Genomic DNA, 56,257 nt, shown 5'->3' on the forward strand with positions numbered 1-56,257 from the left:
GTCCGCGATCGGCACGCCCGGCCATTCCCCCAGGAAGGCGCAGTCGTCGTGCAGCGGCGTCATGTCCATCTGCGAGATCACCAGCGGCTGGCGCGCCGCGGCCAGCGCCGAGGCCCAGGGCGAATGCGTGTGGATGATGGACTGCACGTCGGGCCGCGCCTCGTACACCCACAGATGAAAACGCGTGGCCGGGTTGGCCATGCCTTCCCCCGTCAGCGTGTGCAGGTCGCGGTCGACTTCGATGAAATCGGCCGGCGTGGCTTCGTCAAAGCCCAGCCCGAAGCGCAAGGTCCAGTAGGCGCCCGGACGCTGCGAGCGCACGCTGATCTGGCCGGCCAGCCCGGCTTCCTGCTCGGTCATGGCCAGGATGCGACAGGCATAGGCCATGGTTTCCTGGATGCTGCGCGGCACAGCGCGCAGATGCTGCGCCATTTCCTGCGTGGCGCGGGAGTCGAAATAGGATTTCTCTCTTAATGCGGTGCTCATGTCTTCCCCTGTGTAATGCCCGCGTCATCGGCGCCACCGGACGCCGCGCGAGGTATGCACAGTATGGAAAGCCAGCCGCGATACAGCCATGCAGCCAGGGTCATAGCTGCTATTCGAGCCTGCCGGCTCCGCTACTGCAGCGCGATGCGGTGGGCGACGGCCAGCAGTTCGCTCACCAGCGGCAAAGGCTGGCGGTTGGCCAAGGTGATGGCGACCACGCGGCGCCGCAAGATGGGGCTCTGGACCCGGACCTTGCGCAGGCCGTATTCGGTCAGCAGCTTGTCGGGGATGCGGGACGGCAGGATACAGGCGCCCACGCCCGAGGACACCAGCTTGAGCATGGCGTCTATGGTTTCGGCCTCGGCCACGAACTCCGGCTCCAGCCCCGCGCTATGGATCATCTTGCGCAGCGCGTAGTGCGGTGGAAAGCCCACCAGCCGCAGGTCCATGCCGGCCAGGTCGACGTCGTCCGGCAGTTCCACGTCGCCGCGCACGATCAGGCACATGTCGTCGTCGAACAGCGTGGCCGACGCCAGGTTGTCCGAGGCGACCGCCGCGTCGTAGACAAAGCCCACGTCCGCCTTGCCGCTTTCCACCAGCGCCACCACCTCGGGCGAACTGCGGCCCATCACGGACAGGTTCACGTGTTCATGGCTGCTGACGAAACTGGCCACCACCTCGGCCATGAAGTAGTAACTGAGCGTATGCACGGTAGCCAGCCGGACTGTGCCCTGCGTCACGCCTTCGCGCTGGCGCACGGCCTCCAGCACCCGGTCGATGTTCTTGTACGCGGGCTGGATGCCGTCGAACAGCCGCGCGCCCGCCTCGGTCAGCTCGACTCCGCGGCCGGTGCGCACGAACAGCGGCTTGCCCACGTGGGCTTCCAACGCCGCCAGTTGCCGGCTCAGCCCGGACTGGGTCTGGTCCAGGTCTTCCGCCGCGCGCGATAGCGATTTGAGTTCCGCGATGCGCAAGAAATAGCGCAACTGCCGGTCCGGTGTATCCATGCTGCCCTCCCGCCCCCTTTTCGATGCGCTCATGCGGCGCGGCTGACAGTGTGCACCAGGGGCCGGTCCGGCACCACGGGGATTTGCGCTAAGCCCGGCTTGGCGTACCCTGGCATACCCGGCCCCCAGCTGCGCAAAGGAACCCCGCATGACCGCGCCCCCGCCCCAACGTCCCATCGCCGCCACCATCGCCGCCGTCGTGCGCGACGGCCGCGTGCTGCTGGTGCAACGCGCCAACCCGCCCGACCAGGGCCGCTGGGCCTTTCCCGGCGGCAAGATCGACGCGGGCGAAGGCGTGCTTGCCGCCGCCGCGCGTGAACTGCTGGAGGAAACCGGCGTGCGCGCGCTACCGCTGCAGGTGTTCGACGCGGTGGACGTCTACGACCGCGACGACGCGGGCGCGCTGCGCCGCCACTTCATCCTGATCGCGGTGCTGTGCCGCTGGCAATCCGGCGAACCGGTGGCGGGCGACGACGCCGCCGACGCCCGCTGGGTGCCGCTGGAAGCATTGGAAGATCATTCGCTCGCGACCAGCTTCGGCGTGGCCGAACTGGCGCGCAAGGCCGCGGCGCTGTCGTCCGCCGCGCCGTAGCGCTTCAGGCAGGCGCCCCCAGGCCGCTTTCCAGCAGCCAATCGCGAAACACCCGCGCCTTCTCCGGCATGGCGCCCCTGCCCGGCCACACAAGGTAGTAGCCGAACTCATCCAGCCAGGCGTCGCCGGCCAGCCGGACCAGACGTCCGGCCGCCACGTCGTCCTGCACCATCGCCACGGGCAGCAGGCCCGCCCCCTGGCCCGCGGCCACGGCCTGCAGCAACAGGCTGCCATCATCGAAAGCGGGGCCTCTAGGCATGCCCGCGTCCTCCACGCCCTGGGTCGCGAACCACAGTTGCCAGCCGTTGCGCGCTTCATCGTGCACACGCGGCCAGCGCAGCAAATCCCGCACACCGGCCGGCATGCCCAGCTTGGTTACCAAAGCAGCCGATGCCACCGGCACCACTTCCACGGTCAGCAGGTGTTCGCTTTGCAGTCCCGCATAGCGGCCCAGTCCGTGGCGGATGGCGATGTCCGCGCCGTCCCGGCCGAAAGCCGCCAACGCGTTGCTGGTGACGAGCTGCAGATCGATCTCCGGATGGCGGGCTTGGAACTCGTGCAGCCGGGGGATCAGCCAGGCCGACGCGAAGAACGCGGTGGTGCTGACGGTGAGCACGCGGCTTTCGGGCGGTTGGGCAACGCGGGCGGACGCGGCCAGGATCTGGCGGAAGGCGTTGCGCACCGGCGGCAGGAAACCGTGACCGGCGTCCGTCAGCTGGATGCCGCGGTTTACGCGCAGGAACAGGGCCACGCCCAGATGCTGCTCCAGCGACTTGATCATCTGGCTGACCGCCCCGGGCGTCACGCACAGTTCCTGCGCCGCGTCCTTCACCGACAGATGGCGGGCGGCAGCTTCGAAGGCGCGCAGCGCGTTGAGCGGAGGCAGTCGCGGAGTGGTCATGTTCGAAGAATTTAATGATTTAGTTTTTCTAATTCAAATCGAATAGAAATCATGGTTTGTACCCACGCCATACAGACATTAACTTGATCGGGTCTGTGACATGTACAAGATGGATAAAGAATAGATGAACTATACGGAAGACATCAAGGCCGCCGACCTGCACCACCTCGACCTGCTGGCGCTCGCCGCCCTGATCCGGTCGGGCGAGGTCTCGCCGGTGGAGATCACGCGCGCGCAACTACGGCGCATCGAAGCGCTGGACGGCGACCTGCGCAGTTATGCCCATGTAACCGCGGCCTCCGCGCTGCAGGAAGCGCAGGCCGCCGAAAACGAAATACGCCAGGGGCGCTACCGCGGCCCCCTGCATGGCGTCCCCCTCGCGCTGAAGGACCTGTTCCGGCGCAAGGGCGTGCCGACGGCTGCCGGCACCGCGATTCACCGCGGCGTGCCCGCCGACCATGACGCCACGGTAGCCCGCCGCCTGCGCGACGCGGGCGCCGTGCTGCTGGGGCAACTGCAAATGACCGAAGGCGCGTACTCCGACCATCACCCCGACGTCGCGCCGCCGCGCAATCCCTGGCACGCGGATTACTGGATCGGCATCTCATCCAGCGGATCGGCGGTGGCGACGGCCGCCGGCCTGTGCTTCGGCGCGACCGCCTCGGACACCGGCGGTTCCATCCGCTGGCCTTGCGCGGCCGCGGGGCTGACCGGCATCAAGCCGACCTGGGGCCGCGTCAGCCGCCACGGCGTGTTCGAACTGGCGGCCTCGCTGGATCACGCCGGCGTCATCGCGCGCAGCGCGGCCGACGCCGCGGCGCTGCTGGAAGCGATAGCCGGCCCCGATGCGAAGGATCCGACCGCGCTGCAAGCGCCCGTGCCGCGCTACACCCTGGAGGCCGCCGTTCCGGTCGCCGGCCTGCGGATCGGCGTGGATGTGAACTGGAACCACGGCAACGTCGATGCGCGGACTCAGCGCATGATGGAAACGGCAATGCGGGTCTTCGAACAGCTGGGCGCGGCCTTGGTGCCGCTGCAGTTCCCCATCGAGGACGCGGCGCAGGCCGTGCGCGACTGGGCGCCGCTCTGCGCGGTCGAGGCGGCGGTTGCGCACGCCGGCACCTATCCATCCCGCAAGGCGGAGTACGGACCGGTGCTGGCCGGCGTGATCGAAGCGGGAAGCGCGCTCTCCGGCCTCGAATACCAGCGCATCCTGTTGCGCCGCATGGCCACGCGAGGCAAGGTCGATGCCTTGCTCGGCCGGGTCGATGCGCTGCTGACGCCGGTGCAGCCCATGGCGCCGCTCACGCTCGAAGCCATCAGCGTCCTGGGTCTGCAGCCCGGACTGGTCGAAGCGCTGCAACGCTACACCTGCGTGTTCGACATGACGGGTCATCCCTGCCTGACGCTGCCCGCCGGGCAGTGCGAAGCCGGCATGCCCATGGGCATGCAACTGGTGGCGGCCCATCTGGACGAATCCGTGCTGTTCCGGCTGGGCGCCGCGTTCCAGGCGGCGACAAGCTGGCATCTGCGCCGGCCGGCGCTGTGAGGCCGACGATGAACCTGCATGCGCAACACGGCGCCAGCGCGATCTTCCAAGGCTGGCGGGTGGTGGCCGCGGCCTTCGCCATCACCTTGCTGGGCTTTGGCAGCGCCTATTCCTTCAGCGCCTTCGTCGACGCCTTGCAACGCGACTTCTCGGCCACGCGCGGCGCAGTGTCGCTGGTGTTCTCGCTGGCGGGGTTCCTCTACTTCGGTTTTGGCGTCGTCAGCGGTCCGCTGGCGGACCGCTACGGCTCGCGCCGCATGGCCTGGATAGGCATGCTGCTGGTGGCGCTGGGCCTGGCGCTTGCCAGCGCCGCGCAGAGCATGATGCAGATCTACCTGGCCTACGGCTTGGGCGTCGGGCTGGGCGTGGGCTGCGCCTACGTGCCGGTGGTAGGCGCGGTGCAGCGCTGGTTCCTGCGCCGGCGCGGGCTGGCCTCGGGGCTGGCGGTCAGCGGCATCGGCGTGGGCACGCTGCTGGTGCCGCCGCTCGCCTCTGCCTTGATCGACCTGTGGGGCTGGCGCGCCGCCTATCTGGCGCTGGCCGCCGCCGTGGCGGTGCTGGGCTGCGCCGCGGCGCGCTGGGTTGAAAATTCTCCGCAAGACCGGGGACTGCAGCCCGATGGCGACGCCGCGCGCCCCGTCCGCGCGGCTCCTGCATCCGCGCCTGCCGGCGTGCCGGTGCTCGCCGCCATCCGCAGCAGGGTCTTCCTGCTGCTGTACCTGGCAGCCATGGCCGGCGCCTTCGGCGTCTTCGTGCCCTTCGTGCATCTCATCCCCTATGCCCTGGATCACGGCATCGCGCCGGGACGGGCCGTGCTGCTGCTGGGCATGGTCGGCGTGGGCAGCACGGCGGGCCGGTTCCTGCTGGGTTCGCTGGCCGACCGGCTGGGCCGGCGCGCCTCGCTCGCCACGATGTATGGCGGCATGGCGGCGTCGCTGGCGCTATGGGGCACTTGCGGCCAGTTCTGGACGCTGGCGCTGTTCGCGCTGGTGTTCGGCGCGTTCTACGGCGGCTGGGTGGCCTTGATGCCGGCGGTGGTCATGGATTACTTCGGCGGCCGCCACGTCAGCGGCATCATCGGCGCGCTCTACACCAGCGTGGCGTTCGGCACGCTGATCGGCCCGGTGGCGGCGGGCCATGCGTACGACCTCAGCGGCTCCTATCTGCTGCCCATCGTCGCCAGCGCGGCAGGCAATGCGCTGGCGGCGGCAATTACGGCATTGCTGCCGCGGCAGCGCGCGACGCAGGCCATGCCGCGCCGGGTTCTACTATAGAGGTCCGTCCCAGCACTCCCTGCAAGCCCATGTTCGACACCTACCTTTCCCGCTGGCAACTGACCCCCGACGGCGCTCCCATCATCACGCGCGCCGCCCAATTGCTGCCCGTGCGCCATCGCGGCCAACCCGCCATGCTCAAGGTCTCGCACGAAGAAGACGAAAAGCAAGGCGGCGTGCTGATGCGCTGGTGGGACGGCCAGGGCGCCGCGCGCGTGCTGGTGCACGACGACGCAGCCATCCTGCTGGAGCGGGCCACCGGCACGCGCTCGCTGGCCGACTACGCCCGCAATGGGCGCGACGACGAGGCCACCCGCATCATCTGCGGCGTGCTGCAGGATCTGCACGCGCCGCGCGCCCGGCCGCTGCCCGCGCTGCGTCCGCTGGAAGAATGGTTCGAGGAACTGTGGCCCATGGCGCAGGCGCAAGGCGGCATCCTGGCGCACAGCGCGCGCCACGCCCGCGCCCTGCTCGACAGTCCGCGCGACCCGACAGTGCTGCACGGCGACGTGCACCACGACAACATCCTGGACTTCGGCGAGCGCGGCTGGCTGGTCATCGACCCCAAGCGCCTGCACGGCGAGCGCGCCTTCGACTACGCCAACATCTTCTGCAACCCGGACCTGGCGGATCCGATCCCGCCCGTCGCCATTGTGCCTGGACGCTTCGAGCGGCGGCTGGAACTTGTCGTGGCGCAATCCGGCCTGGAGCGCCGCCGGCTGCTGCAATGGATCCTGGCCTGGTGTGGCCTGTCCGCCGCCTGGTTCATGGGTGGAGGCGAGGACGCCGCGATCGACCTGGATATCGCCCGCCAGGCGCAGGCGCTGCTGGATCGCTGAATCCCGGCCGTTGCAAACAAGGTATCCGGTTTGATGCGGTAAGGTGTAGCCCCACACCCCTTATCTCTTCATTCCCGGAGTACCGAATGACCGGATTGTTCATCGTGGTGGCGGCGCTGGCGTTCCTGATGCTGGCGGCGTATCGAGGCTATAGCGTGATCCTGTGCGCGCCCATCGCGGCCATGGGCGCGGTGCTGCTGACCGACCCGTCGGCGCTGGCGCCCGTGTTCTCGGGCATCTTCATGGAGCGCATGGCGGGCTTCGCCAAGCTCTACTTCCCCGTGTTCTTGCTGGGCGCCGTGTTCGGCAAGCTGATCGAGCTGTCGGGCTTCTCGCGCGCCATCGTGCAGGCGGTGCTGCGCCTGATCGGCGCCGAACGCGCCATCATGGCCATCGTGCTGGTCTGCGCGGTGCTGACCTACGGCGGCGTGTCGCTGTTCGTGGTGGTGTTCGCGGTCTATCCGTTCGCGGCCGAGATGTTCCGCCAGGGCGGCATCCCGAAGCGGCTGATGCCGGGCGCGATCGCCCTGGGCGCGTTCACCTTCACCATGACCGCCCTGCCCGGCACGCCGCAGATCCAGAACATCATCCCCACCACCTTCTTCGAAACGACCACCTGGGCCGCGCCCTGGCTGGGCCTGATCGGCGCCTGCTTCACGCTGACCGCCGGCATCGCCTATCTGGAGTGGCGGCGCAAGCGCGCGGCGGCCGCCGGCGAGACCTACGGCACCGACCTGCGCAACGAACCGGTCACGCCGCCCAATGAACGCGAGCACCATCCGCTGGTCGCCCTGCTGCCGCTGGTGGTGGTGGGCGTCGTCAACTACCTGCTGACGCGCTGGATACCGGGCTGGTATCCGGCCGGCTCCGAAGTCGCGCTGCCCGGCCTGCCCAAGCCCATGCCCGTCAATGCCGAAGACCAGGTGGCGCTGTGGGCGGTGATGGGCGCGCTGATCGCAGGCATCGTCACCATCCTGCTGTTCTCGTTCCGCGGCATCAAGGCGCACTTCGCCGAAGGCAGCAAGAACGCAGTGTCGGGCGCGTTGCTGGCGTCGATGAACACGGCGGCGGAATACGGCTTTGGCGGCGTGATTGCCGCCCTGCCCGGCTTCCTGCTGGTGGCCGACGCGCTCAAGGCCATCCCCGACCCGCTGGTGGGCGAGGCGGTGGCCGTGACCTCGCTGGCCGGCATCACCGGTTCGGCCTCGGGCGGCATGAGCATCGCGCTGGCGGCCATGGCGCAGACCTTCGTCGACAGCGCCCACGCGGCGGGCATCCCCATGGAGGTGCTGCACCGCATCGCCGCCATGGCCAGCGGCGGCATGGACACGCTGCCGCACAACGGCGCGGTCATCACGCTGCTGGCGGTCACGGGCCTGACGCACCGCCAGTCCTACGGCGACATCTTCGCCATCACGTTGATATCGACCGCTTCGGTCTTCCTGGCGATCGCGGTGTACTACCTGACCGGCATCGTCTGAGCCAGGCCGGCGGCGATGACCTCTGCCAGCCATTGCGTGAAGACGCGCACCCGCGCCGACACCTGGCGGTTCTGCGGATACAGCACCGACACGGGCATGGGCGCGGGCGGCGCGCCGGGCAGCACGATCTTCAGCTCGCCCGCCGCCAGCTCGCGCTCGACGCGGTAGCGCGGCACCTGCACCAATCCCAGTCCGGCCAGCGCGGCGCTGGTGTAGAGCTCCGCGCCGGTCACGCTGACCACGGCCCTGGGGCGCACCTGCACGTTCTTGCCATCGACCGTGAAATCCAGCGGCAGGCTGCGCCCCGTGGCGCTGGACAGGTAGTCCACCGCCCGGTGGCCTTCCAGGTCTTCCAGCCGCCGCGGCTCGCCGTAGCGCGCCAGATAGGCGGGGCTGGCCACCGTGACTTGCGGCATCAGCGCGATCTGGCGTCCCACCAGCGAAGAATCCTGCAGCGTGCCGGTACGCAGCACGCAATCCACGCCTTCGCGCACCAGGTCCACCAGCCGGTCGTCCTCGCCCAGCTGCAGCACGATGTCCGGATAGCGTTCCAGGAAGGCCGGCAGTCCGGGCATGACGAAGAACCTGGCCAGCGTGCCCTGCGCGTTGACGCGCAGCAGGCCCTTGGGCGAGGTGTCCAGGAACGCGCCGTCGGCCTCTTCCAGATCCGCCAGGAGCCGCACGCAGCGCTGGTAGTGGGCCTCGCCGTCATGGGTCAGCCGCACCTGGCGCGTGGTGCGTTCAAGCAGCCGCGCCCCCAGGCGCGCTTCCATCCGCTTGACCAGGTTGGTGACCGTGGGGCGCGGAATCTGCAGGTCCTCGGCGGCCTTGGAAAAGCTGCGCCTTTCGGCGATGCGCACGAACACCAGCATTTCCTGGAACCGGTCCATCGTCACTCACCTATTATTAATGCATATGAAATTATGTTAGCGAATATAGAGTAATTATCTTTCTTCTGGAATAGTTCAAGATACGCCTCACCCCCCAATCCAACCGGAGATACGACATGAACACCCAGGCCACGCAACGCATCGCGCTCGTCACCGGCGGATCGCGCGGCATAGGCGCCGCCATCGTCCGCCGCCTGGCGCGCGACGGCCACGCCGTCGCCATCAACTACGCCTCCAGCGCCGCCGAGGCCGCAACCCTGGCCGATGACATCCGCGCGGCGGGCGGCCGCGCCCTGGCCGTGCGCGCCGACGTGTCGCGGTCGGACCAGGTACGCGCCATGTTCGACCACGTGGAAGCGGAGCTGGGGCGCATCGACGTGCTGGTCAACAGCGCCGGCATCCTGAAGATGGTGCCGCTGGCCGAAACCAGCGACGAGCTCTACGACCAGACCTTCGGCATCAACACCCGCGGCACCTTCAACACGCTGCGCGAAGCCGCCACGCGGCTGGCCGACGGCGGCAGCATCGTCAACGTGTCCAGCACCACCATCGCACTCAACCTGCCGAACTACTCCGTCTACATCGCCAGCAAGGCGGCGGTGGAAAGCCTCACCCAGGTGTTCGCCAAGGAATTGCGCGGCCGCCGCATCACCGTCAACGCGGTGGCGCCCGGCCCCGTCGCCACCGACCTCTTCCTCAACGGCAAGAGCCCCGAGCTGATCGAGCACTATGCCAAGATGCCGCCGCTGGAGCGCCTGGGCCAGCCCGATGACATCGCCAACGTGGTGTCGTTCCTGGCGGGCCCCGAGGCGGGCTGGGTCAACGGCCAGATCCTTCGCGCCAACGGCGGCGTCGCCTGACCTGGCGCATTCCAGCACCGCAAAACCCAAGCCCGCGCGCGGCCGCCCGGCCGCGCCATCCCTCATCCCTACGCATGAGCGCGCCGACTTCGGCGCACGCGCGGCGCATCGCCCCGATAGCCGCGAAATTGCGTGTACCCCTCATCCGTTTTACCCATGCCCCCATCGCCTGATGGGTTGAGCGGCTGCGTCCGCTCATCGCGTTTCTCCGTTGATCACTCGGGCCTTTGACTTACGGACAAGTCTGGCCAGCTGGACGAGTTTTGCATGAGACGAGAGCCGGAAGGTCTGTATTAGGCTGATCCCGTAGTACTCCGACTCACCTTGATCAATTGGACGAAAGTAAATGAATCAACTCATTCATCCGGATTGCCACCCCTTCACCGCCGCCGGCAACCTGAAGCAGCTCTCGGCGTTCTACGAGGAGGGACGTCGGGTCATGTGGATGATGCTGCGCGCTCAACCGCGTCCGTGCTTCAACCATGAACTGATCGACGAGATCATGACCCTGGCGCGCGCCGCCAAGGACTCTGGCCTGCCGATCGACTTCTGGGTCACCGGCTCGCTCGTTCCTCAGATCTACAACGTGGGCGGCGATCTGAATTTCTTCGCGGAAGCCATACGCACCGGCAAGCGCGAAGCGCTGCGGGCGTACGCCCGGGCTTGCGTGGATTGCGTGCATGCCGCCACCCGCGGCTTCGACACTGGCGCGATCTCGCTGGCGATGATCGAAGGCACCGCCCTGGGCGGCGGCTTCGAGGCCGCGTTGGCGCACCACTTCGTGCTGGCGCAGAACACCGCCCGCATGGGTTTTCCTGAAATGGCGTTCAACCTCTTCCCTGGCATGGGCGGCTACTCGCTGGTGGCGCGGCGCTCGGGCATGAAGCTGGCCGAAGAACTGATAGGCACGGGCGAATCCCACACCGCCGAATGGTTCCATGGCCGCGGCCTGGTCGACGTGCTGTTCGAGCCGGGCGACGCCTACAAGGCCACGCGCACCTTCATCGACGTGATGCGGCCCAAGCTCAACGGCATGCGCGCCATGCTGCGCGCGCGCCAGCGCGTGCTGAGCCTGTCGCGCTCGGAGCTGATGGACATTACCGAAGATTGGGTCGAAGCCGCGTTCTCGATCGACCCGAAGGACCGCGCCTACATGGAGCGCCTGGTGATGGCGCAGAACCGCCGCAGTTCTTCCAGCGCGGAGTCCGCGCTGGAAGCCACCATGCATTGATGCGGTAAGGCGCTGCCGGCTGCGTCAGGCAATGAGATGCAGCCGGCGGCGCTGAGCCAGCCAGGCGGTGAACTCCGCCGCCGGCATGGGCTTGGCGTACAGGTAGCCCTGTTTGGCGTCCACGCCCAGGGTGTCGACGAACACGGCTTCTTCGGTCGTTTCCACGCCCTCGGCGATCACCTTGAGCTCCAGCGTGCGCGCCACCGCGACGATGGCGCGCGCCAGCGCCTGCGACACCGGGTTCTCGTTGACGCCGCGCACGAAGCTGGCGTCCAGCTTGATCGCGTCCAGCGGAATGCGGGCCAGCTGCGACAACGAGGAATAGCCGGTGCCGAAGTCGTCCAGATGGACCCGCGCGCCAAGTTGGCGGAACTGCTTGATCAGTTCGATGGCGGCGCCTTCGTCGTCGATCAGGCAGCTTTCGGTCAGTTCGATGTCCAGCAGGCAGGGATCCAGGCTGGCGTCGTTGATGGCGCGCATGAAGTCGCTGACCACGCCGTTGTCATTCAACTGCCGCGCCGACATATTGATGGCGATGCGGATGTTCAGGCCGTCGCGCTTCCAGGCCGCGGCCTGCCTGGCCGCTTCACGCATGACCCATACGCCCAGCGGCGAGATCAGGCCCGACTCCTCGGCGTACGGAATGAAGACGGCGGGGCCGACCATGCCGCGTTCCGGCGAACGCCAGCGCACCAGGGCTTCGACCCCGTCGACCTCGCCATTGCGGCCGGCCAGCTTGGGCTGGTAGTACAGCATCAGATGGTCTTCGGCCAGCGCCTTGCGCAGATTGGTGTCCAGCCAGACGTAGTCCGCGTTGCGGCGGTCCATCTCGGGCTGGAACACGCGGTAGGTATGGCGCCCCGCTTCCTTGGCCACATACATGGCGATGTCGGCGCTGCGCACCACGCTGTCCAGGTCGGCGCCGTGCTCCGGATACATGGCGATGCCGATGGAGCAACTGGTGTAGACCTCGATCAGCCCCTGGCGGAAAGGCTCGCGCAGCCGTTCGATGATGCGCTGGGCGGTCGCCTCCAGCTCCCAGGTCTGCGCGGCCTCGTGCAGCACGATGAATTCGTCCCCGCCCAGCCGCGCCAGGGTCTGGCCTTCGGCGAGGCAGGACGAGATCGCGACCGCCACCGACTTCAACAGACGGTCGCCGAAGCCGTGGCCGTAGTGATCGTTGATGCGCTTGAAATTGTCCAAGTCCAGGAACAGCACGCCGCCCCGCCCGTCCTCGCCCGCCGCCAGCGCCGCCTTCAGCCGCGTCGTGATCGCGTGGCGGTTGGGCAGGTTGGTCAGCATGTCGGTATTGGCCAGCACCCGCAGGCGCTCCTGCGCCTGGCGTTCCTCGGTGATGTCGGTGCCCGAGCAGATCAGGTAGACGCGCTTTTCGCCGCTGCCGCTGGTGACGAACTTGTTGCGGAACAGGAAGAGGCGCGGCCCCTTGACCGTATTGATGAGGCGCTCGGCCTCGTAGGATTGCCCTCGCTTGTAGAACTCGGCGATATTGCGGCGCGAGGCGATCGCCTCTTCGCGCGTCATGAACATCTCGAACACGCTGCGGCCGATGATGTCCTGCTCGCGCTTGCCGGTGTATTCCTCGCTGAGCTTGTTGAAGCGCTGCACCCGGCCGTTCTGGTCGACGATGACGATGACCGAGTTGGCCTCGGACACCACGGTCTCGGCAAACGACAGGCCTTCGACCAGATCCTTGGCTACGGATTCAGTGTCGGAATGGGCGGACGCGGTGCCGGCCCATTCGTTGGGATTGATCTTGCGGCCCACCAGGTGGAGCCTGAGCATGTCGCCGTACAGCGAGATGTCGATGCGCACGCTGGACGTGATGCCCGTCAGGCTGCGTATCGTCTCGGCTTGTTCCGGGCGCAATGCCATCGCGATATTGGCTGCGCCCTTGACTGCTGCAAGTTCGAACGCGTCGCTATCGGCGGACAGACGCCAATACGGACTATGCGTTCCGAAATGCGTGTACAGAATCGACTTTTCGTCCTGGTCGTCTGTCATTGTTATCCCCCTTCTGCCGTCCTGGGAAGGCCCGCAAACTACATTACGGCCTAGTCTATTCGGGGTCAACCACTGTATACAATCTCGCGAGAGCTTTATTGCGGTTTATTGCGTCCCTTTTGGCGGTTCATAGCGCAAAACTTTGCATGCACCCTTTTTTCAGTGCGTATTCCTCAGTTTGCGCGCAAGCCTTGTTGCGTCTTTCGCGAGCGTGCGCACAAACAAAATCGCCGGAGGTTCCCGGCGGAACTTCCGGCGTGTGACGTATAGCCACAACTTTAGGGGTATTAATCCCCCTTCACGCCCGCTTCGTCGATGACCTTGGTCCAACGCGCCAGCTCGGCCGACACGCGGGCGCCGGCGTCGGCCGGCGTGGTCCAGGTGGCGATGGCGCCCTGGTTCAGCAGCGAGGCCTGGACTTCCGGCTTGGCCAGGATCTTCTTCAGCTCGCCATTCAAACGCTCGATCACCGGCGCCGGGGTATTGGCCGGCGCCACGATCCCGAACATCGAACTGACCTCGAAATCCTTCAGGCCGGCTTCGGCCGCGGTCGGCACGTCCGGCAGCGCGTCCACCCGTTGCGCCGACGTCACCGCCAGCGCGCGCAGCTTGCCGGCCTTGATGCTGCCCTGCGCCGCGGGCACGGTTTCGATCATGCTGAGCACCTGCCCGCCCATCAGGTCGGTCATGGCCGGGCCGCTACCCTTGTAGGGCACGTGCAGCACTTCCACGCCAGCGGTGCGCTTGAACATTTCGGCGGCCAGATGCTGCGGCGAACCGTTGCCGGCAGAACCCATGGTGATGTAGCCGGGCTTGGACTTGGCCAGCGCGATGAACTCGGCCAGCGTTTTCGCCTGCACCGACGGATTCACCACGAACACCAGCGGCACCGTGCCCACGATGGACACCGGCGCGAAGCTCTTCTCCACGTCATAGGTGACGCGGCCGCGGTACAGGGCGGCGTTGATGGAATGGCTGGTCAGCGCGCCCATCAGCAGCGTGTAGCCGTCGGGCTGCGCCTTGGCGACCTGGTCGGCGCCGATGTTGCCGGCGGCGCCCGCCCGGTTCTCCACGATCACCGACTGGCCCAGCGCGCCGGTCAGCTCCTGCGCCAGCACGCGGCCGATGACGTCGGTCGCGCCTCCGGGCGGGTACGGCACGATCATGCGGATGGGCTTGTCGGGGTAGGCGTCGGCGGCCAGGGCGGGAGCGGACATGCCGGCGCACAAGGCCAGCAGGGAAAACAACACGGCGCGGCGCGGCCGCAGACGCAGGTCTGACATGTAGGTCTCCTGCCGGGATGGGTATAGGAATGAAACGGACGCCCGGCTCGTCAACCGGGCCAGTGTAGGTTCGGCAACTTGATTGAAGAATCAGAATTTTTCTATCGACTGATCTATTAATAAGATCAATTGAACGGCACTGATAAATCGCTTGCGGGTGTTTTCAAAGGCTGGCTATGATGCCGCCATCAGATTATCAATAATATTATCGAGATCAAAAATGAAGGACGAGACCAAGAACGACGCAGCTGCGCCGGGCCCTTTCAGCAGTGACGGCGCCACGGCGCGCGGCGTGGCCCGCGGGCTCACCAACTACGGCGACACCGGCTTTTCGCTGTTCCTGCGCAAGGCCTTCATCAAGGGAGCGGGCTTGACCGACGACGCCTTGTCGCGCCCCATCATCGGCATCGTCAACACGGGCAGCAGCTACAACCCCTGCCACGGCAACGCCCCGCAACTGATCGAGGCGGTCAAGCGCGGCGTCATGCTGGCCGGCGGCCTGCCCATGGACTTCCCCACCATTTCGGTGCACGAGAGCTTCTCCCAGCCCACCAGCATGTACCTGCGCAACCTCATGTCCATGGACACCGAGGAAATGATCCGGGCCCAGCCCATGGACGCCGTGGTATTGATCGGCGGCTGCGACAAGACCGTACCGGCCCAACTGATGGGCGCGGCGTCCGCCGGCGTGCCCGCCATCCAGCTGGTCACGGGATCCATGCTGACCGGCTCGCACCGCGGCGAGCGCGTGGGCGCCTGCACCGACTGCCGCCGCTACTGGGGCCGCTACCGCGCCGAAGAGATCGACGCGGCCGAGATCTCGGACGTGAACAACCAGCTGGTCGCCAGCGTGGGCACCTGTTCCGTGATGGGTACGGCCAGCACCATGGCCTGCATCACCGAAGCCCTGGGCATGATGGTGGCCGGCGGCGCGTCGGCCCCGGCCGTCACCGCCGACCGCGTGCGCGTCGCCGAGAAGACCGGCGCCACCGCCGTGGCCATGGCCGCCTCGCGCCTGACGCCTGAGCGCATCCTCACCGGCAAGTCCATCGAGAACGCCCTGCGCGTGCTGCTGGCCATCGGCGGCTCCACCAACGGCATCGTGCACCTGACGGCCATCGCCGGCCGCCTGGGCATCGACATCGACCTGGCCGGACTGGACCGCATCAGCCGCGAAACGCCCGTGCTGGTCGACCTCAAGCCCTCCGGCCAGCACTACATGGAAGACTTCCACCACGCCGGCGGCATGCCGGCGCTGCTGCGCGAGCTGCGTCCCTACCTGCACCTGGACGCGCTGACCGTGTCGGGCCGCACGCTGGGCGAGGAACTCGACGACGCCCCGCCCGCTTTCCCGCAGGACGTGATCCGCACGGCGGCCTCGCCCATATACCCCGTGGGCGGCCTGGCCGTGCTGCGCGGCAACCTGGCCCCCGGCGGCGCCATCATCAAGCAATCCGCCGCCAACCCCAAGCTGATGGAGCACGAAGGCCGCGCCGTGGTGTTCGAGGACGCCGAGGACATGGCGCGGCGCATCGACGACGAGGCGCTGGATGTCACCGCCGAAGACATCCTGGTGCTCAAGCGCATCGGCCCGACCGGTGCGCCGGGCATGCCCGAAGCCGGCTACATGCCCATCCCCAGGAAGCTGGCGCGCGCCGGCGTGAAGGACATGGTGCGCATCTCCGACGGCCGCATGAGCGGCACCGCCGCCGGCACCATCGTGCTGCACGTCACGCCCGAAGCCGCCATCGGCGGCCCGCTGGCCTACGTGCAGAACGGCGACCGCATCCGCCTGTCGGTGGCCAACCGCGAGATCGCGCTGCTGGTGGACGACGCCGAACTGGCGCGCCGCGCCGCGGCCCAGCCCATCGTCCGCCCCGTCGCAGAACGCGGCTACCGCAAGCTGTTCCTGCAGACCGTGACCCAGGCCGACCAGGGCGTGGACTTCGACTTCCTGCGCGCCGGCGTCACGCGCGACACCGTGCCCAAGAAGTAGGCGGCAAGCCCATGGACGCCCTCGCCCCCGACTCCGCGCCGGTACTGGCCCCGGACGCCGCGCAGGCCGCGGTCGCCATCCTGGAAGAAGACATCGTCTTCGGCCGGCTGCACCCGCGCCAGCGCCTGACCGAAGACGAACTCATGGCGCGCTTCGCGCTCAAGCGCCACGTGGTGCGCCAGGTGCTGGCCGACCTGGAGGCGCTGGGCGTGGTGGAGAAAAAGCGCAACATCGGCGCGGTCGTGCGCGCGTACGCGGTGCGCGAAGTCATGGAGCTGTACGCGCTGCGCCAGGTGCTGGAAGTGCATGCCGCCAGCCAGATCCCGCTGCCCGTGCCGCAGGCGCGGCTGGCGGCGCTGGTGGCCGTGCAGCGTGAACACGATGCCGCGGTCGCCGATGGCGACGCGCGTCGCGTGTTCCGCAGCAACCAGCGCTTTCATCGCGAGTTCTTCAGCCTGCTGGACAACGCGGTGCTAGGCCAGGCCATCGAGGAATACGCCCGCCGCACCCACCCCATCCGCTTCGGCTCGCTAGCCGCCGCCGGCTACCGCGAACGCGCCCGCCAGGAACACTGGGCCATGATCCACGCGCTGCGGGATGGCGACCGGGAGGGGTTGATGGCGCTGTGCCGGGAGCATCTGCTGCCGTCGCGGGACGCTTATCTGGCGGCGGAACAGGCGCGGCTGGGCGCTTAGGCGGCCGCAACCGCCATTCTTGCCCATCGCGCGGGAGACCTCGACTTCCGTTCATGGACATGACGCCGCTACCCTCGTTCGTCATGTCCGCTTTCGGGCGGGCGGAGCGATCATTTCAGAACGTCCTATAGCCGCGTTGGCGGACGCTGGAACATCTGGCGCCCCGAGCCCGGCATTCTCTATGGCAGCTTCAAGTCCGCGGTACTTCCTTTCCAGTTGAACGCTCCGAAGCGAGCACATGCCCTCATTCCAAGCATGCACCATCTGTCTGGCGATCCATTTCCATCGCGGTTCATTCTTGGCCGCTTCTATGATCTCCTTGCCGACCTCCACAGCAGACTCACAGAGTTGTTCGACCATGTCCTGGTAGTCCCTGGGCGAGATATCCAGCCGAGCGGTGCAAAATCGCGAGAGCGCTTTGCCCGGCGACCAGGTCTTCCGGCCAGCCACGGCCAAGCCCGGCGCGCTGCTGAATTGTGGATACGCCTGGGTCGTCACCACGTCATACACCGGCGTGTAGCGCACATCCCCAAGGGTTGAGTAGTACACGGCAATGTTCTTGGCGTGGCAATCGGAGTTTCGCACGACGTAGTTTGCAAGCGTCTGCCAAGCAAACAGCAAGTTCTGCTGGCGTCTGATGGCAGACGGAATATATGCCCTGGTCGCGCTCAGCGCCCGTTCTGTCGACGGACTGTATTTTTCGTGCGGCGGCAGGCCGAGCAGATTGCAGGCGTCCTCCACCCCATAGGCAGGCCGTCCTTCAGTGTCCACATCGAAGCGATCCACCACCAGGATCCGTCCATCCGCGGACATCTGTGTTTGAACCACCGGCACAACGTTCAGGCGTGCGAGCACTTTCAATGTGTAGTGCTCGTTGAAACCCAGGAAGTCGGTCGCCTTATCCGAACCTTTGATGATGTGCTGGGCAGTGCGCAACGTCGTCTTGCCTGCGTCCTTCCCCGCGCCCAACCGTTCTTCTGGTGCAAGAAATTTTGGCACCACGCCTGATACCGCACTACGCGCGTAACGGCGCACCAGTTCTTCAAAAAGGGCAGCTGATTTCTCGGCGGTAAGCAGCTCTTCAATGTTCAACGGACTGAGGTCGACACCCGGCGCGGCACCTTCCACAGTCACGGCCACCCGACCGATACCGGCCGCCCCGACCACGGCCAACAGTGAAAGATCAGTCCCATCCAGAAGAGGTCCAAACAGTTCGCGAATCACGCCGAGCAGGTAGCCTTCGGGCAGGTTCTGGCGAAAGAATGGATGCAGATCGCGTGGCCAACGCCACGCCTCTTGGCGTACCGGCATCGCCAGACTGACGAAACTGCTGTCCGGCGTGTCCGGCTCATATTGAAGAACATACTCGTCAGCCTCGCGATAGAGCTTGGCGACCTGCTGCCCGAGAACGTACACGTCCAGCCGCATAGCTCACTCTCCGCGTCGCTGTTCAGCAAGTATGTCTTCAACGGTCCGGCCATGGCCGCGCTTTACGAATTTGAGGTCATAACCCGCAGCATCCAGTAAACGAACCAGCGCGGACACACTCATGTCCCCACGCGCCACCGTTTCCATGCGCGTAACCGTCGTACGAGCAACGCCAGCGCGAGAGGCCAGTTCGTCTTGGGAAAGGCGATTCTGCTTACGGACGTTCTTCAGCATTTCCGCCACATCACCTAAAGTCGTCATTTGTAGCCCCTGGGCATCAAAACAAGGACATTCTATCCATTTTGTAGCCCAGAAGGCACAAAAGGGATCGAACTAAACTATATGCGCCAGCCAACCATTCCGCTCCCCAGGGGCTACAAAATCAGGCTGACTCCCGGAATATGAGGCCCAGGGGCTACAAGGATGTAAGCCTCTCGCATCGTTCCTCTCTTCGCCACACCTACTCGCATTGCCTAAAATAGAATTCCCGTCCGGCACCGGACGAGGGCAAGTTCAATCTGAAGACCGCTCCGCGCGGCCGCTTTGGAGTCGAACATCATGAACACCACCCCTGGCGATCGTGTTTTCTCCGGATCCATTCCGCAGTTCTACCAGCGGTACATGGTTCCTCTCGTCTTCCAACCCTATGCGGCGGACATCGCCGCGCGAACCGCAGCGCTGCGCCCTTCCGCCGTGCTGGAGGTCGCCGCAGGCACCGGCGCGGTGACGCGCCAGCTCGCGGACCAATTGCCCGCTGGCGCGGCCATCGTCGCGACCGACCTGAATCCGGCCATGCTGGAACAGGCCCAGGCCCTGGGCACAAGCCGCGCCGTCACCTGGCGCCAGGCCGACGCCCTGAAGCTGCCGTTTGAGGACCAGGCCTTCGATGCCGTGGTCTGCCAGTTCGGCTACATGTTCCTGCCGAACAAGGCCGCAGCCTACGCCGAAGCGCGCCGGGTCTTGCGGCCCGGCGGCGCCTTCCTGTTCAACGTCTGGGACCGCATCGAGGACAACGCGTTTGCCGATACGGTGGAGCAGGCCCTGGCTCGGCTGTTCCCCGGCGACCCGCCCCGGTTCATGAGCCGGATTCCCCATGGCTATTACGACGCGGCCGTCATCAGAGCCGACTTGGCCCGCGCCGGATTCACCGGCCGGCAGACGCTGGAAACCGTTGCCTTCGAAAGCCGTGCGGACACGCCCCAAACGGCTGCCATGGCCTATTGCCAGGGTACGCCGTTGCGCAACGAGATCGAGGCCCGCGGCGCGGACATGCTGGATCAGGCCGTCAATGCGGCGGCCGACGCGCTGCGTGCGCGCTACGGCGCGGGTCCCATCACAGGAAGAATCCAGGCGCATGTCATCACGGCGCCGCGCGGCGCGTAGTGGCGGGTCCGGCGCCGCGTCGAGCCTGCGCCGGTTCCAGACCGTCATTTGTCCCCGCCGCGCCGCCCGGGTTAAGCTTGCAACCCTCTCCCCTTCCACCGGAGCACTCAGAGTGAACAAGTAAATGCCGGGATGCCCACGCGCATCTTGACTCCCCGCGCTGCCTGGCGCGCGAGCCGCATTGCTTGTTCCATTCTGATGTCTTGCAGGACCCGGCGCCCATCGGCGCGCCGCGGACTGCCCCCGCAAGGCTCAGGCTCGCGGATTCCGCGCATCGGCAGTTTTCCCCTTCACACAAGGAAAACGCAATGCCTGCGACCGACACCACCATCGATATCTATCAACACAACCGCGCCGCCTGGGACCGCCAGGCCGCGCAGCAATGCGCCTGGTCGCAACCGGTCGGCCCCGAAACGATCGAGGCCGCGCGCCGCGGCGACTGGCGGGTGCACATCACGCCGCGCGCCCTGCCCGCGGATTGGCTGCCGGCGATGACTCCGGCTCCGCGCATCCTGTGCCTGGCCTCCGCCGGCGGCCAACAGGCGCCCGTGCTGGCCGCGGCCGGCGCGGACGTGACCGTGTTCGACGCTTCGCCGCTGCAGCTGGCCCAGGACGAGATGGTCGCGCGCCGCGACGGCCTGGCGCTCGTAACCGCGCAGGGAGACATGCGGGATCTTTCGGCGTTCGCCGACGCGTCATTCGACTGCATCGTGCATCCGATCTCCAACCTGTACGTGCCTGACGTGCGGCCCGTATGGCGGGAGTGCTTCAGGGTGCTGAAGCATGGCGGCAGGCTGCTCAGCAGCTTCTACAACCCGGTCGTGTTCGTCGGAGACCGCGCGCCGGAACTGGCCGAACAGGGTCTGATCCGGCCGCGCTTCCGGCTGCCCTACTCCGACCTGCGCGACCTGAGCGCATCGGAACTGGCGGAAAAGCAGGGCCGGGGCGACGCGCTGGTGTTCGGGCACAGCCTGGGCGAACAGATCGGCGGCCAGCTGGAAGCCGGATTCCTGTTGAAGGGATTCTATGAGGATGAGCAGCCTCAGCCGCGCTTCCTGATCGACCGTTTCCTGCCGACGTTCCTGGCCACACACGCGGTCAAGCCCTGAAAATCAAGGGGCGCCCCCTGGGCGCCCCTGCCGCATCACTTGAACGGATTGGCATCCGCGCCGTAGGCGCTGCCCCCGTAGCCGCTGCCTCCGACCTCCAGCGAAACCGAACTGGGATCGACGACGGCAGCCGTGCCCTTGTAGTGCATCACCATGCCCGGGAACGCCATCACCGCGGCCACCATCAACAGCTGGATCACGATGAACGGCACCGAACCCCAATAGATCTGTCCCGTGGTGACCGGCTCGATCATCTTGCCCGTGACCCTGTCCTTGTAGCGGTCGCGCGGCGCCACGGATCGCAGGTAGAACAGCGCGAAGCCGAACGGCGGGTGCATGAACGAGGTCTGCATGTTGACGGCCAGGATCACGCCGAACCAGATCAGGTCGATGCCCAGCTTGTCGGCCACCGGCCCCAGCAGCGGCACGATGATGAACGCCAGTTCGAAGAAGTCCAGGAAGAAGGCCAGCACGAAGGTCAGGATGCTGACCACGATCAGGAAGCCCCACTGTCCGCCCGGCAGGCCGGTCAGCAGATGCTCGACCCACAGGTCGCCGTTGACGGCGCGGAAGGTCAGGCCGAACACGGTGGAACCCACCAGGATGAACACCACGAAGCAGGACAGCTTGGTGGTCGTGTCCATGGCCTGCTTGAGCAGGTCCAGCGACAGGCGGCGGCGCGCCACCGCCATCAGGATGGCGCCCACCGCGCCCATGGCGCCGCCTTCCGTGGGCGTGGCCACGCCGATGAAGATGGTGCCCAGCACCAGGAAGATCAGCGCCAGCGGCGGGATCATCACGAAGGTTACGCGCTCGGCCAGGGCCGACAGCAGACCCAGGCCCAGCGCCTTGTTCACCAGCGCGATGACGAAGGCCGTCGCGCCCCAGAACAGCAGCGCCACCACGATGCGCTCGTCCATCGGCGCGGTGTTGTTCTCGACCCAGAGTCCCAGGAAGTAGGCCGACACGGCGGAAATCGTCATCAGCACCAGCAGCGAACGTCCGCCGCGGCCGCCGTTCGGCTCCTGGAAGCGGCGCGCCTCTTCCGGCAGCGCGGGCGCCGAATCCGGCTTCAGCAGGCTCATGATGACGACGTAGACGATGTACAGGCCCGCCAGGATGAAGCCCGGCACCATGGCGGCGCGGTAGATGTCGCCGATGGAACGTCCAAGCTGGTCCGCCAGGATGATGAGCACCAGCGAAGGCGGAATGATCTGCGACAGCGTGCCGGACGCCGCGATCACGCCGCTGGCCAATTTGCGGTCGTAGCCGTTGCGCAACATGATGGGCAGCGAGATCAAGCCCATGGAAATGACCGAGGCCGACACCACGCCCGTGGTCGCCGCCAACATCGCGCCCACGAAGACCACCGCGATGGCCAGGCCGCCACGGATCGAGCCGAACAGCTGGCCTATGGTCTCCAACAGGTCCTCGGCCATGCCGGATCGTTCCAGCACCAGGCCCATCAGCGTGAAGAACGGCACCGCCAGCAGCGTGTCGTTGGAAATGATGCCGAACACGCGCTGCGGCAGCGCCTGGAACAGCGAGGAGTTGAGCAGACCCAGCTCCATGCCGACCAGGCCGAACAGAATGCCGTTGGCCGCCAGCGCGAACGCCACCGGAAAGCCCAACAGAAGAAAGATAATCAGCGTCGCGAACATGATCGGCGCCAGATTGGCAATGAGAAACTCCATGATCAGCGGCCCTTCTTATCCAGTTCGTTCTGCGCGGCCGCTTCGCGCGCCTGCGCTTCGCGGGCGATTTCCTCGGCCAGCTCTTCTTCCGCGCTCTTGGCGCCTTCGCGTTCGCGCGGATCGCGGCAGCGTCCCATCAGGAAGCCCACGCACTTGATCAGGTGCGACACGCCGGCCAGCACCAGCAGCGCGAAGCCCACCGGAATCAACAGCTTGACCGGCCAGCGGATCAGTCCGCCGGAATTGGAGGAATGCTCGTTGCTGAGGTACGAATCCATGAACACCGGCCAGGACAGGTACATGATCAGCAGGCAGGCGGGCAGCAGGAAGAACAGCACGCCGAAGATCTCGATCCCGATCTGCGCGCGGCGCGACAGCCGCGACGCAATGATGTCCACCCTGACGTGGTCGTTCTTCAGCAGCGTGTAGCCTGCGGTCAGCAGGAACATGGCGCCGAACATGTACCACTGCAGCTCCAGCCAGGCGTTCGAGCTGTCATGGAATATCTTGCGCATGATGGCGTTGCCGGCGCTCACCAGCACAACCAGCAGCGTGACCCAGGACACGGCCCTGCCCATGCGCAGATTGATCGCGTCTATGCCACGCGACAAGGCGAGTAGTGCTTGCATCTGTTTTCCCCAGAATCGTTTCTAATCACGCACCTGCCCCACATTCAGCCCGTGGTGCCCCGGGCTTGAACCTGTCAGTCGTCTTCGCGGTGGTGGCGCAGCCAGGGCGTCACGCGCCTTTCCAGCCACCCCAGCAAGGCGAACAGCAGCATGCCCATCAGGGCCAGCACGAAGATCGCGGCGAACACCCGCACCGTGTCGAAGGTGCCCTGGGCGCTCATGATCACGTAGCCCAAACCGCGCTGCGAAGAGACGAACTCGCCGACGATGGCGCCCACCAGCGCCAGCGAAATCGAGACCTTCATGCCCGCCAGGATTGAAGGCAGCGCGCTCGGCAGCCGCACCTTGAAGAAGAAATCGCGGCGCGAACCTTTCAGCACGCGGCCCAGGTCCAGCACGTCCTGCGGCACCGAACGCAGGCCGTGGACGGTGTCCACGATCATCGCGAACACGGCGATCAGGAAGGCAATGGCGATCTTGGGTTCGGCGCCCGTGCCCATCCAGATCACGAACAAGGGCGCGATGGCGACCTTGGGCACGCTGTTCAGGGCCACGATCAAGGGATAGATGAAGCGTTCGAACCAACGCGATCCCACCAGCATGACGGCGATCGCGACGCCGCCCACCACCGCCAGCGCAAAGCCAGCCAGCGTGGTCATCAGCGTGTAGGCGGCATGGCCGGCGTACCAGCTCCATTCCGCGGCCAGCTCCAGCGCCACCTGGCCAGGCAGCGGCAGCATGATGGCGCGCACATGGAAAATCCGCGCCGCGGCTTCCCACAGCAGCAGGAAGACCAACACCGACACCAGCCCGGCCATGCGCCGGCCCGCGCCTTTCAAGAGCGCGCTCATTGGACGGACTCCACGCCGGACGCGGCGCGCGCGCCCTCGTCTATCAGGCCCATGCTCTGGAACATGCCGCGGATGTGCCGCACGTATTCGCCGAATTGCGGCGTCTCGCGCAGCGCCAGCGGCCGGGGCCGCGGCAGGTCGATTTCTATGGTTTCGAGGATGCGGCCCGGGCGCGGCGAGAACACCATCACCACGTCGCCCAGGAACACGGCCTCGGCGATGCCGTGCGTCACGAACAGCACCGTGTTGCGGGTTTCCATCCAGATCCGCTGCAGCTCGACGTTCATCTGGTCGCGCGTCAGCGCATCCAGCGCGCCGAAGGGTTCGTCCATGAGCAGCAGCTTCGGATCGTCCACCAGCGCCCGGCAGATGGCGGCGCGCTGGCGCATGCCGCCGGACAACTCGCGCGGGTAGCTCTCGGCGAACTTCTCCAGCCCGGTCAGGGCCAGCAGCGCGCGCACCTTGTCGGCATAGGCGGCCACCGGCTTGTGTGCGAATTCCACCGGCAGCAGGATGTTGCGGCGCACGCTGCGCCATTCCAGCAGCGCGTCGCGCTGGAACACCATGCCCATGCCGTCCGGCGGCCCCTGCACCGGCACGCCCTCCACCCGCAGCTCGCCGCTGGAGACGGTCTCCAGCCCGGCCACGCAACGCAGGAACGTGCTCTTGCCGCAGCCGCTGGGTCCCAGGATGCTGACGAAGCGGCCGCGCGGCACGTCGACCGACACCGACGCCAGCGCTTCGACGCCTGCCGCGCCCGGGTAGCGCTTGCGCACGTCCTTGGCGGACACGGCCCATTGCGTCATGGCTGCACCAGGCTGTCGTAGCGTTCCGGATGCACCAGGTCGGGCGCATAGAACGTGGCGGGCTGCGCGTTGGCGCTGATCAGCCCGACCGTCGACAAGGTCGTTACGGCCTGCGTCCAGTCCTGCGGCACGATGGCGCCCAGCCGCGCGCCCGCCGCCGGCTGGCCGAAGTACGGCTGCAAGGCGTCGATCTGCCCGCGCAGCACCTTCTTGTCCAGCCGCGCCTGCGGCCGCTGCGCCAGGATGGCGGCAACCGCCTCGTCCTGGTGTCCCGCGTAGATGTACTCCCAGGCCCGCGCGCTGACGCTGGCAAAGCGCGCGATGGCATCGCGCCGCTGTGCCAGCTTGGACTCATTGGCAAACAGGCCGAAGCTGGGCATGTTCAGGCCGTAATCGGCGAAGCGCACCGCGCTGGACGGGCGGTTCTGCGACACCACGGGCAGGAAGAACGGAATGGTGGAGAATGCCGCGTCGGCCCGTCCCACGGCATAGGTCGATGCCTTGCTGGCGGCGTCCACGTTGATGAGTTCCAGGTCGCTCTTCTTGAGCTTGCCCGCGGCCAGGAAGGCGTCGATGAACGGCGCTTCCAGCGAGCCCGCCGTATAGGCCACCTTCTTGCCCTTGAGCTGCGCCGGGCCGGTGATGCCGGCGTCTGCCGGGACCAGCAGCCCGATATCGCTCTGCCGGGCGAAAACGGCCACGGCCTTGACCGGCATGCCTTTCTCGCGGGCTATCATGGCCGAAGCCAGGGCGGCATGCCCCAGGTCGAAGCTGTCGCCGGCGCCGACGATCTGCACCGTCGTGACGGATCCGTTGCCGTCTTCCAGCGTCACGTCCAGGCCGGCCTGCTTGTACCAGCCTTTCTGCTGCGCCAGGTGGAACGCGCCGTGCACGCCCCAGGGCGTCCAGTCCAGCCGCACCTTCAAAGGCTCCAAAGCCTGGGACCAGGCGGGCGCGCTGAGCGCGACAGCGGCCAGGCCCAACAATGCGTTGCGCCAGTTTCTTGCGAATACCGCGAGCATGATTTTCCCCGTTATGTGTCGACACTGTGCGGCCGCGCCCGCGGCCGCCGGTACCACGCGTGTTCAGCCGCCGCGGCCGAACCACCGCTTGATGCGCGCCCACAGCACGCTGAAGAACATGGCCGTGGGATTGAAACTGGCCTGGACCGGCGCTTCGCCCGCGGCGGCGGGCCGGCGCAGCCGGGCGGTAACGTTGTTGCCGAAATCCGCGATCATGCGGCGCACGAAGTCCTGCACCAGGCCGGAACGCGAGAACTGCGCCAACGGTCCCTGCAGCGAATACAGCAGGTTCACGTGGACCTGCGTTTCCGTAGGCGACAGCGCCTCCACGCGATACGTGATGTCGCCGTTGGCGCGCGACTGGCTGAGCGAGTCCTGCCCTGCCCCGCGGAACACCGCCTGCATGGCCGCGTCGTCGCGTTCCAGGCGCGCCGCGCCATTGAAGGCGGCGGACATGGGGCCGAACTTGATCGCGATTTTGCCCTTGACCCGGTCGCCCTCGTGCTCCTCGATCGAGGCGCCCGGCAGGCAGCTGGCCAGGGCCGGCAGATCCACCATGAAGGCCCAGACCTCCGCAGCCGGGAAAGGCACCTTGAAGCCGCCGTCGATCTGGCTGCCACGGCCTTCCTTCTTGCCTTCCTTCCTACCGGCCGGAGCGGCTGCCGGAGCCGGCGCCGCAGCGGCGCTTGCAGCCGGCTGGCCGGCCGCGGCCGGCGTGAACCCCGCGAACGCCACCGGCTTTTCCGCCGCAGGCGCGGCGCCGCGGCCCTGCGCCTGGGCGGCGCGCAGCGCCTCTACCGCAGGGTCGGGCTGTTCCCGGAGCTCGGCCAGCACCGACATGACGGCGGCGACGATGCCCATGTAGCCGGTGCAGCGGCACAGATTGCCGGACAGCTCGACACGCACCCGGCCTTCGTCCGCATCCGGCAAGCGCAGCACGATATCGCGCGAGGTCGCCAGCATGCCCGGGGTGCAGTAACCGCATTGCAAGGCGTGGTGTCTGGTAAAGGCGGCGCGCAGCCGCTGCATCACCGGATCGGCGTCATAGCCTTCGATGGTGGTCACCTGCCGGCCTTCGCAGGCCACTGCGAAGGAGATACAGGAGCGCACCGGCGCGCCATCCACCAGCACCGTGCAGGCGCCGCAGACGCCGTGCTCGCAGCCAAGATGGGTGCCGGTCAGGCGCGCCTGATCCCGCAGGAAATCCCCCAGATGCATGCGCGCTGGCGCCTCGTGCGACACGCGCTTGCCGTTTACTTCCAATGTCACCTGAACCATGCTCATTCCTGTCAACCCAAGGCCTGCGCCAGGCAGCGCGTCACCGCGGTCCCGTGCAGCTTGCGATGGTGTTCATCCTTGTCCTGCATGACGCCGGCCAGCTCGCTGGCCAGCAGCGCTTCATCCAGGCCCGCCAGTCCTTGCTGCGCGATGCGCGCGGCCAGTTGGGGCAGCAATCTGGGCGCGCCGTCCAGGGCCCCCACCGCGATGCGCGCCGTCTTCGAGGACGGATCGAACCACGCGGCGCAACTGGCCTCGGCGAATTCGCCGGTCTTGCGGCAGAACTTGTAGTAGCCCCAGCGCGCCTGCGGCCCGGCTTCCGGGATGTGCACCGCGGCGATCAGCTCGTCTTCGCGCAGCCCGGTGGTGTAGGCGCCCTGCATGTAATCTTCCGCCGGCAGCATGCGCACGCCGTCCGGCCCGGCGATCTCCAGCGTCGCACCCAGGCCGACCACGGTCAGCACCCAGTCGGCGGCCGGATCGGCATGCGCCAGGCTGCCGCCCAGCGTGCCGCGGTTGCGGATGGCGCGATAGGCGATGCCCGGCGCCACCTGCTGCATGGGCGTCCCGCGCAACAGTTCGTGCACGCCGTCCTCGATCTCGGCATGGGTCACGGCCGCGCCGACGCGCAGCCTGCCATCCTGCCGCGAGACCGTGCGCAGTTCGGACAAGCCGGAGATGTCGATGACGACGGGCGGACGCGCCAGGCGCAGGTTCAACATGGGGCCCAGCGATTGGCCGCCGGCCATGAGCTTGGCGCGGCCCTCGTGCCCGCGCAGCGCCCGCAAGGCGTCCTGCAGCGTGTCCGGGCGGGAATATTCGAATGCGGCGGCCTTCATGCCGTCACCTCCGCGGCGACGGTTGCGGTTTTGCGGCTGCCCTGAGCGATGGCGGCCAGCACCCGGGTCGGAGACAAGGGCGTGCGCAGCAGTTCGGCCGCGCCCAACGGCCGCAGCGCGTCGTTGACCGCATTGAACAGCACCGCCGGCGGCGCGATGGCGCCGCCCTCGCCCATGCCCTTGGCGCCGAATTCGGTATGCGGCGACGGCGTCTCGAAGTGGTGCAGGCGCATGTTCGGAACCTCGGTGGCCCCAGGCAGCATGTAGTCCGCCAGGGTCGAAGCCAGCGGCTGGCCGTTGTCGTCGTAAGGCGTTTCCTCGTAGAACGCGGTGCCTATGCCCTGGGCCACGCCGCCTATGGTCTGGCCTTCGACCACCATGGGGTTGATCATGGTCCCGCAGTCCTCCACCACTACATAATCCAGAATTTCCACGCCGCCCGTGCCCGGGTCCACCGCCACCACCGCCGCATGGGTGGCGTAGGTGAAACAGCCGGTGTCGACCTTGGGCTTGTAGCCCACGGTGACTTCCAGGCCGGCGGGGTCCACGTCGGGCGGCAGCAATTGCGGCCGCAAGTACCATGCGTCGGCCACGTCCTTGACCGACACCGATTTGCCGCCGGCTTCCAGCCGGTCGCCGTTCCAGGCCACGCTGGCGGGGTCGGCCTGCAGCAGATGCGCGCCGATATGCGTGAGCCGCGGCAGCAGGCGCTTGCAGGCCTGCGACACGGCGCCGCCGGACATCACCAGCGAACGCGAGGCGTAGGTCCCGGTGGAAAACGGCGTCTGCCCCGTATCGCCGTGCAGCAGCTTGATGCTGGCGACGTCCACGCCCAGGATCTCATTGGCGATCTGGGCGAAGGTGGTTTCCATGCCCTGCCCGTGCGAATGCACGCCGACCCGCAGTTCCAGCCCGCCGTCCGGCGTGACCCGCGCGGTCGCCTGGTCGAAGCCCGGGATCACGGGCGTGCCCCAGGCGGCGAACACCGAAGTGCCGTGCGCGGCCTGCTCGGTGTACGTCGCCAGGCCCACGCCGATGAGGCGGCCGTCCGCCTCGCCTTGGCGCTGACGCTCGCGGACGGCGTCCACCCCTATCATGTCCATGGCCTGCTGCAGGCTGGCCGGATAATCGCCGCTGTCCAGGTGCTTGCCGGTGACGTTGACATAGGGCATCTGCTCGCCCTGCACCAGGTTCTCCTGGCGGATTTCCCAAGGCTCGCGCCCGACCTCGCGGGCGATCGCGTCCATCGTCAGTTCCATGGCGAAACACACGCCGGTGCGCGCCACGCCGCGATACGGCACGAAGCCCGGCTTGTTGGTGGCCACCGCCCGCGTCACGCAGCGATAGCCCTTGAATGCATAAGGTCCCGGCAGGTTGCCGATGGCCTGGCCCGGTTCCAGGCCGATGGTGAACGGCCAGACCGAATAGGCCCCGCCGTCGATGGTGATCTTGGCGTCCAGCGCCAGCAGTTTGCCGCGGCGGTCGGCGTAGGCCACCATTTCATAATGGTGCTCGCGCGAATTGGCGCCCGCGGTCAGGTGTTCGCGGCGGTCTTCGATGAAGCGGAACGGCTTCTTGAAGGTCTTGGCCAGCCAGGCCACGCACAGCTCTTCCTGCTGCAGCACGCACTTGTAGCCGAAGGCGCCGCCCACGTCCGGCGACACCACCCGCACCCGGCCCTGCTCCAGGTCCAGGCACTGGGCCAGCACGCTGCGGATCATATGCGGCACCTGGGTCGCGCTGACCACCACCAGCTGGTCGGCCTGATGGTCCCAATAGGCCAGCACGGCCTTTCCTTCCATCGGCACCATGCATTGCCGCGACAGGTCGATCTTGCGGCGCACGACCACGTCGGCCTGCGCCGCCAGCTCGTCGAACTGCTTGTCGACATTGAGCGTGACGAAGACATTGTCGCGCCACTGCTCGTGCACGAAATCGCCCTGGGCGGCCTGGGCGCTGACGACGTCCGCATACACCGGCAGATCGTCGTAGTCGACCTCGATCATCTCGGCGTAGTCCTCGGCTTCGGCGCGGGTCGGCGCGAACACCATGGCCACGGGCTCGCCCACGAAGCGCACCTTGCCCGAGGCCAGCGGCGGCTGGGCCGAGACCTGGTAGCTGGGCAAGGTGGAATCCGCCACGATGTCGCGCGCGTCGGCCATGGCCTGACGCACAAACGCCTTGTCCGCGATCTGCTCGGCCACGCGCACCGAGGCAATGCGCGCATGCGCCAGCGGACTGCGCAGGAAAGCCACCTCGCAGAGACCGGGCATGGCCATGTCGGCCACGAAATTGCCCTTGCCGTGCAGATGGCGCGCGTCCTCCTTGCGCGGCACCCGCGCGCCTACTCCCTGCGGCTTGCCTGGCCGGCCGTGCGTATCGGCGTTTGCTGTCGTCATGACTACCCTTTATCTCCTGCTTGTTATTTGGCCTGGGCCTTCGCCACGGCGGCGAAGGTGTAGTTGTCCAGCGGGCTTTCAGCCACGCGGAACCAGGCCGCCTGCTCGGCCTGGAATTTCTTCCAATCGGGGAAGATGGCGGCAAAGTCCGGGTTCTTGGCCGAGAGCTCGACCCACAGTTCCTGCGAGGCGTTGTACGCCGCGTCCATCACTTCCTTGGGGAAGAAGCTGACCTTGGCGCCGCCGGCGATCAGCTTGCGCAGCGCCAGCGGATTGCGCGCATCGTAGTTGGCCAGCATGCGCATGGTCTGCTCGCCGGCCGCCGCCTCGAACGCGGCCTGGTAGGCCGGCGGCAGGGCTTCCCATGCCTTGTCGTGCACCATGCTGGTGATCGAGGCGCTGCCTTCGAACCAGCCCGGGGAGTAGTAGTACGGCGCCACCTTGTTGAAGCCCAGCTTCTCGTCGTCGTAGGGGCCGATCCATTCGGCCGCGTCGATGGTGCCCTTTTCCAGCGCGGGATAGATGTCGCCCGGCGGGATCTGCTGCGGCACCGCGCCCAGCTTGGACAGCACCATGCCGCCGATGCCGCCGATGCGCATGTTCAGGCCCTTCAGGTCGGCGACGGACTTGATTTCCTTGCGGTACCAGCCGCCCATCTGCACGCCGACGTTGCCACAGACGTGGTTGACGATGTTGTACTTCTTGTAGAGCGCGCGCAGCATCTTCAAGCCGCCGCCGTAGGCGATCCAGGCGTTGTGCTGGCGCGCGCTCAGGCCGAAGGACAGGCCGGTGTCGAACGTCAGGGCGGTGTTCTTGCCGATGTAGGCCGTGCTCAGCACGTGGTTGCATTCCACCGTGCCATTGCTGACCGCGTCCATGTTCTGCGCCGCGGGCACCAGTTCGCCGCCGGGAAAGGCGCGGATCTCGAACTTGCCGTCGGTCAGCTGCGCCACGCGCTTGCAGAGTTCTTCGGCCGAGCCGTAGATGGTGTCCAGGCTCTTGGGCCAGCTGGTGGACATGCGCCAGCGCACCGACGGCGCGGATTGCGCCACGGCAGGCATGCCCACAGTGGCGAGGCCCGCGCCGGCTGCGCCGGCGGCTTGTGCGAGGAAACGGCGTCGTTGCATTCATTGCTCCCGATCTGGTTCGATTGAGTCCCCTTGGACCCGCCTCAACTCATGCCAACGCCACTCGCGTACACCCGAAAAAAACGTTAGCACACTGAATTGTTGATCAGCATACTGACAGTAATTTTGAGTGTCAACAAGGTAAATCCCCACTGCCGACGCCCGCGAAACGCCTGGGTTTGCACTCATTTCGGCGAATTTCTTTCACGGGTCCGAGGGCTATTTGCGGGTACTCCTTACATATAGCGGACGGCCGCGATTGCGGGCTGCGAACGCCGTGCATAATAGGCCCCCGCCGCCGCCCTTCGACCCGCCGCCTGTCGGGGAAATCCCTAGCTCCTGACTTGTTTTTTTAGGCAGTACACTGACGACAATTACTCAGCATACTGACGAGCGAGTTGATATGAACTGGATCCGCATTGCCTCCACCGACCAACTGACCGAAGACGACGAGGTGATCCCCGTCGCCGCCGGCGAAAAACAGCTTGCGCTGTATCGCATCGAAGGCGAGTTCCACGCCTCCGACAATGTCTGTACCCACGCCTACGCGCTGCTGTCCGACGGCTATCTGGAAGACGGCTGCATCGAATGTCCGCTGCACCAGGCCAAATTCGACATCCGCACCGGCCAGGCCATGTGCGCGCCCGCCACCACCGGCATCCGCATCTATCCGGTCAAGGTCGAAGGCCAGGACATCTATGCCAACCTGCAAGGCTGACCATGGCTGACGCAGATCCGATCCTCATCATCGGCGCCGGCCAGACCGGCGCGGTGGCGGCGGCCACGCTGCGCGGCCTGGGCCACGCTGGCCCCATCACGCTGATCGGCCAGGAAGCGCACGCGCCCTACGAGCGTCCGCCCCTGTCCAAGGACGTGCTGCAGAACCCCGGCGCGCACGGCCAGACCGCAGTGCACCCCCAAGACTTCTATGAACAGCAAGGCGTCACGCTGCTGACCGGCATCGAGGCCTTGCGGATCGACGCTGCCAAGCGCCTGGTCGAACTGGCCGACGGCCGCAGCCTCCCCTATAGCCGCTGCCTGCTCGCCACCGGCGGGCGCGCGCGCGAATTGCCCAGCCTGCCGCGCGGCACGCCGGGCGTGCATTACATCAGGACGCTGGACGATGCCGCGGCGCTGCGCGCCGGCCTTACGCCGCAGGCGCGCGTGGCCGTCATCGGCGGCGGCTTCCTGGGCCTGGAGGTGGCGTCCACCGCACGCGCCCTGGGCGCCGCAGTCGCCGTGCTGGAAAGCGCGCCCCGCCTGCTGGAACGCGTGCTGCCCGCGGCCCTGTCGGATTGGCTGGCCGAACGCGTCCGCCACGCCGGCGTGGACCTGCGCCTGGATGCGCGCATCGTCCGCACCGACTGGCAGCCCCATGCGGATACCGCTGTGCGGCATCAGGCGCGCTTCAACATTGGATTGCAGGACGCCTCCTTCATCGAGGCCGACGTCGTGGTCGTGGCCATCGGCCTGGTGCCCGACGTGTCGCTAGCCGCGCAGGCCGGCCTGGCGCTGGACCCCGCCAATGGCGGCATCGCGGTGGACGCCGCCTGCCGCAGCAGCGACCCTTATCTATATGCGGCCGGCGATTGCGCCAGCCAGCACCGGCGCCACCTGAACATGGCGCTGCGGCTGGAATCCTGGCAGAACGCCAACGAACAGGCGCGCGCGGCCGCGGCCGGCATGCTGGACCAGCCCGCGCCGGCCGAGCCCTATCCGTGGTTCTGGACCGACCAATACGGCTGCAACGTGCAGATGCTGGGCCTGCCCCAGCCGGACCTCGTCTATGCCTGCCGCGGCGTGCCCCAAGCGCAGGCCGAGGCGCCCAAGTTCATCTGGCTTGGCCACCGCGACGGCGTGCCGGTGCATGCCATCGCCATCAACGCCGGCGGCGACCTGCGCCAGCTGCGCGTGCTGTTCGAACAAGGCATCGCCATCGATCCCGAGCGCTACGCCGACGAAACCGTGGCGCTCAAGCCGCTGGTGAAAGCCTGCCAGCAGAACGCCGCCGCGTCCTGAACCCCACCAATACCGCCCCCGCATCGACAGGAGCTTTTCATGTATCAATCGCAAACCGTCATCGGCCTTACGATGGCGTCCAAGGACACTGCCCTGGCCGACTGTGTCTGGCCGGAAGACGCGCTGCACTACATCCCGGACTGGGTCTACACCAGCCGCGCCGTCTACGACCAGGAAGTGGAGAAGATCTTTCACGGCAAGACCTGGAACTACGTGGCCCTGGAAGCCGAGCTGCCGAACGCGGGCGACTACAAGCGGTCCTACGTCGGGCCGACCCCGGTGGTGGTGTCGCGCGCCGAAGATGGCTCGGTCAATGTGTTCGAGAACCGCTGCGCCCACCGCGGCGCGGAGTTCTGCCGCCACAGCCAGGGCAACGCCAAGGAATTCGTCTGCCCCTACCACCAGTGGTCCTACGACCTCAAGGGCAATCTGCAGGGCATCCCCTTCAAGCGCGGCGTGAACCGCGAAGGCGGCATGCCCAAGGACTTCAAGAACGAAGACCACGGCCTGCGCAAGCTGCGCGTCACCACGCGCAACGGCGTCATCTTCGCGTCCTACAGCGATGAGGTCGAACCCATCGAGGAATACCTGACGCCGGAGATCCTGGCCGATTTCGATACCGTCTTCCCGGGCAAGAAGCTCAAGATCCACGGCTACTACCGCAACGAGCTGCCGTGCAACTGGAAGATGTACCACGAGAACCTGAAGGATCCGTACCACGCGACGCTGCTGCATTCGTTCCTGGTGGTGTTCGGGCTGCTGGTGGCGGGCAACAAGTCCGCCATGCTGGTCGACCCGGTGCATGGCCGCCACGGCACCATGGCCTCGGCCAAGAGCGAGGACAAATACGCCAACGTCAGCGAAGAGAACAAGAAGGAAATGCGCTCCTTCCACGATGGCCTGCACCTGCAGGACGACCGCTTCCTGGAGTTCGTCAAGGAATTCGATTCGCCCTGGTCGGTCACCATGCAGACCGTCTGGCCCAACCTGATCGTGCAACGTGAAATGAACACGCTGGGCGTGCGCCAGATCGTGCCCAACGGACCCGACAGCATGATCATGCAATGGACCATGTTCGGCTACGAGGACGACACGCCCGAGATGGAGCGCCACCGTCTGCGCCAGGGCAACCTGATGGGGCCGGCGGGCTTCCTCGGCCTGGAGGACAACGAAGCCATGAAGTTCGTGCAGGAAGGCGTGCGCCGCGCCAGCACCGACGTCAACGTGCTGAAGCTGGAATCCGGCAAGCAAGGCACCTCCAACACGCTGATCTCGGAAGCCGCGATCCGCTCCATGTACAGCTATTACCGCAGCGTGATGGGCTTCTGAGGCAGGAACCAGGAAACATGAGAACCCGATTCGAATACTCCCCCCGCAAGATCGATCCCGCGCGCGCCATCGCGCTGCGACTGGAGATCGAGGAATTCCACGCCGACTACTGCGCCGCCCTGGACGCGGGCCAGGTCGAGGCCTGGCCGGACTTCTTCACCGAGGACGGCCTGTACCGCGTCACCGCGCGCGAGAACGCCGAACTGGGCCTGCCCGTCGGCCTGGTGTACTCCGAAGGCCGCGCCATGATGCATGACCGCGCCGTGGCCATTTCACGCACCCAGATGTTCGCCCCGCGCTACATGCTGCATCTGGTCAGCAACACCCGCGTCATCAGCGAATCCGCCAACGGCGAGATCGAGTCCCAGGCCGCGTTCATGCTGATGCAGACGCTGGTGGAAGGCCCCACCACGCTGCACCTGGCCGGCACCTACTACGACCGCTACACGCGGCAGGACGGCGTGCTCAAGCTGAAGGAACGGCAGGTGGTGTATGACACCACCATCCTGGCCAACGACCTGGTCTATCCCGTCTAGAACGCGGGAGACCAACACAAAAGGGTTGCGCCGGCGAGGCGCAACCCTTTTTTTTCCCGCACGCCGCGCCGGTTCAGGCCTGCGTGGCGCGCACGGCTTCGTCCCGCGTCAGCACGGTGGCGTACTTCTGCTGCATGTCGAAGAGGTTGGCGTCATGCGGGCCGATGGCGCGGTCGCCCACGCAATCCGACACCACCAGCGGCCGGAAGCCGTACTGCATGGCATCCACCACGCTGGCCCGCACGCAGCCGCTGGTGACCGCGCCCGCCACCAGCAGCGTCTGCACCCCTCGCTGCGACAGCCAGGCCGCCAGGCTGGTGCCGAAGAACGCCGAGGGCACCGTCTTGCGCACCACCAGCTCGCCGGCCGCGGGCGCAAGCAGCGGCACGATGGCGCTGTTGTGGTCCGCTTCCTTCAGCGTCAGCATGCCCGGCACCTTCAAGGTGAAGATGTTGTGGTCCGCGTCGTCATCGGCGAACACGATGCGGCTGTGCGCCACCGGCCAGCCCTGCTTGCGCGCATGCGCCAACAGGCCCACGGTCTGTTCGATGGCCTGTGGGATATTGCCGCCGCCAAACACCGCCGGATCGGCAAAGCCGTTGACCAGGTCCACGATCAGCAGGCCGTAGGGCGCCTTGGGCGCCATCGCCGTGCCGAAGCCCTGGCGCGCGTAGGCCGAGATATCGTCATTCATGTAGGGAACTCCTAGTACGGTGATTGCGTGCTAAGCCTGGGGGCCGGCGCCGTCCAGCACCTTGCCCTGGCGCACTACGTCTTCCCCGTCCAGCCGCACCGTGCAGGCGCGCAGGGGGATGTCGATGTGGCAGGTGGTGGTCCGGTTGCCGCCCGCTTCGTTGTTGGGGCCCAGCGAGAAAAGGAAGTTGCCCTCATAGGCCCGCGCGTCCATGCCTATGGTGGCTTCGCGGTCGTACAGGCCCAGCGTGGTCCAGTGCGCGCGCGGCTGCAGGCCCCAGCCTATGTGCGAAATCGCGTAGGCTTCCGGATCCTTGAACGAGGCCACGTACTCGCGCAGCAGTTCCGCATCCACGCCGCCGTCGATGCGCGTGGCGTAGCCGTTCTCTACGGTCAGCTCGATGGCCGAGCGCACGTAGAGCTTCTGCGGCAGCAGGATGTCGCCGACGTCGATCACGATCTTGCCGTTGGCGCCGCCTTCGTTCGGCCAGGTCAGCACAAAGCCGCTGGGCCAATGGTCCCAGCGCCCGGGTTCATCGACGAAGCCGTACTCGCTGATGGCCGGGAACTCGCCCAGCGGGCAGCGCAAGTCCGTACCCGCCTCCGATACCACGCTCATCTCGCGCGCCGCGCCGATGCGCGCGGCCGCCGCCTTGACCCGCGCGCGGTCGGCCTCGGTCGGCACCAGCCGCGCCAGCACTTCCGGCGGCTCCACCGCCAGCAGGATCTTGGTGCCGGTGGCCAGGATCTCGTGCTGTTCCGGGGAGAACAGCAGCGTCATCAGGTCCAGCACCAGGTCGCTTTCCTTCAGGGCCGCAATGGCGGCCTTGTTGCCGGTCAGCGGCGTGGTACCCAGGTAAGCCAGCGAGTCCCGGCTCAGCGCCCGCTCGCCATTGACGGGCGGCAGGTCCAGACGGTTCACGATGGCGCCCATGGCTTGCGTCGCGATCAGCGCCGTCGCCAGGGTTTGCGGATGGGTAGCCGCGCTGGTCAGCACCGTGACGGTCTGCCCCGCTTGCAGCTTGGACAGGGTCAATACCTGCTGCCAGGCCTTCACCATTTCGTAGTCGCTTATAGGCATGATGCCCTCCTTGCTTGACGGTCGCGCGCTTCAGCCGCGCGCCAGCGGCGCGCCCAGGAAATCGCCGAAGGCGGCATAGAAGCCTTCCTCGTTGTCCCACGGAATCATGTGGCCGGCGGCGGGCACGCGGTGATGTTGCGTGCCGGGAGCCAGGCGTTGGATCTCGGTCACGTCGGCGTCCAGCACCACGTCGCCCCGCTCCGCCGTGATCAGCAGGACCGGCACGTCCAGGAGCGGCAGGTCGGCGTGGATGTCATCGCTCTGGAAGGCCTCGAAGCTCTGGATGATGGCGCGCTCGTCGCAGGTGTGCAGCCATTCGGCGCGTAGCTGGCGCTGCTCCTCGGTCCAGGTCGGGCAGAACGCGCGCATGGCCTCGGCGTCCATGCCGTGGCGCGCCTGCGCCATGGAATCGACATACCAGGGCAGTTTGGCGGGATACGGCCGGCGGCCGGGACCGGACACCGGCGGGTCCACCAGGACCAGGCGGCTCAGTCCTGCCGGCTGGCCGCGCCCGGCGCGCACGCCGATGCGTCCGCCCATCGAATGGCCGACCACGCTGTAGCGCGCCAGGCCCAGCGCCTCTGCGAAGGCCAGCACGTCGGCGGCCTGCGCGTCCAGGCTGTAGTCCAGCGTGGCGCCGGCTGCGGACAGGCCGCGGCCGCGCACGTCCAGCACATAGGTGTCGAAAGCCGCGCCGAAGCGCTCGCCGACGAAACCCCAGGTGACCGCCGGGCTGGTGATGCCCGGCACGATGATGACTGGATCGCGCCCAGCGCCGCGTTCGCCGCCGTAGCGCAGGTAATGCTGGCGGATCCCATTGGCATGGACGTTGCCGCCATACAGGAAGTTGCTCATGTCAGTCTCCCGGGCTGGGCTCAGAGTTTGAACAGGCGTCGCGCGTTGCCGTTGCAGATCAGTTCGCGGGTCGCGTCGTCCATCGGCGTCTGCTCGATGAATTCCACGGCCAGCGCGGTCGACTCGTAGGGATAGTCCACCGAGAACATCACGGCCTCGCGGCCCATTTCGGCGATGGCGGCCATCAGCGTGGGAGGCGAACAGACCCCGGACGTGGTGATGAGGATGTTGCTGCCCAGGTATTCGGAAGGCGCGCGCGCCAGCTTGATGCCGTGCGAATAGACCGCGAAGCGGCTGTCGAAGCGCCAGCGCAGGAACGGCAGGCCTTCGCCCATGTGGCCAAGGATCAGCTTGACCGCGGGAAACCGGTCGAACACGCCGCCGAACAGCAGGCGCAACGCATGGGTGGCGGTTTCGACGCCCCAGCCCCAGCACGCGCCCACCAGCTCGGGGTGGCCCGAGTAGGCCTGCGGAATGACGTAGGGATCGGACGGGTGCAGGTAGACGGGCACGTCCAGCTCCTGCACCTTTTCCCAGAACGGGTCGTAGGCGCGGCCGTCGTAGTACACGCCATTGGTGTGGCCGTTGATCAGCGCGCCCTTGAAGCCCAGCTGCTTGACGCAGCGCTCCAGTTCGGCGGCGGCGACCAGCGGATCATGCATGGGCACGGTGGCGAAGGCGCCGTAGCGCGTCGGGTGGCGGGCCACCTGCTCGACCAGGAAGTCGTTGTTTTCCTTGGCGCGGCGCAGCGCGACGGCGGCGTCGGCTTCAGCCTGCACGCCCGGCCCGGTCTGCGACAGGATGACGTAGTCGATGCCGCCGCGGTCCATTTCGCCCAGCCGGACTTCGTCGAAATCCACCAGGCGCGCGGCCAGGTCGGCCAGCACGGCGGGATCGATGTGCTGCGCGAAGCTCTTCGAATAGTCCTTGAATCCGACCGCGGTGTAGTGCTCCTCAAACGCGATCTTGCGTACTTTGCTCATTCCCCTACTCCCAGTTTGATGGCGCGGACCCTGTCCTGCCACGGCGCGTCAGCATTGTTTATCAGTACACTGACTATTACATCGGAACAATCGGAATCGCGCGCAGCCGCTTTTCCATTGGGAAAAGTCCTGCGAGGGCTTCCAAATTTACGTCAGTATACTGACTTTATAGTCAGCGTACTGACAAATTAGGGAAATCCCGGAGCGCAAAAAAAGGCCGCCGCGGCGGCCTGGCCTACAGGCGGTGTTCAGCCGCCTTCGTCCAGGTCGGCAGGCGTGTCGACATCGCGCAACACCCCGGGATCTTCGGTGGGGACCCATTGCAGTCCGGGCTGTTTGAGCAGCCGCCGCGCGCCTTCGTCCCCGCTCAGCGCCGCCAGCTGCGGCAGCAATTCCGCGCGAAATCCCACCGGATGGCCGCGCTGCCCCTGGTACGCGGGCGCGGCCATCGGCGCATCGCGCAGCGCATCCAGCACGCTCTCCAGGCTTGCGCGGCGGATCCAGGGCATGTCGGCCAGCGCGACCAGCACTGCGGCAGGCGTGCCGGGCAGGCCCTGCAGATACTGCGCTGCCACGGCCAGGCTGGCCCCCATGCCCTCCTCCGCCCGGTCCGTCTCCAACACCACGCAGTCTTCCTCCCGCAACAATCCGGCCAGCGCGGCGCGGCCGGGCCGCACCACGGCGACGACCATGTCCACCGCCGCGCGCAGCGTCCGGGCGCTGGCCGCCGCCACGCACACGCCCTGCGGCAGCGGTGCCAGCAGCTTGTCGGCGCCCGGCCGCTGCGCGGCGTAGCGCGAGCCCTGCCCCGCCGCCAGCAGGATGCCGGCGCGCGCGGGGCCCGGGTAGGGATAGACACTAGAGACAGTCGCCATAATGATCAGTATAGTGAATATAAGCCGTGGCAGCGCCGCGGCCTTTCACTGTGAGAAGCCGATGAACGCTCTGGATCTGGACGTATTGCAACATGCGCGGGACTGGGTAGCCGCGGGCAGCCGCGTGCACCTGGTGACCGTGGTGCAGACCTGGGGCTCGGCCCCGCGCCAGGCGGGCGCCATGCTGGCCGTGCGCGAGGATGGCCGCATGGTCGGTTCGGTTTCCGGCGGCTGCATCGAAGACGACCTGATGCTGCGCGCTCGCGAAGGCACGCTCGAGGACGCCCCGGCGCGCCTGACCTACGGCGTCACCCGCGACGAGGCCGCACGCTTCGGCCTGCCTTGCGGCGGCACGCTGCGCCTGATCAGCGAACCGCTGCGCGACACCCAATGGCTGGACCTGGTGCTGCAAGCCATACGCGGCCATGGCCTGATCCAGCGCACGGTGGACCTGCAGGACGGCAGCAGCTCGGTGTCTCCCGCCGGCCCGGCCGACGGCCCGGATTTCGACGGCCGCATCTTCCGCAGCGTCTACGGTCCGCGCTGGCGGCTGCTCATCATCGGCGCCAACCAGACCGCGCAGGTGCTGGCCAACATCGCCGCCACGCTGGATTTCCACGTCACGGTCTGCGACCCGCGCGAGGAGTTCTACGGCGACTGGAATCTGTCCCAGGCAACCCTGCTCACCAGCATGCCCGACGACGCCGTGCTGGAAATCGGCACCGACGAACGCACCGCCATCGTGGCGGTCACCCACGATCCCAAGCTCGACGACATGGCCTTGCTGGAAGCGCTGAAATCGCCGGCCTTCTATGTAGGCGCGCTGGGTTCGCGCGCCAACCAGCAGAAGCGCCGCGAACGGCTGCGCTTGTTCGACCTCGACGACAGCCAGATCGCGCGCCTGCACGGCCCGGTGGGCCTGCGCATCGCCAGCAAGACGCCGGCCGAGATTGCGGTGGCGATCGCCGCCGAACTGATCTGGGTCCGTAATACGCTGGGCGACGGCGAGGCCGCCCGCAGCGCGCCCCAAACCAGCGCGCTGCCAGGCTGAAGCAGACAGGCCCCTGTCCTACATGGGCTTGAGCGTGGTGCGGCTGTACTGGTTATTGGCTTCCACCAGGGTGGAAAGCAGCTTCATGAAGATTTCCTGGTTGCGCGTGGACAGCGGCTCCAGCAGGCGCTGCTGGGCGCGGGCCATGCCCTCCTGCAAGATGCCCATGATGCGCAGGCCTTCCTGGGTGATGACGGCCTGGCGCGAGCGCTTGTCGTTGGGATTGATGCGCCGCTCCACCAGGCCGCGTTCCTGCAGGCGTTTGACCACATCCGCCGTGGTGGTGCGATCCAGGCCCAGCTCCATGCCGATGGCGGTCTGGTCCAGCCAGGGGCTGAGCGACAGCGCGGTCAGCACGCCATACTGCACCGGCGTCACGTTCTGCGTCTTGCACTCCTCGTAGAACATGGCGTAGTGGATCTGGTTCAGGCGCCGCACCAGATATCCAGGACGCGACCAAAGCACCTGCTTGGCCGGATCGAAGATCTTGGTGTCTGCCTTATGAGTTGCGACGCGCTTCTGGGACGTCGTCTTTTTCTGTACATCCGGCACGTTGAGGCAGCTCCAGTTTAGTTAGTGTACTGAGGATAATACCACCGCCTCCCGCCTGTCGAGCGGCACACTGCCGACGCTTGCGCGAAATCAAAACCGCACAGCGCGCAGCCGCGGAACCAGCCACCCGGCCTATCGCGCCTGCTGCGCCAGATATTCCTTCAACGTCTGCACCAGCGCCGCCGCGGCGGGCGACAGGCTGCGATTGCGCGCCGTAACCAGCCCGATCGAACGCTCGGCCACCGGTCCGATCAGGGGACGCTGCACGATGCCATTTTGCGCCACCGCCGCGGCAGCGATTTCGGGCAGCGCGGCGACGCCGAATCCGCATTCGACCATGGCGACGATGGTGGTCAGATGCTCGGCCTCGAAGGCAGGCGTGAAGCGTATCCGGTTCTGCAGGAAAGCCCATTCCGTGTACTGCCGCACACTGCTGGGCTGCACCATGGACACGTGCGCCGCATCCGCCGTATCGGCCCAGCGCAGCGGCCCGCGGGCATGCGCCAGCGGATGGGCTTCGGGGATCAAAAGCAGGAAACTGTCGGACATCAGCGGCACGTAGTGCAGATCCCCGTGCTGCGGGTCGGCCGCGGTCAGGGCGAAGTCGACCTCGCCCGCGCGCACCAGGTCGAAAGCCGGGCCCGACAAGGTGTCCCGCACCTTCAGGGCGACCAGCGGATGGGCCTGGCGATAGGCCATGAGCACCCGCGGCAGCAGGCGGGCGGCAATCGAGGGCAAGGCCGCCACCGATACCTGGCCCTGTTCCGCATTGACGATGCCGCTGACCGCGGCAATGGCGTCGCGGAAGGCCGCTTGCAGGGCGGCAGCCTGCTGCATGAAGACCTCGCCCGCGGCGGTGAGGCGGACGGTGCGCGTGGTGCGGTCGAACAGGCGCACGCCCAGCGCGTCTTCGATACGCTGGATCTGCGTGGACAGGGCCGACTGCGACAGGTGCAGCTGCGCCGCCGCCTGGCGGAAGTTGAGCGTGCGGCCCAGCACCAGCGTGGTATCGATATCGCGCATCGAAAGATTGATCTGCATGCCGGGCGCGGCCTCTCTATTGATCTAAATACAAGATCATTCTATCCAAAAAATCTGATTCATCAATCAAAGCGGGTTCTCTACACTCGCCTGCAGCGTAGTTTCAGATGAAGGAGCAAACCATGCAGACGGACGCGATCGCGCTGCCCAATCCGGGCGCGGCGCATGCGGTGGTGGTGGGCGGCGGCACCATGGGAGCCGACGTGGCCGTGGTATTGACCCGCGCGGCCTGCCGCACGACGGTGATCGAATCGAATGCCGGGCGCGCGGCGGGCGTGCCCACCCACGTCGCGGAAAACCTCAAGACCATAGGCCGGGAAGCGAACGCCGCCCTGCTGTCCACCGCCGCCAGCCTGGACGAGGTGGACTGGTCCGGCGTGGACCTGGTCATCGAGTGCATCCCCGAACGCCTGGACATCAAGCAGGCGCTGTTCGCGGACCTGGCGCAACGCGCCCGGCCCGACGCCATCCTGGCCAGCAACAGTTCCAGCTTCCCGATCAGCGCCATCAGCCAGGGCCTGGATACCCGTGGCCGCATGCTGGGCCTGCACTTCTTCATGCCCGCGCATCTGGTGCCGCTGGTGGAAGTGGTGCTGGGCGAAGCCAGCGACAACGCCTGCGCCGACACGCTGATCGAATTCATGCGGCGCTGCGGCAGCGTGCCGGTGAAGGTGCGCCAGGACCTGCCGGGCTTCCTGGCCAACCGCCTGCAGCACGCGCTGTCGCGCGAAGCCTTCGACCTGATCGACCGCGGCATCGCCTCGCCGGAAGACGTGGACGCGGCGGTGCGTTTCGGCTTCGGTTTCCGCTTTCTGGCGGCCGGCCCCGTGATGCAGCGCGACCATGCCGGCATCGACGTGCATGCCGCGGCCGGCGCCACCATGTACCCCACGTTCTGCAACGCCAGCGAACCGGCGCGCTGCCTGACCGAACGCGCCCAGGACGGCCGCCACGGCATGAAGACGGGCGAGGGCTTCTACGCCTGGACGCCCGAAACCATCAGTGCCGAACGCGCGCGCTACGACCGCCTGTTGCGCGCGGGCCTGGACCTGATTGCCCCCGAACTGCCGGAGATCAAGCCGTGAGCAACACCCCCCTGCCCCGCGCCGCGCTGGCCGACTCGCCCGTCATCATCACCGTGGCGCCCAATGGCGCCTACAAGAAGGCCGCCGACCATCCGGCCGTGCCTCTTACCGCCGAGGCGCTGGCGCGCGAAGCGCGCGCCTGCCTGGACGCCGGCGCCGCCATGATGCACATGCACGTGCGCAAACCCGACGGCAGCCACCTGCTGGACGCCCAGGCCTACCGCGACGCCCTGGCCGCGGTGCACGGCGCCGTGGGCGACGAACTGCTGGTGCAGGTGACCAGCGAGGCCGCCGGCGTCTACAAGGCGGCAGAGCAGATCGCCCTGGTGCGCGAGCTGCAACCCGAGGCCGTGTCCATCGGACTGCGCGAGATCGCCGTGCCGGATATCCCGGAAAGCGAGCTTGCGGCTTTCCTGGCCTGGATCGCCGAACGCCGCATCATGACGCAGATCATCTTGTACGACGAAGGCGACGTGCGCCGCTGGCTGTCGCTGCGCGCGCGCGGCCTGGTGCCGCCGGGAGCGTGGTCGGTGCTGTTCGTGCTGGGCCGCTACAGCGCGGGCCAGACCTCTTCGGCCTATGACCTGCTGCCCTTCCTGGCCGCGTACGACCAGTCCCTGCCCTGGGCAGTATGCGCCTTCGGCCCCGAGGAGAACGCCTGCGTCACCACCGCCGCCGCGTTCGGCGGCCACATGCGCGTGGGCTTCGAAAACAACTTGAAGCTGCGCGACGGCAGCACCGCGCCGGGCAATTCGGCGCTGGTGCTGCAGGCCGCGCAAGGCGCGCAGGCGCTGGGCCGCCCGCTGGCCACGGCCGCCGACGCGCGCCGCATCTATGGGGCGATCGGCTGACGCGGCCTGGGTGGCGCTACTGCGCCGCCCCTTCTATCGCCTGCGCAACGTTGATTGCCTGTTCCTCCGAGTTCATCGTCAGGTTCAGGATGCCCTCCTCCATGGGGCCTGCGATGCGCGGCACGCCCACCAGCCTGCCGTCTATGGTGAAGACCAGCCACTTTCCCGGGTACTGGCGGCCGATCTGCGCCAGCTTCTGCGCACCCGGCGGCGTGAACCGCAGGCTGACGAAAGGCTGTCCTTCCCGGGTCTTCATGGGCGTGGCGGCATTCAGATCCGCCCGGGTAAGCGCGGGCGCCAGCAGGAAGTAGTAGGTCTTGTCGGACATGCGCAGCTCGCGCAGATCGGCGCCCGGCCGGTCCTGGGCCAGGCGGAACTCGACCGCCGGCGTGGCAGTCCGCGCCTGCGCCGCGGTGTCTTGCGGTGCAGGCTGGATGGCAGGGGTCGCGGCATTCGCGCCCTTCTGAGGCGCCATGGGCTGGCAAGCCGCCAGCAATGCGCTCGATGCAATCAAAGCCGGAAGAATGATGCGACGTGTCATGGCTGTATACCTCTCATGAATCATTGAGGCCGCGCGGCAGGCCGCGAGCCTGCGTTCGTGCGGCATGTATTCACCATTGATATCCCACTCCCACGCTCGCGCCGTAGTCACCGCGCGAACTGCTGCTGGCCAGGCCCTTCACCACCCATCTGCCGCTGTCGGACACCGTGGACAGCCCCATGGCGAAGCCGCTTTCCCCGCGCCACGTGCCGCCGCCCATGCTGAGCATGCTCCTGCCGGGCAGATAGGCCTGAGGCAGCGCCGACATCGCCATGGCGGAAGCGACGCCGGCGCTCAACCGGTTGTCCAGCCCTTGCACGTCCTTGCGCAAGCCCGCCACCTGGTTGCTCAAGCCGCTCGCGACTTCCCGCAACTGGTTCACGTTCACCGCATCGGTTCCGGCGGTGCCGCGGGCCACGTGCGTGATCTGGCGTTCGGCCCCGGCCGAGCCCACCGAAACCGTGTTGTCGCGGTCGGCGACAGACCCCACGCCCAGCGCCACGGCATTGCTGCCCGACGCCTTGCTGCCGTTGCCCAACGCGGTGGTTCCCGCGCCGGTCGCCTGCGCGCCATTGCCGATCGCGGTGCTGTTCTTGCCCGAGGCCACCGCGCCGGCACCGCCCGCCGCCGAATTGCTGCCGCTGGCCTTGGGCGGCTTGGCCGCCTTTTCCTCCTGGCTGGTCTGGAACATGCCGGCGGCGCCATTGCTGATGCTCGTCACATCGCCTTCGACATTGGCCACGCGCTCATCCAGCGCGGTGAGCTGGTCGCCGACCTGCAGCACATTGCCTGCCACATCCTGCAAGCGCTTGTCGGTATAGTCGTTGGCCTGCTTGAGCGCGCCGTCCAGCTGCCGCAGATTCACGCCGTCCGTGGCCTCGCGGCCATCGGCCAGATTGCTGAGCGTGCGCTCCGCCCCCGACGAGCCCACGGATACCGTGCCGACCGACTTGTTTTGCGTGTCCGAATACTTGCCGGCGTAGTTCTCCGCGCCCCTGTCCGCCACGGCGCCCGCGCCCAGCGCGACATCGCCGTCCTTGCCCGCTGCCGCGCCATTGCCCAAGGCAACCGAGTCGCCGCCATTGGCCGCCGCACCCGGTCCCATTGCAATACTCCCGACGCCGTTGGCCTGCGAGTCCGGCAGCATCGCCGACGCCCCGCCATTGGCATGGAAGTATTTGATCCCAGCGCCTCCCTTGGTGAAGTTATCGACCGTATCGCCGATCGACTTGACGTACTGATTGGTCTCGAACAGCTGCGCGCCATTGACCGCCTCCGTGCTGTCCGCCGATAGCGCGCCCCGCGCCACGTTCCTCAGCACCGAAGCTGCGCCGCCGGGGTTCAAGGTCACCATGGCGTAGTTGGTGGTGCCGTCCGCATTGAGGTCATATTTCACCCCTCCCGCTTCGAGCCCGCTCACATTCGAGGCCAGCGCCTTCAACTGGCTGACGTTCACAGCGTCGGAATCCACAGTACCCGCAGCCACCCCGTTGATTTGCCGATACATACCGGTATCGGCGTCACCCACGGACAACGCGGCCAAGGTGCTGCGCGTCGCGTTCACGGCCGCGCCATTGGCGCCCAGGGGCACATACCCTGCTGCCCCGGCCACCGCCTTGGCGACCGATCTCGCGCCCAGCGCTACGCCACCGCCCGCGACGACCTGGCTGCCCGCGCCCAAGGCGACTCCCTGGGCCGCGTCAGCCAAGGCTTGCGTTCCCATCGCGATGCCATCCGCCGACGTCGTGCGCGCCTGCTGTCCCAGGGCGATGCCGCCGGGCGCGCCCTGATCCACCACAGCCCGATCCCCGATCCCCAGACCGCGGTCGCCATTGACCACCGCCTGCGGTCCGACCGCGATCGACTCAATCCCCACCGCCAGGGAATCGGAAGCCGCCGAGTTGACATGGAAGTACTGAGTCCCCGTGGTCGTCAAGGAGCCGATCGCGCCAGTCAGTTGGCGCAAGGTCACCGCATCATGCTCGTCTGTACCGTCCGCCACGTTGGTAATCTGACGGTACGCGCCATCGTGGCCCACGGATACCGCGCCAAGCAAGGTGAGATCCGCCGTGTTGAACGGCACCAGGGCGCCGCCGCTGCCGACCGCAAGACTGCCCGTGGTCGGCGTCAACGCCCGGGCGGACACGGAACCGGAACCCAGCGCCACGCTCCCGTCCTGGCTCGCCTGGGCCTCACGGCCCAGCACCAGCGCGTTGCCGGCAGAGGCCCGCGCGTTGTAGCCCAGCGCCGTGCTGCCCACGCCCTGCGCGTAGGCGTCATCTTCCGCCAGCCCCGATTCGTTGGTCCGCGCATAGCGTAAGCCCAGCCCGTTGTCGGCCTTGTTGGTCAGGTTGGGGTTCCCCGTCAAGTGTGTGTACGTGTCGCCCATGGTCGTCAAGGTATCGCCATGGTCGGTCAGCCTGTCGCCCATGCGCTGCACGTCCAGGTTCGTTTCGTGCAGTTGCGAACCATTCACCGCATCGGTGCTGGTGGCCGACAACGTTCCCCGCGCCACGTTGGTGAGTTTGGTACCCCCTGTCATGCCGCCGTCCGGGGACGCGGATCCCGCCAGGGTGACAAGGCTCTTGGGATCACCTGCAATGCCGTCATAGGTCACCGCCCGGTCGCCCAGGCTGCCGACATTCTCGGCCACGGACTTGAGCTGGCTTACGTTCACCGCATCCGTATCGGAAGCGCCCGCGGCCAAGTGAGTGAGGCGGCGCTCCGCGCCCGTCGAGCCTATGCTCACCTCGCCCACGGGCGCAGCGCCCGCCACCGCCGCCGTACCCGACCGGTACGCCGCCGCGCCCAGCGTCGCGCCGTTGGCGACCGCGTTAGCGCCCAACGCCACGCTGCCGGCATGGCTCGCCTGGGCTTCGCGCCCAACTGCCAGCGCGTTGTCGGCCGTGGCCCGCGCGTTATAGCCCAGCGCCGTACTACCGAGGTTCTGCGCGTAGGCATCGCTGGGCGTCAACCCGCGTTCGTTGGTCCGCGCATAGCGGATGCCCAGGCCGTTGGCGTCGGTATACGTCCCGCTCGTATCGCCGGTCAGGTTCGCCAACGAGCCGCCAAGGCTGGTGAGCGTATCGCCCAGGGTCGTGACAGAGCCTCCGATGGTCGTGACCGTGTCGCCGAGGTTCGTCACCGTGTCGCCTATCGTCGCCACCCTGTCACCCACGCGCTGCACTTCCCGGTTTGTCTCATGCAGCTGCGAACCGTTCACCGCGTCGGTGCTGGTGGCCGACAGCGTCCCCCGCGCCAGGTTGGTGAGCTTGGTGCCGCCCGTCATGCCGCCGTCCGTGGATGCCGATCCCGCCAGCGTGATGAGGCTCTTGGGATCACCCGCGATGCCGTCATAGGTCACCGCCCGGTCGCCCAGGCTGCCGACATTCTCGGCCACGGACTTGAGCTGGCTTACGTTCACCGCGTCCGTATCGGACGCGCCTGCAGCCAGGTGAGTGATGCGGCGCTCTGCGCCCGTCGAGCCTATGCTCACTTCGCCCACGGGCGCAGCACCCGCCACCGCCGCCGTACCTGACCGATACGCCGCCGCGCCCAGCGTTGCGCCGTTGGCGACCGCGTTCGCGCCCAACGCCACGCTGCCGGCATGGCTTGCCTGGGCTTCGCGCCCAATTGCCAGCGCATTGTCGGCCGTGGCTCGCGCGTTATAGCCCAACGCCGTGCTGCCCGGGTTCTGCGCGTAGGCGTCGCTGGGCGTGAGTCCGCGTTCGTTGGTCCGCGCATAGCGGATGCCCAGACCGTTGGCGTCCGTGTACGTCGCACTCGTATCGCCGGTCAGGTTCGCCAACGAGCCGCCAAGGCTGGTGAGCGTATCGTTCAGGGTCGTGACGGTGCCTCCGATGGTCGTGACCGTGTCGCCGAGGTTCGTCACGGTGTCACCCAGGGTCGTCATCGTGTTACCCATCGTCGTCACGGTGTTACCCATGCTGGTCACCGTGTCGCCCATGGTCGTCACCCGGTCGCCCACGCGCTGCACGTCCTGGTTCGTCTCATGCAACTGCGCGCCGTTCACGGCATCGGTGCTGGTGGCCGATAACGCCCCCCGTGCGAGATTGGCCAGCCTGGTGCCGCCGGTCGCGCCGCCGTCCGTGGACGCGGAACCCGCCAATGTGATCAGGCTCTTGGGATCGCCCTCGTTGCCGTCATAGGTCACCGCCCGGTCGCCCAAGGCATTCACCGCCTGATTCGTGGCATGAAGCTGCGAGCCGTTGACGGCATCCGTGCTGAGAGCGCCGAGCCGCCCTGCCGCAACGTTCGTAATGGAGCGCTCCACACCCGTGCTGCCCACACTGACCGTGCTGGCGGGCGTCGCCCCGGCGAACGAGTAGGATCGCCCCGCGATTGCGGCGCCGGACGTGCCGACGGCTGCCGAGGTGGCCGATCCCGCCCCCAGCGCGACGTCGTCCGAGTTGGTTGCGACCGAATCGAACCCCAACGCCATGCTGCGCGCGGCCAGCGCGTTGGCATCGTTGCCAACAGCCAATGCCGCGGCGCCCGCAGCCGCCGAGCTATTGCCCAGCGCGACGGCCCCGGCTCCGGTAGCCCGATTGGCGTTGCCCAACACCACCGAGTTTTCACCGATCGCCGAACTACCGCGGCCGATGGCCACGGCCGAGAAATTCCCTGTGGCGCCATCCGCCACGCTGTCGATGCCGACGGCCACATCGCCATCGCGCCGTGCCTGCGCACGCGTGCCTATCGCAACGGAATCCGCCCCCATGGCACGCGACTCCCCTGCGATCGCGACGGCATTGAGACCCGAAGCCTGCGCCCCCGCCGCCGCGGTATTGGAGGAGTTATTGCCGCCGATGGCGACGCTGCCGACCGCCGTGGCGCGCGCCCATTGGCCAAGAGCGGTCGAGCCCAGGGCGAGGGCTCCCGCCTGCATGCCTACGGCTGTGCTGCGGATTGCCGCCGTAGCCGCAAACCCCAGGGCGGTCGCGGCATTGCCCGTCGCCGTCGCTTGAAAACCCAGGACCTGCACGCCTACAAAATTGCCGCCATCGGCATCGCATCCAATCACGTTGGACCACAGGCCGGATCCATCGCGCGGACCCTTACCCGCAGGATAGGCTATGCCGTCAGGTCCCGTCCCTTTGGGAGAAGCGCAACCATTCGGGTTGTACGTTGCTGCATGACCTTGCGGACTCGTTCCCACCAGGCTCGCCAGTACCGCAAGTCCCGCTGCAATATCGAGCCTCATGTTCAGCTTCGGGCGCTTCCGAACGGATTGCCCGCCTGCCCCCCTGTCTTCGTCCGCACTGATCCAAACGTTCCTGAGTATCTTGTTCATGAATGGGTGCTCCAGTTCAAAAACTCTAGGGAACTTCTCGTCTTCGCAGCCATTCCCTGCGGCGCTGACGGCACCGTGAACACGCTGCGGCGACTCACGCCACCCGGCTACGCAAGCGCTCTGGCCGAAGCCGGGCTCTCGCCAACTGCGCCACGCAAGCGGTCGATCTATTGATGGAGATGGAAAAGGAAATGCGTCGGAACTATCGCGGGACGCCTCGCTTGCCGGCGGAGGAGTCCCGCAGCGACTGCATCGGGTGATGCATTGAGACCAAGACTACGGCGCGCAATTGCAATCGCACATTGCACTTGGGCCTATGGGACGTATCGGCTTAGCCTGCCTATACCGGCAGGCCGCTAGCGGGTAACAGCGGGAACTGACATGCCCGCCGCTGCGCCCACTAAACAAATGGACCGCTCATCCGTCTGTGGATCGGGGCATGGGTTTCTTGAGGAGCGGTTCCGTGGATTTGCTGGCAGCGATACGCATCTTTCTCCGCGTGGTGGAACGCGGAACCATCTCGGGCGCGGCACGAGATCTCGATCTGAGCCAACCGTCAGTGAGCGAACGCATCGACAAGCTGGAGCGTTTCCTCAGTGCCCGCCTCTTGGTGCGCAGTTCGCGCAAACTGAGCTGCACCGCTGAAGGCCGGACGTTCTACGAACAGGGCAAGCAGTTGTTGGATGCGGCGGAAATGACGATAAATTCCGTATCATTGAGCAACCTTCAGATACAAGGAAGTTTGAGACTCGCCGTGCCGCAGTGCCTGGGCGAGATCGTGGTTCCCAAAGCCCTGATGAACGTGCGCACGGCCCACCCCGATCTGCACATCGATCTCATGCTGAACGACACCATCGCCGACCCGGTCACCGAAGGCCTCGACATTTCGCTGCGCCTGGGCCGTCTCAACGAAAACGGGGGCTACATTGCCTTTCCGCTTGGCTGGGTGGCCCGCAAGCTGGTAGCGGCGCCGTCTTACCTTGCGGCTCACGGCCCAATAGAAGCGCCGGCGGACCTGGCGTCCCATCCGTTCATCCGTTTGAAGGCTATTTTCGCGAACGATCAAGTGCCGCTGGCGCGCGAGAACGGCCCGGTGACCCAGACGCGCATCAAGACCGCCATGACCGTCAGCCACTGGCGCCCCATGTACGATCTGATCCTCGCTGGCGGCGGCATCGGCATCCTGCAGCATCCCGCGTGCGCCAAGGCATTGGCGCAAGGACGCCTCGTCGAACTGCTGGACGGCTATCGCGTGCCGCCGCTTCCGCTCAACGCGCTGCTTCCGCCCCTGCGTCCGATGCCGCAACGCGTGCGGGCGGTCCTGGAACTGCTGAAGCGGGACATTCCGGCGCTGCTCCAGCCCGCGGTTTGAACCGCGCGTCGGTCTCTGCGCCTTGGCGCGTCTTCGGGTCATCCATCTGCAGCCAGATCTTTCAATGACGGATTTTTTTCATCGCCAGCCTGACCGTTTTGCATCTTGCTATACAGCGCCGCGCGCACATTGTTACGCCGTGGTGCAACATTGACGCCTTTCAAAGCCATCTGCTAAAAGCTTCGATATCCGCACGTTAAACGCAATGCCCCAACTGTCGTAGTGAGGTGCTGTGTGCAAAACGAGTCCGATGGCTACACCAAGCCTCAGGAACTACGAAGTTTCCTGTTCCTGACGGCCGTCATGGCCCCCGTCCTGTCGGTCATCATCGTGGCAGGTTACGGTTTCCTCGTCTGGTTCTATCAGCTGATCGCCGGCCCCCCCGGTAGCTGATGCGACGCGACGGAACCCCTCCCATGTCCGCGCTCCCCCATTCCGCGCCGCCTGCGGCGCCGCCAGAGCTGCATATCGCCAGCATGGTGGTGCACGCCGCGCCGCGCCGCTTGCCCGACGTCCGCCTGGCGATTCTTGCGATCTCCGGAGCGGAAATCCATGGCGCTTCCGACACCGGAAAACTGGTGGTCACCCTGGAAGCCCCCTCCACCGACGACATGATGGCCCGGATCTCCGAGATCCAGCGCCTGGATGGCGTGCTGGCTTCGGCGCTGGTCTACCAGCACGCCGACTCGCTGGACGCGATGAACGAGGAGATTGACGATGGCAATGGCTCGTAGAGACTTCATCAAGCAATCCGCCGCCGCAGCAGCCGCCACCGTGGCCGGCATACCCATCGTCGGCTACACGCAGAACATCGTCACCGAATCCGAGGCCGCCAAGCTCAAGTGGTCCAAGGCGCCCTGTAGGTTCTGCGGGACCGGCTGCGGCGTGAACGTCGCCGTGAAGGACAACCAGGTCGTGGCCACGCACGGCGACTTCAACGCCGAGGTGAACAAGGGCCTGAACTGCGTCAAGGGCTATTTCCTGTCCAAGATCATGTACGGCAACGACCGGCTGACCACGCCGCTCCTGCGCATGAAGGACGGCAAGTACGCCAAGGACGGGGAATTTGCGCCGGTGTCCTGGGACCAGGCCTTCGACGTCATGGCCGAGCAATTCAAGCGAGTGCTGAAGGACAAGGGCCCCGAGGCCGTGGGCATGTTCGGCTCGGGGCAATGGACCATCTGGGAAGGCTACGCCGCGCTCAAGCTGATGAAGGCGGGCTTCCGGACCAACAACCTGGACCCGAACGCGCGCCACTGCATGGCCTCGGCGGCGGTGGGCTTCATGCGCACCTTCGGCGCCGACGAACCCATGGGCTGTTACGACGACATCGAGAACGCCGATGCCTTCGTGCTGTGGGGCTCCAACATGGCGGAGATGCACCCCATCCTGTGGACCCGCGTGACCGACCGCCGGCTGTCCGCCCCCAAGACCCGGGTGGTGGTGCTGTCCACCTTCGAGCACCGCTCCTACGAGCTGGCCGACATGGCGTTGACGTTCACGCCGCAGACGGACCTGGCGATCCTGAACTACATCGCCAACCATATCATCCAGACCAAGCGCGTGAACCGCGACTTCGTCGACAAACACACGACGTTCCGCGAAGGCAATACCGACATCGGCTATGGGCTGCGCCCCGACCATCCGCTGCAAAAAGCCGCCAAGAACGCCGGCGATGCCGGCGGCTCCAAGCCGATGACTTTCGACGAATTCGCCAAATTCGTCTCCAAGTACGATCTGGACTACACCGCCAAGCTGAGCGGCGTGCCCAAGAAGCAACTGGAGGAACTGGCCGAACTCTATGCCGACCCGAAAGTACGCGTGACCTCTTTCTGGACCATGGGCTTCAACCAGCATACGCGCGGCGTGTGGGCCAACAACATGGCCTACAACATCCATCTGCTGACCGGCAAGATCTCCACCCCGGGCAACAGCCCATTCTCGCTGACCGGCCAGCCCTCTGCCTGTGGCACCGCCCGGGAAGTGGGCACGTTCTCGCACCGTCTGCCGGCCGACCTGGTGGTGACCAATCCCAAGCACCGCGCGCACGCCGAGGAAATCTGGCAACTGCCCGACGGCACCATCCCCAGCAAGGTGGGCGCGCATGCCGTCCTGCAGAACCGCATGCTCAAGGATGGCCAGATCAACGCCTACTGGGTGATGGTCAACAACAATATGCAGGCCGCGGCCAACCTGATGAACGAAGGCCTGCCCGGCTACCGCAACCCCGAGAACTTCATCGTGGTCTCGGACGCCTACCCCACGGTCACGACGATATCGGCCGACCTGATCCTGCCCACCGCCATGTGGGTCGAAAAGGAAGGCGCCTACGGCAACGCGGAACGCCGCACCCAGTTCTGGCACCAGCTGGTCAACGCGCCGGGCGAGGCCCGCTCGGACCTGTGGCAGTTGATGGAGTTCTCCAAGCGCTTCAAGGTCGAGGAGGTCTGGCCCGCGGATCTGCTGGCCAAGAAGCCCGAGTACCGGGGCAAGACACTGTTCGACGTGCTGTTCGCCAACGGCAAGGTCAATCGTTACCCCAACACCGAGCGCGACAAGGACTACGCCAACCAGGAAGCCGAGGCTTTCGGCTTCTATGCGCAAAAGGGGTTGTTCGAGGAATACGCCGAATTCGGGCGCGGCCATGGGCATGACCTGGCGCCGTTCGATACTTACCATGAAGTGCGCGGCCTGCGCTGGCCCGTGGTCAAGGGCAAGGAAACGCTGTGGCGCTACCGCGAAGGCAGCGACCCCTACGTGAAGCCGGGCGCCGGCTTCGAGTTCTACGGCAACGCCGACGGCCGCGCGGTGATCTACGCCCTGCCCTATGAACCGCCCGCCGAATCGCCGGACAAGGAATACCCGTTCTGGCTGTCCACCGGACGCGTCCTGGAGCACTGGCATTCCGGGTCGATGACGCGGCGGGTGCCGGAGCTGTACCGCGCCTTTCCCAACGCGGTCTGTTTCATGCACCCCGACGACGCCCAGGAAATGGGCTTGCGGCGCGGCGTCGAGGTGGAGGTCGTGTCGCGGCGCGGCAAGATGCGCACGCGCCTGGAGACCCGCGGCCGCGACAAGCCGCCGCGCGGCCTGGTGTTCGTGCCTTGGTTCGACGCCGGCCAGCTGATCAACAAGGTCACGCTGGACGCCACCGATCCGATCTCGTTCCAGACCGACTTCAAGAAGTGCGCGGTCAAGATCGTCAAGGTCTGAAAGGCGAACCGGAGACAGCCATGAACCTACGCGCCCTTACTCTCGCGACATGCGTCATCCTTGGTTCGGCCGCCTGGGCGGCGCCGCCGCTGGAGGTCGAAGACCCCATGCGCGGCCCCACCCCCGTCGCGCAGGAAACCGACCCGCCGCTCATCAGTCCGGTCGAAAACAAGGACATCCGGCGCATGCGCACGTATTCGATGCAGCCGCCCACCATTCCGCACAAGATCGACGGCTACCAGGTCGACAAGGACTTCAACCGCTGCCTGGCCTGTCACGCGCGCGTGAACACCGAGGAGACCCAGGCCCCGCCCCTGAGCGTGACCCACTACATGGACCGCGACAGCAACGTGCTGGCGGAAGTCTCGCCGCGCCGCTATTTCTGTGTGCAGTGCCACGTGCCGCAGACCGAGGCCAAGCCGCTGGTGTCCAATACCTACCAGGACATCGATGTGATCCTCAAGCGCCTGACCGCCCCGGCGCCCGCCAAGAAGTAAGCGACGGAGGCAGCCATGCTCGGACTCATCAAGCGCTACTGGAACATCATCCGACGGCCCAGCGTGCATTTCAGCCTGGGCTTCCTGACGGTCGGCGGATTCATCGGCGGCATCCTGTTCTGGGGCGCCTTCAACACCGCCATGGAACTCACCAACACCGAGAAGTTCTGCACCGGCTGCCACGAGATGCGCGACAACGTGTACGCCGAGTTGAAGGGCACCATCCACTTCACCAACCGCTCCGGCGTGCGGGCGCTGTGCTCGGACTGCCACGTGCCGCACAACTGGACCGACAAGATCGCGCGCAAGATGCAGGCGTCCAAGGAGGTCTGGGGCAAGATCTTCGGCACCATCGACACGCGCGAAAAGTTCGTGGAAAAGCGCCTGGAGCTGGCCCAGCACGAATGGGCGCGCTTCAAGGCCAATGACTCGCTGGAATGCCGCAACTGCCACAACTACGAATACATGGACTTCACGCGCCAGAGTCCGCGCGCGCAGAACATGCATTCGACCTATCTGGCGGACAAGAGCAAGACCTGCATCGACTGCCACAAGGGCATCGCCCACAAGCTGCCCAACATGGGGCCGGGCCCGACCTCCATGGCGCCGGCGCCGGCAGGCCCGGCGAAGGAAGTGGCGCATGCGGCCCGCTGACGCGCCGCCGCCCATGCTTTGCGCGCGCGGCCTGGCCAGCCGCC

The 56,257-nt window shown here is 66.8% G+C and carries 52 protein-coding genes (2 of these 52 running past the window's edge); 25 read left to right on the forward strand and 27 right to left on the reverse strand.

The features are described from left to right. A protein-coding gene (locus N5C88_RS05525) for an aldolase (RefSeq protein WP_059378493.1) crosses the window boundary here: on the reverse strand, positions 1-486 show its 5' portion. It extends 300 nt beyond the left edge of the window; 486 of the gene's 786 nt are visible here — the first part of the coding sequence; its start codon is at positions 484-486; its stop codon lies beyond the left edge, outside the window. Positions 487-617: 131 nt separating this feature from the next. Next, on the reverse strand, positions 618-1,493 hold the full coding sequence (locus N5C88_RS05530) for a LysR family transcriptional regulator (RefSeq protein WP_059378492.1): 876 nt from the start codon (positions 1,491-1,493) through the stop codon (positions 618-620). A 148-nt stretch (positions 1,494-1,641) separates the two neighbouring features. Here N5C88_RS05530 and N5C88_RS05535 point away from each other — a divergent pair, with 148 nt between their 5' ends. Next, positions 1,642-2,085 carry an NUDIX hydrolase gene (locus tag N5C88_RS05535; RefSeq protein WP_280014917.1) on the forward strand — a complete coding sequence of 148 codons (444 nt, stop codon included), beginning with the start codon at positions 1,642-1,644 and terminating at the stop codon, positions 2,083-2,085. 4 nt (positions 2,086-2,089) lie between these two features. On the opposite strand, the gene gcvA is transcribed toward N5C88_RS05535, so the two are convergent. Then, positions 2,090-2,986, reverse strand: a complete 897-nt coding sequence (gcvA, locus tag N5C88_RS05540; protein WP_251880675.1) for a transcriptional regulator GcvA — start codon at positions 2,984-2,986, stop codon at positions 2,090-2,092. Between the two features lie 124 nt (positions 2,987-3,110). On the opposite strand from gcvA, the gene N5C88_RS05545 reads away from it, so the two are divergent. The 4 genes from N5C88_RS05545 (at position 3,111) to N5C88_RS05560 (ending at position 8,129) form a co-directional block, all read left to right on the forward strand. After that, the gene (locus N5C88_RS05545) at positions 3,111-4,535 is read left to right on the forward strand and encodes an amidase (RefSeq protein ID WP_280014918.1); all 1,425 of its coding nucleotides are present in this window, start codon (positions 3,111-3,113) and stop codon (positions 4,533-4,535) included. 8 nt (positions 4,536-4,543) lie between these two features. Beyond that, on the forward strand, positions 4,544-5,809 hold the full coding sequence (locus tag N5C88_RS05550) for an MFS transporter (RefSeq protein ID WP_280014919.1): 1,266 nt from the start codon (positions 4,544-4,546) through the stop codon (positions 5,807-5,809). 29 nt (positions 5,810-5,838) lie between these two features. Then, positions 5,839-6,648, forward strand: coding sequence for an aminoglycoside phosphotransferase family protein (locus N5C88_RS05555; protein WP_280014920.1), 810 nt, complete (start codon positions 5,839-5,841; stop codon positions 6,646-6,648). Positions 6,649-6,734: 86 nt separating this feature from the next. Further along, positions 6,735-8,129: a GntP family permease gene (locus N5C88_RS05560; protein WP_280014921.1), complete on the forward strand. Its 1,395-nt coding sequence runs from the start codon at positions 6,735-6,737 to the stop codon at positions 8,127-8,129. On the opposite strand, the gene N5C88_RS05565 is transcribed toward N5C88_RS05560, so the two are convergent. Then, a complete protein-coding gene (locus tag N5C88_RS05565; protein WP_251880681.1) occupies positions 8,108-9,019 on the reverse strand; it encodes a LysR family transcriptional regulator in 912 nt (303 codons plus the stop codon). The genes N5C88_RS05560 and N5C88_RS05565 overlap by 22 nt on opposite strands. A gap of 116 nt (positions 9,020-9,135) precedes the next feature. On the opposite strand from N5C88_RS05565, the gene N5C88_RS05570 reads away from it, so the two are divergent. Next, positions 9,136-9,879, forward strand: a complete 744-nt coding sequence (locus N5C88_RS05570) for an SDR family oxidoreductase (protein ID WP_280014923.1) — start codon at positions 9,136-9,138, stop codon at positions 9,877-9,879. 346 nt (positions 9,880-10,225) lie between these two features. Continuing rightward, the gene (locus N5C88_RS05575) at positions 10,226-11,110 is read left to right on the forward strand and encodes a crotonase/enoyl-CoA hydratase family protein (protein WP_054459094.1); all 885 of its coding nucleotides are present in this window, start codon (positions 10,226-10,228) and stop codon (positions 11,108-11,110) included. Between the two features lie 24 nt (positions 11,111-11,134). Here N5C88_RS05575 and pdeR read toward each other — a convergent pair whose 3' ends face one another. After that, positions 11,135-13,132 (reverse strand): cyclic di-GMP phosphodiesterase, encoded by a 1,998-nt coding sequence (gene pdeR, locus N5C88_RS05580; protein ID WP_280014924.1) that lies wholly within the window; start codon positions 13,130-13,132, stop codon positions 11,135-11,137. A 287-nt stretch (positions 13,133-13,419) separates the two neighbouring features. Beyond that, on the reverse strand, positions 13,420-14,415 hold the full coding sequence (locus N5C88_RS05585) for a tripartite tricarboxylate transporter substrate binding protein (protein WP_059378475.1): 996 nt from the start codon (positions 14,413-14,415) through the stop codon (positions 13,420-13,422). 220 nt (positions 14,416-14,635) lie between these two features. On the opposite strand from N5C88_RS05585, the gene N5C88_RS05590 reads away from it, so the two are divergent. After that, complete coding sequence (locus N5C88_RS05590; RefSeq protein ID WP_280014926.1) at positions 14,636-16,411, forward strand: IlvD/Edd family dehydratase; 1,776 nt, start codon at positions 14,636-14,638, stop codon at positions 16,409-16,411. Between the two features lie 11 nt (positions 16,412-16,422). Then, positions 16,423-17,106 carry a GntR family transcriptional regulator gene (locus N5C88_RS05595; RefSeq protein WP_280014927.1) on the forward strand — a complete coding sequence of 228 codons (684 nt, stop codon included), beginning with the start codon at positions 16,423-16,425 and terminating at the stop codon, positions 17,104-17,106. A gap of 81 nt (positions 17,107-17,187) precedes the next feature. On the opposite strand, the gene N5C88_RS05600 is transcribed toward N5C88_RS05595, so the two are convergent. Both N5C88_RS05600 and N5C88_RS05605 read right to left on the reverse strand, forming a co-directional pair. After that, the gene (locus N5C88_RS05600; protein ID WP_280014928.1) at positions 17,188-18,534 is read right to left on the reverse strand and encodes a type II toxin-antitoxin system HipA family toxin; all 1,347 of its coding nucleotides are present in this window, start codon (positions 18,532-18,534) and stop codon (positions 17,188-17,190) included. A 3-nt stretch (positions 18,535-18,537) separates the two neighbouring features. Continuing rightward, on the reverse strand, positions 18,538-18,795 hold the full coding sequence (locus N5C88_RS05605) for a helix-turn-helix transcriptional regulator (protein WP_013393124.1): 258 nt from the start codon (positions 18,793-18,795) through the stop codon (positions 18,538-18,540). A 297-nt stretch (positions 18,796-19,092) separates the two neighbouring features. Here N5C88_RS05605 and N5C88_RS05610 point away from each other — a divergent pair, with 297 nt between their 5' ends. Then, positions 19,093-19,917 carry a class I SAM-dependent methyltransferase gene (locus N5C88_RS05610; RefSeq protein ID WP_280014929.1) on the forward strand — a complete coding sequence of 275 codons (825 nt, stop codon included), beginning with the start codon at positions 19,093-19,095 and terminating at the stop codon, positions 19,915-19,917. Between the two features lie 308 nt (positions 19,918-20,225). Then, complete coding sequence (locus tag N5C88_RS05615; protein WP_118933887.1) at positions 20,226-21,026, forward strand: class I SAM-dependent methyltransferase; 801 nt, start codon at positions 20,226-20,228, stop codon at positions 21,024-21,026. A 35-nt stretch (positions 21,027-21,061) separates the two neighbouring features. On the opposite strand, the gene N5C88_RS05620 is transcribed toward N5C88_RS05615, so the two are convergent. The 9 genes from N5C88_RS05620 to N5C88_RS05660 all read right to left on the reverse strand — a co-directional run bounded on the left by N5C88_RS05620 (position 21,062) and on the right by N5C88_RS05660 (position 31,671). Continuing rightward, complete coding sequence (locus N5C88_RS05620) at positions 21,062-22,720, reverse strand: TRAP transporter large permease subunit (RefSeq protein WP_059378465.1); 1,659 nt, start codon at positions 22,718-22,720, stop codon at positions 21,062-21,064. 2 nt (positions 22,721-22,722) lie between these two features. Next, positions 22,723-23,349, reverse strand: a complete 627-nt coding sequence (locus tag N5C88_RS05625; protein ID WP_118933888.1) for a TRAP transporter small permease subunit — start codon at positions 23,347-23,349, stop codon at positions 22,723-22,725. 74 nt (positions 23,350-23,423) lie between these two features. Next, on the reverse strand, positions 23,424-24,200 hold the full coding sequence (locus tag N5C88_RS05630) for an ABC transporter permease (protein WP_118933889.1): 777 nt from the start codon (positions 24,198-24,200) through the stop codon (positions 23,424-23,426). Then, positions 24,197-25,006, reverse strand: a complete 810-nt coding sequence (locus tag N5C88_RS05635; RefSeq protein ID WP_059378461.1) for an ABC transporter ATP-binding protein — start codon at positions 25,004-25,006, stop codon at positions 24,197-24,199. The genes N5C88_RS05630 and N5C88_RS05635 overlap by 4 nt, the downstream gene beginning before the upstream one ends. Continuing rightward, the gene (locus N5C88_RS05640) at positions 25,003-26,028 is read right to left on the reverse strand and encodes an ABC transporter substrate-binding protein (protein ID WP_280014930.1); all 1,026 of its coding nucleotides are present in this window, start codon (positions 26,026-26,028) and stop codon (positions 25,003-25,005) included. The genes N5C88_RS05635 and N5C88_RS05640 overlap by 4 nt, the downstream gene beginning before the upstream one ends. Before the next feature lie 63 nt (positions 26,029-26,091). After that, entirely contained in the window at positions 26,092-27,312 is a 1,221-nt protein-coding gene (locus tag N5C88_RS05645; protein WP_280014931.1) for a 2Fe-2S iron-sulfur cluster-binding protein, read from the reverse strand. A 5-nt stretch (positions 27,313-27,317) separates the two neighbouring features. Continuing rightward, positions 27,318-28,145, reverse strand: a complete 828-nt coding sequence (locus N5C88_RS05650; RefSeq protein ID WP_280014932.1) for an FAD binding domain-containing protein — start codon at positions 28,143-28,145, stop codon at positions 27,318-27,320. Next, a complete protein-coding gene (locus N5C88_RS05655; protein WP_118933892.1) occupies positions 28,142-30,544 on the reverse strand; it encodes a xanthine dehydrogenase family protein molybdopterin-binding subunit in 2,403 nt (800 codons plus the stop codon). The genes N5C88_RS05650 and N5C88_RS05655 overlap by 4 nt, the downstream gene beginning before the upstream one ends. 23 nt (positions 30,545-30,567) lie before the next feature. Next, on the reverse strand, positions 30,568-31,671 hold the full coding sequence (locus N5C88_RS05660) for a TRAP transporter substrate-binding protein (RefSeq protein ID WP_059378455.1): 1,104 nt from the start codon (positions 31,669-31,671) through the stop codon (positions 30,568-30,570). Positions 31,672-32,074: 403 nt separating this feature from the next. Here N5C88_RS05660 and N5C88_RS05665 point away from each other — a divergent pair, with 403 nt between their 5' ends. Genes N5C88_RS05665 through N5C88_RS05680 form a run of 4 tightly spaced genes read left to right on the forward strand, consistent with a single transcriptional unit; the run spans position 32,075 to position 35,555 of the window. After that, positions 32,075-32,389 (forward strand): non-heme iron oxygenase ferredoxin subunit, encoded by a 315-nt coding sequence (locus N5C88_RS05665; protein ID WP_054459045.1) that lies wholly within the window; start codon positions 32,075-32,077, stop codon positions 32,387-32,389. Positions 32,390-32,391: 2 nt separating this feature from the next. Continuing rightward, positions 32,392-33,690, forward strand: coding sequence for an FAD-dependent oxidoreductase (locus tag N5C88_RS05670; protein ID WP_280014933.1), 1,299 nt, complete (start codon positions 32,392-32,394; stop codon positions 33,688-33,690). 39 nt (positions 33,691-33,729) lie between these two features. Then, the gene (locus N5C88_RS05675) at positions 33,730-35,019 is read left to right on the forward strand and encodes an aromatic ring-hydroxylating dioxygenase subunit alpha (RefSeq protein ID WP_059378452.1); all 1,290 of its coding nucleotides are present in this window, start codon (positions 33,730-33,732) and stop codon (positions 35,017-35,019) included. A 17-nt stretch (positions 35,020-35,036) separates the two neighbouring features. Beyond that, entirely contained in the window at positions 35,037-35,555 is a 519-nt protein-coding gene (locus N5C88_RS05680) for an aromatic-ring-hydroxylating dioxygenase subunit beta (protein WP_059378451.1), read from the forward strand. 73 nt (positions 35,556-35,628) lie between these two features. On the opposite strand, the gene N5C88_RS05685 is transcribed toward N5C88_RS05680, so the two are convergent. From N5C88_RS05685 to N5C88_RS05705, 5 genes are all read right to left on the reverse strand, one after another. After that, positions 35,629-36,249: an N-carbamoylsarcosine amidohydrolase gene (locus N5C88_RS05685; protein WP_251880699.1), complete on the reverse strand. Its 621-nt coding sequence runs from the start codon at positions 36,247-36,249 to the stop codon at positions 35,629-35,631. Positions 36,250-36,279: 30 nt separating this feature from the next. Then, a complete protein-coding gene (locus tag N5C88_RS05690; protein ID WP_059378448.1) occupies positions 36,280-37,329 on the reverse strand; it encodes a hypothetical protein in 1,050 nt (349 codons plus the stop codon). 30 nt (positions 37,330-37,359) lie between these two features. Next, complete coding sequence (locus N5C88_RS05695; RefSeq protein ID WP_280014935.1) at positions 37,360-38,184, reverse strand: alpha/beta hydrolase; 825 nt, start codon at positions 38,182-38,184, stop codon at positions 37,360-37,362. A 20-nt stretch (positions 38,185-38,204) separates the two neighbouring features. Then, positions 38,205-39,167, reverse strand: a complete 963-nt coding sequence (locus tag N5C88_RS05700; protein ID WP_059378445.1) for an amidohydrolase family protein — start codon at positions 39,165-39,167, stop codon at positions 38,205-38,207. A 248-nt stretch (positions 39,168-39,415) separates the two neighbouring features. After that, positions 39,416-40,042, reverse strand: coding sequence for a nucleotidyltransferase family protein (locus N5C88_RS05705; RefSeq protein WP_280014936.1), 627 nt, complete (start codon positions 40,040-40,042; stop codon positions 39,416-39,418). 61 nt (positions 40,043-40,103) lie between these two features. On the opposite strand from N5C88_RS05705, the gene N5C88_RS05710 reads away from it, so the two are divergent. Continuing rightward, entirely contained in the window at positions 40,104-41,093 is a 990-nt protein-coding gene (locus N5C88_RS05710) for an XdhC family protein (protein WP_280014937.1), read from the forward strand. An 18-nt stretch (positions 41,094-41,111) separates the two neighbouring features. Here the strand turns inward: N5C88_RS05710 and N5C88_RS05715 are convergent, their stop codons facing one another. Then, the gene (locus N5C88_RS05715) at positions 41,112-41,645 is read right to left on the reverse strand and encodes a MarR family transcriptional regulator (protein ID WP_059378442.1); all 534 of its coding nucleotides are present in this window, start codon (positions 41,643-41,645) and stop codon (positions 41,112-41,114) included. A 132-nt stretch (positions 41,646-41,777) separates the two neighbouring features. Continuing rightward, positions 41,778-42,686, reverse strand: coding sequence for a LysR family transcriptional regulator (locus N5C88_RS05720; RefSeq protein ID WP_280014938.1), 909 nt, complete (start codon positions 42,684-42,686; stop codon positions 41,778-41,780). Positions 42,687-42,808: 122 nt separating this feature from the next. Between N5C88_RS05720 and N5C88_RS05725 the strand changes: the two genes are divergently transcribed. Together N5C88_RS05725 and N5C88_RS05730 are read left to right on the forward strand one after the other, a co-directional pair. After that, complete coding sequence (locus N5C88_RS05725; RefSeq protein WP_280014939.1) at positions 42,809-43,771, forward strand: 3-hydroxyacyl-CoA dehydrogenase NAD-binding domain-containing protein; 963 nt, start codon at positions 42,809-42,811, stop codon at positions 43,769-43,771. Then, a complete protein-coding gene (locus tag N5C88_RS05730; RefSeq protein WP_280014940.1) occupies positions 43,768-44,622 on the forward strand; it encodes a 3-keto-5-aminohexanoate cleavage protein in 855 nt (284 codons plus the stop codon). The genes N5C88_RS05725 and N5C88_RS05730 overlap by 4 nt, the downstream gene beginning before the upstream one ends. A 16-nt stretch (positions 44,623-44,638) precedes the next feature. Here the strand turns inward: N5C88_RS05730 and N5C88_RS05735 are convergent, their stop codons facing one another. Together N5C88_RS05735 and N5C88_RS05740 are read right to left on the reverse strand one after the other, a co-directional pair. Next, positions 44,639-45,163, reverse strand: a complete 525-nt coding sequence (locus tag N5C88_RS05735) for a preprotein translocase subunit SecD (RefSeq protein WP_280014941.1) — start codon at positions 45,161-45,163, stop codon at positions 44,639-44,641. Positions 45,164-45,233: 70 nt separating this feature from the next. Continuing rightward, the gene (locus N5C88_RS05740; RefSeq protein WP_280014942.1) at positions 45,234-50,072 is read right to left on the reverse strand and encodes a YadA-like family protein; all 4,839 of its coding nucleotides are present in this window, start codon (positions 50,070-50,072) and stop codon (positions 45,234-45,236) included. Positions 50,073-50,940: 868 nt separating this feature from the next. Here N5C88_RS05740 and N5C88_RS05745 point away from each other — a divergent pair. Next, positions 50,941-51,849, forward strand: coding sequence for a LysR family transcriptional regulator (locus N5C88_RS05745; RefSeq protein WP_280014943.1), 909 nt, complete (start codon positions 50,941-50,943; stop codon positions 51,847-51,849). 38 nt (positions 51,850-51,887) lie between these two features. Here N5C88_RS05745 and N5C88_RS05750 read toward each other — a convergent pair whose 3' ends face one another. After that, positions 51,888-52,013, reverse strand: a complete 126-nt coding sequence (locus N5C88_RS05750; RefSeq protein WP_280014944.1) for a hypothetical protein — start codon at positions 52,011-52,013, stop codon at positions 51,888-51,890. Between the two features lie 70 nt (positions 52,014-52,083). On the opposite strand from N5C88_RS05750, the gene napE reads away from it, so the two are divergent. The 6 genes in view from napE to ccmA are tightly spaced (at most 23 nt apart) and all read left to right on the forward strand, a layout consistent with a single transcriptional unit that may run on beyond the window. After that, on the forward strand, positions 52,084-52,242 hold the full coding sequence (gene napE / locus N5C88_RS05755; RefSeq protein WP_013393095.1) for a periplasmic nitrate reductase, NapE protein: 159 nt from the start codon (positions 52,084-52,086) through the stop codon (positions 52,240-52,242). A 23-nt stretch (positions 52,243-52,265) separates the two neighbouring features. Then, a complete protein-coding gene (locus tag N5C88_RS05760; RefSeq protein ID WP_059379386.1) occupies positions 52,266-52,583 on the forward strand; it encodes a chaperone NapD in 318 nt (105 codons plus the stop codon). Continuing rightward, positions 52,567-55,062, forward strand: coding sequence for a periplasmic nitrate reductase subunit alpha (gene napA, locus N5C88_RS05765; protein ID WP_059379385.1), 2,496 nt, complete (start codon positions 52,567-52,569; stop codon positions 55,060-55,062). Before N5C88_RS05760 ends, napA begins: the two co-directional genes overlap by 17 nt. 20 nt (positions 55,063-55,082) lie before the next feature. Beyond that, entirely contained in the window at positions 55,083-55,559 is a 477-nt protein-coding gene (locus N5C88_RS05770; RefSeq protein ID WP_059379384.1) for a nitrate reductase cytochrome c-type subunit, read from the forward strand. Between the two features lie 15 nt (positions 55,560-55,574). Beyond that, positions 55,575-56,213 carry a cytochrome c3 family protein gene (locus tag N5C88_RS05775; protein WP_059379383.1) on the forward strand — a complete coding sequence of 213 codons (639 nt, stop codon included), beginning with the start codon at positions 55,575-55,577 and terminating at the stop codon, positions 56,211-56,213. Then, positions 56,200-56,257, forward strand: the 5' end (the start) of a protein-coding gene (ccmA, locus tag N5C88_RS05780; protein ID WP_280014945.1) for a heme ABC exporter ATP-binding protein CcmA. 617 nt of this gene lie beyond the right edge of the window; only the first 58 of its 675 coding nucleotides appear in the window; the start codon lies at positions 56,200-56,202; its stop codon lies off the right edge, out of view. Before N5C88_RS05775 ends, ccmA begins: the two co-directional genes overlap by 14 nt.

This window comes from Achromobacter sp. GD03932 (genome assembly GCF_029839485.1).
GTDB classification, from domain to species: Bacteria; Pseudomonadota; Gammaproteobacteria; order Burkholderiales; family Burkholderiaceae_B; genus Achromobacter; species Achromobacter bronchisepticus_A.

Bases quoted from the DNA above. Each gene is read 5' to 3' on its own strand.
- N5C88_RS05530 (WP_059378492.1), bottom strand. From the start codon at position 1,493: ATGGATACACCGGACCGGCAGTTGCGCTATTTCTTGCGCATCGCGGAA.
- N5C88_RS05535 (WP_280014917.1), top strand. From the start codon at position 1,642: ATGACCGCGCCCCCGCCCCAACGTCCCATCGCCGCCACCATCGCCGCC.
- gcvA (WP_251880675.1), bottom strand. From the start codon at position 2,986: ATGACCACTCCGCGACTGCCTCCGCTCAACGCGCTGCGCGCCTTCGAA.
- N5C88_RS05545 (WP_280014918.1), top strand. From the start codon at position 3,111: ATGAACTATACGGAAGACATCAAGGCCGCCGACCTGCACCACCTCGAC.
- N5C88_RS05550 (WP_280014919.1), top strand. From the start codon at position 4,544: ATGAACCTGCATGCGCAACACGGCGCCAGCGCGATCTTCCAAGGCTGG.
- N5C88_RS05555 (WP_280014920.1), top strand. From the start codon at position 5,839: ATGTTCGACACCTACCTTTCCCGCTGGCAACTGACCCCCGACGGCGCT.
- N5C88_RS05560 (WP_280014921.1), top strand. From the start codon at position 6,735: ATGACCGGATTGTTCATCGTGGTGGCGGCGCTGGCGTTCCTGATGCTG.
- N5C88_RS05565 (WP_251880681.1), bottom strand. From the start codon at position 9,019: ATGGACCGGTTCCAGGAAATGCTGGTGTTCGTGCGCATCGCCGAAAGG.
- N5C88_RS05570 (WP_280014923.1), top strand. From the start codon at position 9,136: ATGAACACCCAGGCCACGCAACGCATCGCGCTCGTCACCGGCGGATCG.
- N5C88_RS05575 (WP_054459094.1), top strand. From the start codon at position 10,226: ATGAATCAACTCATTCATCCGGATTGCCACCCCTTCACCGCCGCCGGC.
- pdeR (WP_280014924.1), bottom strand. From the start codon at position 13,132: ATGACAGACGACCAGGACGAAAAGTCGATTCTGTACACGCATTTCGGA.
- N5C88_RS05585 (WP_059378475.1), bottom strand. From the start codon at position 14,415: ATGTCAGACCTGCGTCTGCGGCCGCGCCGCGCCGTGTTGTTTTCCCTG.
- N5C88_RS05590 (WP_280014926.1), top strand. From the start codon at position 14,636: ATGAAGGACGAGACCAAGAACGACGCAGCTGCGCCGGGCCCTTTCAGC.
- N5C88_RS05595 (WP_280014927.1), top strand. From the start codon at position 16,423: ATGGACGCCCTCGCCCCCGACTCCGCGCCGGTACTGGCCCCGGACGCC.
- N5C88_RS05600 (WP_280014928.1), bottom strand. From the start codon at position 18,534: ATGCGGCTGGACGTGTACGTTCTCGGGCAGCAGGTCGCCAAGCTCTAT.
- N5C88_RS05605 (WP_013393124.1), bottom strand. From the start codon at position 18,795: ATGACGACTTTAGGTGATGTGGCGGAAATGCTGAAGAACGTCCGTAAG.
- N5C88_RS05610 (WP_280014929.1), top strand. From the start codon at position 19,093: ATGAACACCACCCCTGGCGATCGTGTTTTCTCCGGATCCATTCCGCAG.
- N5C88_RS05615 (WP_118933887.1), top strand. From the start codon at position 20,226: ATGCCTGCGACCGACACCACCATCGATATCTATCAACACAACCGCGCC.
- N5C88_RS05620 (WP_059378465.1), bottom strand. From the start codon at position 22,720: ATGGAGTTTCTCATTGCCAATCTGGCGCCGATCATGTTCGCGACGCTG.
- N5C88_RS05625 (WP_118933888.1), bottom strand. From the start codon at position 23,349: ATGCAAGCACTACTCGCCTTGTCGCGTGGCATAGACGCGATCAATCTG.
- N5C88_RS05630 (WP_118933889.1), bottom strand. From the start codon at position 24,200: ATGAGCGCGCTCTTGAAAGGCGCGGGCCGGCGCATGGCCGGGCTGGTG.
- N5C88_RS05635 (WP_059378461.1), bottom strand. From the start codon at position 25,006: ATGACGCAATGGGCCGTGTCCGCCAAGGACGTGCGCAAGCGCTACCCG.
- N5C88_RS05640 (WP_280014930.1), bottom strand. From the start codon at position 26,028: ATGCTCGCGGTATTCGCAAGAAACTGGCGCAACGCATTGTTGGGCCTG.
- N5C88_RS05645 (WP_280014931.1), bottom strand. From the start codon at position 27,312: ATGAGCATGGTTCAGGTGACATTGGAAGTAAACGGCAAGCGCGTGTCG.
- N5C88_RS05650 (WP_280014932.1), bottom strand. From the start codon at position 28,145: ATGAAGGCCGCCGCATTCGAATATTCCCGCCCGGACACGCTGCAGGAC.
- N5C88_RS05655 (WP_118933892.1), bottom strand. From the start codon at position 30,544: ATGACGACAGCAAACGCCGATACGCACGGCCGGCCAGGCAAGCCGCAG.
- N5C88_RS05660 (WP_059378455.1), bottom strand. From the start codon at position 31,671: ATGCAACGACGCCGTTTCCTCGCACAAGCCGCCGGCGCAGCCGGCGCG.
- N5C88_RS05665 (WP_054459045.1), top strand. From the start codon at position 32,075: ATGAACTGGATCCGCATTGCCTCCACCGACCAACTGACCGAAGACGAC.
- N5C88_RS05670 (WP_280014933.1), top strand. From the start codon at position 32,392: ATGGCTGACGCAGATCCGATCCTCATCATCGGCGCCGGCCAGACCGGC.
- N5C88_RS05675 (WP_059378452.1), top strand. From the start codon at position 33,730: ATGTATCAATCGCAAACCGTCATCGGCCTTACGATGGCGTCCAAGGAC.
- N5C88_RS05680 (WP_059378451.1), top strand. From the start codon at position 35,037: ATGAGAACCCGATTCGAATACTCCCCCCGCAAGATCGATCCCGCGCGC.
- N5C88_RS05685 (WP_251880699.1), bottom strand. From the start codon at position 36,249: ATGAATGACGATATCTCGGCCTACGCGCGCCAGGGCTTCGGCACGGCG.
- N5C88_RS05690 (WP_059378448.1), bottom strand. From the start codon at position 37,329: ATGCCTATAAGCGACTACGAAATGGTGAAGGCCTGGCAGCAGGTATTG.
- N5C88_RS05695 (WP_280014935.1), bottom strand. From the start codon at position 38,184: ATGAGCAACTTCCTGTATGGCGGCAACGTCCATGCCAATGGGATCCGC.
- N5C88_RS05700 (WP_059378445.1), bottom strand. From the start codon at position 39,167: ATGAGCAAAGTACGCAAGATCGCGTTTGAGGAGCACTACACCGCGGTC.
- N5C88_RS05705 (WP_280014936.1), bottom strand. From the start codon at position 40,042: ATGGCGACTGTCTCTAGTGTCTATCCCTACCCGGGCCCCGCGCGCGCC.
- N5C88_RS05710 (WP_280014937.1), top strand. From the start codon at position 40,104: ATGAACGCTCTGGATCTGGACGTATTGCAACATGCGCGGGACTGGGTA.
- N5C88_RS05720 (WP_280014938.1), bottom strand. From the start codon at position 42,686: ATGCAGATCAATCTTTCGATGCGCGATATCGATACCACGCTGGTGCTG.
- N5C88_RS05725 (WP_280014939.1), top strand. From the start codon at position 42,809: ATGCAGACGGACGCGATCGCGCTGCCCAATCCGGGCGCGGCGCATGCG.
- N5C88_RS05735 (WP_280014941.1), bottom strand. From the start codon at position 45,163: ATGACACGTCGCATCATTCTTCCGGCTTTGATTGCATCGAGCGCATTG.
- N5C88_RS05740 (WP_280014942.1), bottom strand. From the start codon at position 50,072: ATGCAGGCGGGAGCCCTCGCCCTGGGCTCGACCGCTCTTGGCCAATGG.
- N5C88_RS05760 (WP_059379386.1), top strand. From the start codon at position 52,266: ATGTCCGCGCTCCCCCATTCCGCGCCGCCTGCGGCGCCGCCAGAGCTG.
- napA (WP_059379385.1), top strand. From the start codon at position 52,567: ATGGCAATGGCTCGTAGAGACTTCATCAAGCAATCCGCCGCCGCAGCA.
- N5C88_RS05770 (WP_059379384.1), top strand. From the start codon at position 55,083: ATGAACCTACGCGCCCTTACTCTCGCGACATGCGTCATCCTTGGTTCG.
- N5C88_RS05775 (WP_059379383.1), top strand. From the start codon at position 55,575: ATGCTCGGACTCATCAAGCGCTACTGGAACATCATCCGACGGCCCAGC.